This is a genomic window from Mesorhizobium amorphae (genome assembly GCF_014843845.1).
Taxonomy (GTDB): domain Bacteria; phylum Pseudomonadota; class Alphaproteobacteria; order Rhizobiales; family Rhizobiaceae; genus Mesorhizobium; species Mesorhizobium amorphae_A.
The window spans coordinates 1-56,312 of the sequence record NZ_JHQS01000015.1 but is presented as its reverse complement, the minus strand read 5'-3'; the positions used below and the strand labels follow the sequence as shown (position 1 = coordinate 56,312).

Genomic DNA, 56,312 nt, shown 5'->3' with positions numbered 1-56,312 from the left:
CCGCAGCCGAGATCACCGAGGCTTACCTCTCGGCGATCGAGCGCGCCAATCCGGTGCTCAATGCCTATATCACAGTCACCGGCGACAAGGCGCGCGACATGGCCGAGGCCTCCGACGCCAAACTCGCCAAGGGCGAGGGCGGTGCGCTGGAAGGCATCCCGCTCGGCATCAAGGATCTGTTCGGCACCGAAGGCGTCCACACGCAGGCCTGCAGCCATGTGCTGGACGGGTTCAAGCCGCGTTACGAATCGACCGTCACCGCCAATCTGTGGGCCGACGGCGCCGTCATGCTGGGCAAGCTCAACATGGACGAGTTCGCCATGGGCTCGTCCAACGAGACATCCCATTACGGCCCGGTGATCAACCCGTGGCGGCGCTCGCGCCTCGACACGGTGGTGATGCCGACGACGCATCAGGGGGATGGCGGCTTTGTCTCGGCCGGCGGCACCAAGACCGCGCGTACGCTCGACAACGCCCAACTCGTGCCGGGCGGCTCGTCGGGCGGTTCGGCATCGGCCGTCTCGGCCTTCCTCTGCGCCGGCGCCACGGCGACCGACACTGGCGGCTCGATCCGCCAGCCCGCCGCCTTCACCGGCACGGTCGGCATCAAGCCGACCTACGGTCGATGCTCGCGGTGGGGCATCGTCGCCTTCGCCTCGTCGCTCGACCAGGCCGGCCCGATCGCCCGCGACGTGCGCGACGCCGCGATCCTGTTGAAGTCGATGGCCTCCGTCGATCTGAAGGACACCACTTCGGTCGACCGTCCCGTTCCGGACTACGAGGCGGCGATCGGCAAGCCGATCAAGGGCATGAAAGTCGGCATTCCCAAGGAATATCGCGTCGACGGCATGCCGGAGGACATCGAGGCCCTCTGGCAGAAGGGCATTGCCTGGCTGAAGGATGCCGGTGCCGAGATCGTCGACATCTCGCTGCCGCACACCAAATACGCCCTGCCGGCCTATTACATCGTCGCGCCCGCCGAAGCCTCATCCAACCTCGCCCGCTATGACGGCGTCCGCTACGGCCTGCGCGTGCCGGGCAAGGACATCATCGACATGTATGAGAGGACCCGCGCCGCCGGTTTCGGCCGCGAGGTCAAGCGCCGCATCATGATCGGCACGTATGTGCTGTCGGCCGGCTATTACGATGCCTACTACCTGCAGGCGCAGAAGGTGCGCACCCTGATCAAGCGCGACTTCGAGAACGTGTTTACTGCCGGCGTCGATGTCATCCTGACCCCGGCAACACCGTCGGCTGCCTTCGGCGTTGCCGACGAGGACATGGCCTCCGATCCGGTCAAGATGTACCTCAACGACATCTTCACCGTGACCGTCAACATGGCTGGCCTGCCCGGCATCGCTGTGCCCGCCGGCCTCGACGCCAAGGGCCTGCCGCTCGGCCTGCAGCTGATCGGCCGTCCCTTCGACGAGGAAACGCTGTTCCAGACCGCCTATGTCATCGAGCAGGCGGCCGGCACATTTCAGCCGGAGAAGTGGTGGTAGAAAACGAAAAGATCATGTCGCATGGATATGCCAGCTTGTTACTGCTGGCCATCCTTCTGCCGCTTTATTGCTACTGGCTTTGGCACGGTGTTCCTGTGTTGATTTCAGCATTCAAAACGAAGACATTCAAGACAAAGACGGGACTACATCAGAAGAGCGAAGCACCAAAAATGTATTGGCTCGGTATCGGCTTTTACGTTTTGGCGCTAACGGCAATTCCAATTTGCATATTTGCCATCATATATTCTTATTTGTAAGATACCGCGGTCTTGCCAGGCTATAGCCATCGTATAAATCGACGGGTATTCCGAGAAGGCATCCGGCTCTTATGTTCTTCTATCTTTCCAAAATCTTCTGGTTCTTCATTCAGCCGCTCAACCTGGCGATCTTCCTGCTGCTGGCCGGGCTGCTTGGCGCCTTGCTTGGGCGCAGAAAACTGTTTGTCACGGGCAGCGTGATGGCTTTTCCGATCCTCGCGCTTGCGGCCTGGAGCTCGCTCGGCGCCATGCTGCTCAATCCGCTTGAAGAGCGCTTTCCCAAGCCGCCGCTGCCACAGAAGGTCGACGGCATCGTCGTGCTCGGCGGCGGCTTCGAGGGCGCCATCAATCTGGTGCGTGGCGGCTACGAGCTGAACAGCGGCGGCGACCGCATGGTCGAGACGGCGATCCTTGCCCGGCACTTTCCCCGTGCGAAAGTGGTCGTCTCGGGCGGCACAGGCGAACTCTTTCTCGATGGCGAGGGCGATGCCGACACTGCACCCCGCCTGCTCACGGCGCTCGGAGTCACGGCCGACCGGCTGATCCTCGAGAACAAGTCCCGCAACACCTACGAGAATGCCGTCTTCACCAGGCAATTGGTGACGCCGAAGCCCGGCGAGACCTGGCTGCTGGTGACCTCGGCCTTTCACATGCCGCGCGCCAAGGCGCTGTTCGACAAGGCCGGCTTCGCGACCATTCCCTGGCCGGTCGACTACCGCACCTCGGGCAAGGAGGGCGTCGGCCTGTTCCGCGACAACTCTGCGGATTCGATACAGACCACGACGATTGCAATGCGCGAATGGATCGGCCTCTTTGCCTATTGGCTGTCCGGCCGGATCGATCGCCCGTTTCCGGCGCCCGGCGGCTGACCGATCACCGCCTGTCTGGCGGCGGAGAAGAACTGGCGGCGCACCAGCACCGCAAGCAAGAGCAGCGTCGACAGCACGAACACGATCGGGTCGACGAACCAGCCGAGATAGGCGATCGAGAAGAACACGCCGCGCAGGCCGGAATTGAAATGCTTGCCGGCCAGCATGTTCATGCGCGCCGCACGCCAGACCGCTGTTTCGGTAGTCGGATTGCGTGAGGCCTCGCCATGCGAGATCGGCACGCAGCCGATCAGGATCGAGCAATAGTTGAACAGCCGATAGGCCCAGCCAAATTTGAAAAAGGCGAAGGCGAGGATCAGCACCAGGCCGAAGACTTTTATCTGGAACGCCGGGCGCGATGGGGTCGCACTCAACGGCAAGTCGCTCAGCACCGCCAGAACCTGATCCGAGGCGCCAAGCAGCGCAAAGCAGCCGCCGAGCGCGATCAGCGAACTGGACGCGAAGAAGGCGGTGCCCTGCTGCAGGCCGCTCATGATGGCGGTGTCGACGATGCGGATCTCGCGCTCGGCCATGGTCCGCATCCACGTCTCGCGCTGCGCGTTCATCGCCGTCGTCAGCGACACACGGCTGACCAGCCTGCCGTCGGAGGCGAGCGTATGCAGCACCCACACGAGGAGGAAGAAGCCCAGTGCCGCGAGATCGGCCGTCGACAGATGGAAGGAATCGCCCATGTTCCTTTGTACCACAGGCAAGGCGGCCGCTTCGATGACCGGCTAGGCCGGCAACGGTTCGGCAGTTTTCACGCGCAAGGCGTCGATGACCATGTCGGTCCTGGTGACCCATCCGAACGCGTTTTCGAAATTCCACAGCGTTGACTGGCGGTTGAAGTCCGGGCCAGAATGGTTCATCGCGTCCTCGACCAGGATCGGCCAGAATTCCAGCATGTAGGCGTCGCGCGCCGTTGCATCGACGCAGACATTGGTGGCGACCCCGGTGAACAGCAGATGGCGAATCTTGCGGGCTCGCAGATACGCCTCCAGGCCGGTATTGCAAAAGCCGCTGTAGCGGGATTTGCGGATGACATGGTCGCCGGGCTCGGGCTTCAGCGCATCGACGATTTGCCAATCCCAGCTGTTGTCGATCAGCAGCTTGCCGCGAAGCTCCGGGCGCCCGCGCATCATGACCATCCCCAGTTCCTTGTGGTAGTTCGGTGAGGAGGGATCTCCCGCATCGCTGAGATCGGGTCTGTACGACATCTGCAGATAGACCACCGTCACGCCCGCTTTGCGCGCGGCAGCAAGCAGGCGCTTGTTGGCCTCGATGGCTGGTGCCGCGCCGGATATGTCGAACCCTGCCAGGTCGAACATGCCGCCTGCCGAAGCAAAGGCGTTCTGCATGTCCACCACAATGATGGCTGTCTGGGCAGGCACGATACCCACCGGATCCGGCTTGGCATTCAAGGCGAGCATTGCTTCCTCCCTGGGTAAGTGACAAGCAAGGCACTGGCGCCGCCTTCGGGGGCGCAAGGGCAGATTAATCGCGCCGTCATGGTCTAGCAACCAATGTCGCTGCAGGAGCAAACAAGGTCGGCGGGCGCCGCGCCGTAATCTTCAAAACAGCGGAAACATCATGAGAATTCCTATATGTAGGTTTCAAAGGGTCCAAGCTTCAAAGGGTCCAGGAGACAGCGCCGCGTGTTCCTTTCGGTTTTCGACCTGTTCAAGATCGGCATCGGCCCGTCGAGCTCGCACACGATGGGGCCGATGACGGCCGCGCGGCGTTTCCTCGACGAGGTTGCCGGGGACGACTGGCCACGCCCGGCCGGCGCCAGGGTCGACCGCATCGCCGCCAGCCTGCACGGCTCGCTCGCCTATACCGGCATCGGCCATGGTTCGGACCGCGCCGTGGTGCTGGGGCTGGCCGGTGAGACGCCACAGACGGTGGATCCCGACCAGGCCGACGGCATCGTCGCCCGCATCGCCGCCGACAAGCGGATCTCGCCGCCCGGACACCCCGCCTATCGCTTTGATTCGGCGACAGATCTGGTACTCGACAAGAAGACGCCGCTGACCGGCCACGCCAACGGCATGGCCTTCTACGCCTACGATGCCGCCGACCGCCTGCTGCTCAAGCGCATCTATTATTCGATCGGCGGTGGCTTCGTCGTTTCCGACGAAGAGCTGCAGCGGATGAAGGCCAAGGGCTCGGTGACGATCGAAGGCAAGAAGGTGCCTTACCCCTTCAAGAATGCCGTCGAAATGCTGGCGATGGCGGGCAGGAGCGGGCTTTCCATCGCCGAGATGAAGCGCGTCAACGAAGAGACGCAAATGTCGCGCGAGAAGCTCGACAGCGGCCTCGACGCCATCTGGAGCGCCATGAAGGGCTGCATCGACCGCGGCCTGTCGCAGGACGGCATCATGCCCGGCGGGCTGAAGGTGCGCCGCCGCGCCCGCCGGCTGCACGACAAGCTGCAGGAAGAATGGCAGCAGAACCGGCCCAATCCGCTGCTCGCCAATGACTGGCTGTCGATCTATGCCATGGCGGTCAATGAGGAGAATGCCGCCGGCGGCCGAGTCGTTACGGCGCCGACCAATGGCGCTGCCGGCACGCTGCCGGCGGTGCTGCGCTACTGGCTGCATTTCCATCCCGAGGCCGACCAGCCGGGCATCCGCGACTTCCTGCTGACGGCGGCGGCCGTCGGCGGCATCATCAAGACCAACGCTTCGATCTCGGGCGCCGAGGTCGGCTGCCAGGGCGAGGTGGGTTCGGCCTCGGCGATGGCGGCGGCTGGGCTTTGCGCCGTCATGGGTGGCACGCCCGAGCAGGTCGAGAACGCTGCCGAGATCGCGCTCGAACACCATCTCGGCATGACCTGCGATCCTGTTGGCGGACTGGTGCAGGTGCCCTGCATCGAGCGCAACGCACTCGGCGCCGTCAAGGCCGTGACCGCCGCCTCGCTGGCGATCAAGGGCGACGGCGTTCACTTCGTGCCGCTCGACGCGGCGATCGAGACCATGCGCCAAACCGGCCTCGATATGAACGAGAGGTACAAGGAGACCAGCCTTGGCGGTCTCGCCGTCAATGTGGTGGAGTGCTGAGCCGACCCCGGCGTTCCGTACTGGCACTGTGGAGAAGTCGATGAGGCCGTTGACGCGCTGGGCTGTCAGGCTAAATCTTGGGCCATGGCTCTCAATCTCCTAAAACTTTGCGTCGGCTGCGACAGCGTCGAGGATCTGGAAGAGTGGATCGCCTTTCGGCTCGATGAGCGCCGCCGCGCCGGGGAGCCTGCGGAACACTGGCACACCACCCGCATGGTGCCGACGCGTGGCGCCGAGATCACCGATGGCGGCTCGCTCTATTGGGTGATCAAAGGCAATGTGCAGTGCCGCCAGCTGATCACCGAGATCCGGCCGTTCACCGATGACGAAGGCATCGGCCGCTGCCATCTTATGCTCGACCCGCAAGTCGTGCGCACCGACTGGCAGCCGCGCCGCGCTTTCCAGGGCTGGCGATACCTGAAGCCGTCCGATGCGCCCTCCGATCTCGGCAAGGGCAAGGCCGCGATTGCCGAGATGCCGCCGAAACTGCGGCTCGAACTGGCCGAACTCGGCCTGCTTTAGTCAGCTGTCCTGAAACCGCTTCTCCTGCCCGGCCGTACTGGTCCTTCATGTCGCCCATGATGGGACTTGCAAGCGCTGCCGTCGCGCCACATCTTGATCTCATGAGCGACAACAAGCAGCCCGTGCCCGCAAAGGCCGATTCTGCGCCGGTCAAACCTCAATCCAGCGCCGGCGAGATCGATGCCTTTATCCGTCAGGCGAGGACCCTTGCCGTGTCCGCGACCGGCGTGGGCCGTCTGATCCTGTCCCTCGACGCAACGATGAGCCGGCAGCCGACCTGGGATCTGGCCAATGCGCTGCAGGGTGAGATGTTCGACGCCGTCGGCAAGGTCGGCAGCCTCAGCGTCCAACTGGTCTATTTCCGGGGGCTTGGCGAATGCCGCTCGTCCGATTTCGTCACCGACACCAATGCCTTGAAGCAGCTGATGACCGGCATTGAATGCCGCAGCGGCAACACCCAGATCGGCAAGGTGCTCGCCCATGCGCTGAAGGCGACGGCCAAGGCCAAGGTCAATGCCCTTGTCTATATCGGCGACGCGATGGAAGAAAACCCCGACGACCTGGCCGACAAGGCCGCCAGCCTCGGTCTGCATGGCGTTCCGGTCTTCGTCTTCCAGGAAGGTCATGATTCCGGCGCGGAAAAGGCGTTCAAGGAAATCGCGCGGCTGTCCAAAGGGGCTTGGTTCCGGTTTGATCGGCGGGCTGCCGCGACCCTGGCAGGAATGCTTTCCGCGGTCGCCATGTTCGCGACCGGTGGACTGAAGGCGCTGGAAGCCAGGGGCAGGCCGGGAGACCGGCTGCTGATCGAGCATTTGCGGGGCGGCGGGAGCTGATGGGCGCAATCATCGCATTTGTTGCACTGGTTCTGGTGCTTCTTGGCGTCGCGGCGATTTTCGTGCGCGCCGATCCGGCAAAGGTTGCGGACGGCTTGAAGACGCTGGGGCCGGTTCTTCTGGCACTGGCCGGTGCAGCCGTGCTTGTCGCGGGCCGCGGCGGCGTCGGCGGCATGATGCTGCTTGGCGCGGCCGCCTGGTATGGTTCGATGCGGATGGCGCGGCCGACATCGAAGCCGGCGGCCAGCAAGCGTTCGACTGTGCGCACCGCGGCGCTGGAGATGGAACTCGATCACCAGACCGGCGGGCTGGAAGGCCTGGTGCTGGCCGGACGCCACGAAGGCAAGATGCTTGGCTCGATGGGCCTGGCGGAATTGCAGCAGCTCTATCGCGAGCTCCCGGGCGATCCCGAGAGCCGCCAGTTGCTAGAGACGTATCTTGACGGCAGGTTTCCCGTCTGGCGCAAAAACGCTGAGCCGGATGGTGGCGAAGGGCTGGGTGTTGCGCCAGGTGCGGGCGCCATGACTAAGGAGGAGGCCTACAAGATCCTTGGTCTTGAAGCGGGGGCCGCCGCGGCGGATGTCCGCAAGGCGCACCGCCGCCTGATGCAGCGCCTGCACCCCGATATCGGTGGCACGTCGTTCCTTGCGGCGCGGATCAATGAAGCCAAGGACGTCCTGCTCTCCAACCACAATTAGTCTCCTTCGACGCAAAAATTTCCCGGGAGATTCCAGCGCCGTCCTACTGTTGGACGGCGTAGCACGCGATTTTCTTCTTCTTCAAAGCACTGCAGGCGTTCCAGGCGGCGTCCTTTGAACCGAAGCCGCCGAACCGGGCGCGATAGTAGGTCACGCCGTCCTTGTCGAAGGCGACGGTGAAGCCAGCCGCATCGGCCAGGACCTTGGGCGCCTGCTTGCTCGTCTTGTCGAGGAAGGCCTGGGCTTCGGACTGCTTTGGCGAGGAGGCGACCTGGATTGCCCAGCCCGACGGCACCGAAGCGGTGTTGACCGGGTCGACCGCGGGCGCGGGCGCCGGCTCGGCATAGGCGGCCACGACTTGCGGCGCCGGAACCTCGGTCGCGGCGGCGACGGCCACCGTCTTGACCTTCTTGATCTGGACGACGGGAGCGGTCTCTTCGACGACCGGCGCGCTGTCGTCCGCCGAGGCAACCGTGGTATCCTCTTCGACCGCCGGCTTTTCGTCCGGGGTCGGCGCATCGTGCTTCGGCAGGAACACCTTGGCCAGCGCGCGGATCGGACTGTCGCCGCCGGCCTTGGCGATCAGGGCGCCACCGCCGCGGGTCGACGCCCTCGGCATATAGGCGTTGATCAGCCCGGCCATCTGGTTGTCGCGGCTGCGGCCCGAGGTTCCTCCCATGACGACGGCGACGAGGCGGCGGTTGCCATCGGAAACCGACGAGACGAGGTTGAAGCCGGAGGCGCGGGTGTAACCGGTCTTGATGCCGTCGACGCCCTTGATGCGGCCGAGCAGGCGGTTGTGACCGTTGATGCGCTGGCGGCCATAGAGGAAGGAGCGCTGCGAGAAATAGCCGTAATATTGGGGGAAGTGCTCCCTGAGCGCTATGCCAAGCATCGCCATGTCGTGCGCGGTGGTGAACTGGCCGGGATCGGGCAGACCGTTGGCGTTGCGGAACACGGTGCCGTTCATGCCGAGCGCGCGTGCCTTGGCGGTCATCATGCGGGCAAAATCGGGCTCGCTGCCGCCGAGCAGTTCGCCGAGCGCGGTCGCCGAATCATTGGCCGACTTGGTCACCATCGACAGGATGGCCGTCTCCACCGAAACCGCGCGGCCAGCTTTCACACCGAGCTTGGTCGGCGGCTCGGCCGCGGCACGGGCCGAAAACGGCACAGGCGTGTTCTTGCTGATCCGACCTTTGGCCAGCGCCTCGAAGGTCAGATAGAGCGTCATCATCTTGGTCAGCGAGGCGGGGTAGCGCCGACCGTTCGCGTCGGACGAATAGAGCACCTTGCCGGTCTTGGCATCGACGACGATGGCCGCGGACTTGGCCGCCATCGACGAGGCCACGTCGCCGAGGACGACCGCCATCGCCAAAGCGACGATCATGACCGCCCTGAAGGAGATTGAGGATTTGGAGACTAAGCCCGACCACGCCTGACGCACTGATACTTCCCTTGAATTTCATTGCCTTGGAGGCGGCAAAGGGACCTGCCTCGCTTCCGGCCAAACTATCGCGGTCGGCGTTACCAATCCGTTTATGGTAACCGCCGCGTTCACCATTTTCTTTGCGTTTGAGCCTCCCTTTATTCGAATTTTATCCATTGCCGGCGCAGCGGCGCCCACAAAACCGGCAAAAACTTGACTTTTGTGCAGCGCACAATATATTCATCGTGCATTGCACAAGGGCGCCCGGGGCTAAAGGGCGTTTCAACCAAAGGGAAACGTGAAATGACCCAGACCTATGAGGACTTCAGCAAATACGGCAAAGAGTTTGCCGACACCGGATTGAAGAGCTTCGCTTCCCTCTCGAAGGGTGCGCAGGCGATCGCCACCGAGGCTGGCGAGTACACCAAGAAGAGCTTCGAAGCGGGCAGCGCCGCGTTCGAGAAGCTGTTTTCGGCCAAGTCGCTGGACAAGGCGATCGAGATCCAGTCCGACTACGCCAAGCAGAGCTACGAGAGCTTCGTCGCCGAAGCCACCAAGATCGGTGACCTCTATGCCGAGCTCGCCAAGGAAGCCTACAAGCCGTTCGAATCGATCGTCGCCAAGGCGAAGTAATTTCGCCCGACGGCACTGAAAAACGGCCTGCGGGCCTGCAGGACAGACCCGGTCGCGGATGCGTGGCCGGGTTTTTTCATGCCCGGTTCAATTCCGGGGCTTTATGTCCTCACGATTCTCAAAATCGCTCAAGTTTGCCCACCTAGCCATATTGTCAGCTAACCAGAAGGGCTTAAAATCGTCCATCGAACACCTACATGTCGAACTCGCATGGGGATTCGAAAGAGGCAGGACTACGTGACGATCGGTTTGACTGCCACGGCAGGCGTGGTGCGGATGCAAAGTGACGGCGACGGCAACGAGGCCGGTCGCGGCACTGCCGTTATCACGCGCACCAAGACCAAGACCAAGAAGCCCAGCCTATACCGGGTCCTCATCCTCAACGACGACTACACGCCCATGGAGTTCGTGGTTCACGTCCTGGAGCGTTTTTTCCAGAAGGACCGCGAAGCCGCCACACGCATCATGCTTCATGTTCACAATCATGGAGTGGGCGAGTGCGGGGTCTATACATTCGAGGTGGCCGAGACCAAAGTGTCCCAGGTCATGGATTTTGCACGACAGAATCAGCATCCGCTGCAATGCGTGATGGAGAAGAAGTGAGGTAACATGCCGGCTTTCTCCCAAGGCCTGGAAAAGGCGCTTCACCAGGCGCTGACGCTCGCCAATGAGCGGCACCATGAATATGCAACGCTCGAACACCTGCTGCTCGCGCTGATCGACGACACCGAGGCGGCCGCCGTCATGCGCGCCTGCAACGTCGATCTCGACGAGCTGAAGCACACCGTTCTCACCTACATCGACACGGAGCTCGACAATCTCGTCACCGGCTACGACGAAGACTCCAAGCCAACCGCCGGTTTCCAGCGCGTCATCCAGCGCGCCGTCATCCACGTGCAGTCGTCCGGTCGCGAGGAAGTATCCGGCGCCAACGTGCTCGTCGCCATCTTCGCCGAGCGCGAGAGCCACGCCGCCTATTTCCTGCAGGAACAGCAGATGACCCGCTACGACGCGGTCAACTACATCTCGCACGGCATCGCCAAGCGCCCGGGCGCCTCGGAGAGCCGCACCCCGCGCGGCGCCGATGACGAGCAGGGCGGCCCGAATGGCGCCGAGCCGCAAGAGGAGAACGGCAAGAAGAAGCAGCAGCAGGACGCGCTGACCGCCTATTGCGTCAACCTCAACAACAAGGCCAAGGCCGGCAAGATCGACCCGCTGATCGGCCGCGAGAGCGAGATCAACCGCACCATCCAGGTGCTGTGCCGCCGCTCCAAGAACAACCCGCTCTACGTTGGCGATCCCGGCGTCGGCAAGACGGCGATCGCCGAAGGTCTGGCCAAGCGCATCGTCGAAGGCGATGTGCCGGAAGTGCTGCACAACGCAACTATCTTTGCGCTGGACATGGGCACGCTGCTCGCCGGCACCCGCTATCGCGGCGATTTCGAGGAGCGGCTGAAGCAGGTCGTCAAGGAGCTCGAGGATTATCCTGGCGCCGTGCTGTTCATCGACGAGATCCACACCGTGATCGGGGCAGGGGCGACGTCGGGCGGCGCCATGGATGCGTCGAACCTTCTGAAGCCCGCGCTGTCGACCGGCGCCATCCGCTGCATCGGCTCGACCACCTACAAGGAGTTCCGCCAGTTCTTCGAGAAGGATCGCGCGCTGGTGCGGCGCTTCCAGAAGATCGACGTCAACGAGCCGACCATCGAGGACGCCATCGAGATCATGAAGGGCCTGAAGCCCTATTTCGAGGAGTTCCACAAGGTCCGCTACACGAGCGAGGCGATCAAGGCCTCGGTCGAGCTGTCGGCGCGCTACATCAACGACCGCAAGCTGCCGGACAAGGCGATCGACGTGATCGACGAAACCGGCGCCTCGCAGATGCTGGTGCCGGAGGCCAAGCGCAAGAAGACCATCGGCATCAAGGAGATCGAAGCGACGATCGCCACCATGGCGCGCATCCCGCCGAAGACGGTTTCGGCTGACGACGAGAAGGTGCTGCAGGGCCTCGACATCGAGCTGAAGCGCGTCGTCTACGGCCAGGATACCGCGATCACCGCGCTGACCTCGGCGATCAAGCTGGCACGTGCCGGCCTGCGCGAACCGGAAAAGCCGATCGGGTCCTACCTGTTCTCCGGCCCGACCGGCGTCGGCAAGACCGAAGTGGCAAAGCAGCTCGCCGCCTCGCTCGGTGTCGAGCTGATCCGCTTCGACATGTCGGAATATATGGAACGCCACACCGTCTCGCGGCTGATCGGCGCGCCTCCCGGCTATGTCGGCTTCGACCAGGGCGGCCTGTTGACCGACGGCGTCGACCAGCATCCGCACTGCGTGCTGCTGCTCGACGAGGTCGAGAAGGCGCATCCGGACCTGTTCAACATCCTGTTGCAGGTCATGGACCACGGCAAGCTGACCGACCACAACGGCAAGCAGATCGACTTCCGCAATGTCATCCTGATCATGACCACCAATGCGGGCGCATCCGATGCGCAGCGCGCGGCGATCGGCTTCGGTTCGACCAAGCGCGAAGGCGACGATGTCGAGGCGATCAACCGGCTGTTCACGCCGGAGTTCCGCAACCGCCTGGATGCGATCATCCCGTTCGGCTCGCTGCCGGTGCCGGTCATCCATCAGGTGGTGCAGAAGTTCGTCATGCAGCTGGAGGCCCAGCTGTCCGAGCGTGGCGTCACCTTCGACCTGTCGCCCGAGGCGATCTCGTGGCTGGCCGACAAGGGCTATGACGAGCGCATGGGCGCGCGTCCGCTCGGCCGCGTCATCCAGGAGCACATCAAGAAGCCGCTGGCCGACGAGGTGCTGTTCGGCAAGCTGAAGAAGGGCGGCACAGTGCGCGTCACCGTCGAGAAGAAGGAAACCGGCGAGACCGGCCTGAAACTCGAATCGCTGGCCGACGAAGCGCCAGTGAAACCGAAGAAGGAAGAGCCGGACGAGGCGCCGAAGGTACGCAAGGCCGTGGCGAAGAAGCCGGCCGCGAAAAAAGTGGTGGCGCAGAAGCCGGAGCCGAAGGGCAAGGACGGCGGCAAGCGCAGCCTGGTGCCGCAATTGCCACGCAAGGGCTGACAAGCCTCCGAGTCAAATAGTCAAAAAGCCCCGGAAACGGGGCTTTTTTCGTTGGTAGGAGGATGCCGCGTGGAACTCGGGCAAATCATCGTTCTTAACGGCGCGCCGCGATCGGGAAAGTCGAGCATTGTCCAGGTGATCCAGGAGACGTTCGACGGCGCCTGGATGAATCTGGGCGTCGACGTTTACGCACGGATCACCCCGCCAAGCTATCGTCCCGGCATCGGCCTTCGCCCCGGCGGAGAGCGTCCCGATCTCGAAATGTGCCTACCCCAATTCTACGCCGCGCTCTATGAATCGATTGCCGCCCACAGTCGGTCAGGGCTTAATGTCGTCGCCGATGTCGGTCACCACGACGCCTATTCGAAGCCGCTCAACATACTTGCCGATTGCGCCCGGCGGCTCGCCGGCCTGCCGGCACTTTTCGTCGGAGTTCGCTGCCCGATCGAGGTGATCCTTGAAAGGCGCGCGCAGACTTCCGCGGAGGGCTATGTGACGGGATCGCGTGATGATCCGGCACCGCTGCCGGTCCGCCTCTGGCAGGAGGCGGTCCACAAGCCAGGCCTCTACGATCTGGAGGTCGATACGTCGCAGCTCAGCCCGGCACGGTGTGCACAGGCAATCCAGCAACAACTGGGCACGCAGCCGACCGCCTTTCAGAGACTGGCGCAATCGCCGGCTGGCTGAACTTGCGGCCGGCTTAGCTTCCCAGCGCGGCCCGTATCTTTTCGGCGTTCTCCACCAGCACCTCCGGCTTCTCCATCTGTCCGGAGTGCGGCTTCAACGGAATACCGTCGAAGCGCGGAATGACGTGCACATGCAGGTGATAGACGCTCTGTCCCGATGCCGGTTCGTTGAACTGCAGGATGGTGACCCCATCGGCGGCGAAGGCTTTTTTGACGGCCAGCGCAACCTTCTGCACAACTGCAAAAAGCGGACCGAATGTCGCCGGATCGGCGTCGAGCAGATTGCGCGACGGCGCTTTCGGCACCACCAGCGTATGACCGGTCCCTTGCGGCATCACATCCATGAAGGCGACGACCGCGTCATCTTCATAGACGCGATGCGACGGGATTTCGCCGCGCAGGATTTTCGCGAAGATGTTGCCGGGATCGTAGCTGGCTTCCGCCATGGCGTGCCCTCCAGATAATTGTCCAGCCCGTTTAGCGAAGCAGCCATCGCGCGGCAAGGCGACCCCGACCAAGCTTCAGCTATTCCGCCAGATCCTTGCGGAATGGCGTGTGGTCCTCGAGATATTCGCTCATGCGCTCGACTTCGCGGCGTTCGCGCCTGAGATAGTCGGCCACCGCGTTGCGCAGGCCGGGATGCGCGATGTAGTGCGCCGAATGCATGGTCACCGGACGGTAGCCGCGCGCCAGCTTGTGCTCGCCTTGCGCGCCGGCTTCGACCACCTTCAGCTTGCGCTCGATGGCGAAGTCGATCGCCTGGTGGTAGCAGACCTCGAAATGCAGGAACGGGTGGTCCTCGATGCAGCCCCAGTTGCGCCCGTAGAGCGCATCGGAGCCGATGAAGTTGATGGCGCCGGCCATGTAGCGCCCGTTGCGTTTGGCCATGACCAGCAGGATGTCGTCGGCCATCCGCTCGCCGATCAGCGAGAAGAATTCGCGGTTGAGGTACGGCCGGCCCCATTTCCTGCTGCCGGTATCCGTGTAGAAGGCGAAAAAATCGTCCCAGGCCTTTTCGGTCAGATCCTTGCCGGTCAGCCAGTCGATCGAGATGCCGTCGGCCAGCGCCTCGCGCCGCTCCTTCTTCATCGCCTTGCGCTTACGCGAGGCGAGCGTGGCGAGAAAGTCGTCGTAGCTCGAAAAGCCTTCGTTGAAGAAATGGAACTGCTGGTCGGTGCGATGCAGGAAGCCTGCTGCCTCGAGCGTTGCGACATCGCTCTCGCCGGCAAAGGTGACATGGGCGGAGGACACGCCGAGCTTGTCGGTCACCATCTTGAGACCAGCGGCAAGGCCGGCCTTCACCGTGCCGGCGTCCTCGCCCTTGTTGACCAGAAGGCGAGGGCCGGTAACCGGCGTGAACGGCACAGCACTTTGCAACTTTGGGTAATAGCGCCCGCCGGCGCGCTCGAAAGCATCCGACCAGCCATGGTCGAAGACATATTCGCCCTGGCTGTGCGATTTCAGATAGCAGGGCACGGCCCCGAGCAGCCTGCCTTGCGCGGTCTCCAGCCTGAGGTGATGGCCCTGCCAGCCGGTGCGCCGCACGGCGCAGCCGGAATCCTCGAGCGCGCTCAGAAAAGCGTATGAAACGAGAGGGTTGTAGCCATTTTCTGCATCGCCGCTCGTGGTGCCGGCGAAGCCGTTCCACTCATCGCAGGTGAAGGCGCCGATGCCGGCGGCGACACGGATCGAAAACTCCGCATTCGCCGTTTGCCCATCGCCGTCGTCACCCTGATCCATGAGGCTTATTTAAGCTCCCTATGGGGCCGTGCAAGCCTGGATCACGCCACCTTTACGAGATCGGGGTCGAAACCCTCGAACGTCATCTGGTCGGCGTATCTGAAGGTCAGGTCCACCGCCGGCTGGTCATGCACGGTCCAGGTGATGACAGGCATTTTCAGCCGGTCGCGCACGAAACTGACGAACGGGTTCGGCAAGTCGCCCGCGGCATAGGAGGCGAAGGCGATTTCATGCGCCAGCATTGAGAAATGCGCTTCGATCAGCTGATTGTCCTTGCCATAGGCTGTCAGTCCGCCGGGGATGCCGGCCGCGTGTTTCGGAAAGTCGCGGACCAGCCAGTGGTCGAACGACATGATCGCGGCCTTGCCCCTGTAGCGCCTGAGCATCTTGCCGACGCTCTCCACCAGGCCCTGGTCGTGACCGGGAACGCCCTTCAGTTCGACGACCAGCGGCACGCGGCCGTCGACCAGGTCGAGCGCCTGCTGCAGCGTCGGCACGTGGTCCGACGTGCCACCGACCTTGAGCAACGTCAGTTCGGCCGCCGTTCGCTGCCAGACGAAACCGTCCTGGCCGGTCAGTCGCTTGAGGTCGCCGTCATGGATGATGACGGGGATCCGGTCCGACGACAGGTGGACGTCGCATTCGATCGCATAGCCGCGCTCGGCGGCGGCTTCGAAGGCCGACAGCGTGTTTTCCCAACGCGTCTTGTTCATGTCGTGGAAGCCGCGGTGCGCGACAGGGCGGGCCGTCAGCCAGGCAAGATCGGTCATGGTTGCGCCTGCTCTATTCGACTTCGAAGATCGCTTCGATTTCCACTGCGGCATTAAGCGGCAGTGAGGCGCTGCCGACGGCGGAGCGGGCATGCTTGCCGCGCTCGCCAAGTGCAGCGACCAGAAAATCGGAAGCGCCGTTGGCGACCAGATGCTGTTCGACGAAATCCGGCGCCGATGCGACGAAGACGGTGATCTTCACCACGCGGCGGATTTTCTCGAGATCGCCGAGCGCCGCCTTGGCCTGCGCCAAAATGTTGATCGCACAGTATTTTGCGCCTTCCTTGCCGACCGCCGTGTCGACGTCGCGGCCAAGCAGGCCGCTCGCCTGCAGCTTGCCGTCCTTGAGCGGCAATTGCCCGGCGGTGAAAAGCAAGTTGCCGGTTCGGCAATAGGGCACGTAGTTGGCGGCGGGTGCGGCGGCGACGGGAATCGTCACGCCGAGATCGCTTAGCCGCTTTTCGATTGTTTCACTCATCGTATTTCCCTATTGCTGGAAGGCGCCGCGTTAGCCGGGCCGAAATTGCTATTTTTGCCTCGCTTCCGCCATGACTTTTTTTAAGCTGGACCATCTTTCCCTGCGGCCTGCCATCAGCCGCGACGATCGGAGCACCATATGCGCGCAACGCGCCTTGCCTTCCACGCCGTCCTGCTGCCAACGCTCTTCTCGATGGCTCCAGCCTTTGCCGTGCCGGCCCTGCAGGCGCATCGCGCCGTCTACGATCTCACCTTGAGCAAGGCCTCCGATCGCTCGGGAATCACCGGCATATCGGGCCGCATGGTCTATGAGTTCAACGGCTCGCCCTGCGAGGGCTATACGGTCAAGTTCCGCTTCGTCACCCAGATCGTCACCAACGACAACACAAGGCTGACCGACCAGCAGACGACCACCTTTGAGGATGCCGAGGGCAAGACCTTCTCCTTCGTCACGAAATCCTTCGTCGATCAGAATCTCGACAAGGAGGTCAAGGGCACTGCGACGAAGGAGGCCAAGGGCCTCAAGGTCGATATCGACAAACCGGAAAAGAACAGCCTGGAGCTCGCCGCTACGCAGTTTCCGACCCAGCATCTGGTCGAGCTGATCGGCAAGGCGGAAAAGGGCGAAAATTTTTACGAAACCAATCTCTTCGACGGCTCGGAAGACGCCAACAAGGTGATGACCACCACCGTCATCGTCGGCAAGAAGGCTGACGGCGACAAGGCCGATCCGGAAGCGCCGGCGCTGGCCAAGCTTGCCGGCGACAAATACTGGCCGGTCGACATCGCCTATTTCGACGACACCGACAAAACCGGCGAAGAGGTGCCGGAATACCGGATCAGCTTCAAGCTGCACGAGAACGGCATCACCCGCGACCTCACCATGGACTATGGCGAGTTCTCGATGACCGGCAAGCTGGTCAACCTGTCCCTGTTCGACCAGTCGAAGCCCTGTCCGGCGAAGTAGCGCCCACCCCGCTTTGAGTTAACCACGACCCCGCGCTCGACTTGAACGCGCCGCAATCAGGCCCCAGCTTTCCCTTCAAGCATATTCGGGGGGAGTGCAGCTTGAGCAGGATCGACGTGTTTGTTCCGCCGCGGCCCAATCCGGCGCTGATCAGGGTCATGACGGTCTTCAACCGCATCGTCATGCTGCGCGGCGTGCCGGGGTTTCGCGATCTCTTGCCGTTCAACCGGCTGGCCGGGCTGCGCGGCGTCGCCAATGTCCGCCATATCCACTTTCCCGACGCCGACCGCGAGCGGCTGAAGGCCTGCTGCGGCGCCGGCAAGGCGACGTTCATCACCCCCAACCATCCTGAGTTCTTCACCGACTGGATGATCGACAAGGAGGTCGTCTCGCAGGTCAGCCCGCTCGCTGCGTCCTGGGCCACGCATGGGGTCGTCAACGGGCTCGGCCGGCTGATGCAGAAGTTCTGGCTGGCTAACAATCTGATCGCCCAGATTCCCGGCAACAGCCAGGCCGCCAAGGAACACTCGGTCAGCTGGGCACTGCAAGGGCACGGCGTGCTCCTGCACCCGGAAGGTAGCGTCGGCTGGCACGGCAATGTCGTTGCGCCGCTGCTTCCGGGCGCCGTCGAGATGGGGTTCGAGGCGCTGAAGCGTGGCCGAGGCACGGCTGCCGATTTCAAGGTCTGGGTCGCGCCGGTAGTCTGGAAACTCGCTTTCACCGGCAATGTCGAGCCGGCGCTGGCAAAGGAATGCACCTATGTCGAGCGCAGGCTGGGGATCGACCGCTCCGCCGAAACGCTGCCGGAGCGTGTCCACCATATCTATTCGACGCTGTTATCGCGCGACGTGGCCGACTGGGGCATGGTGTCCGATCGGCGGCTCCCATACGACGTGCTGCAAAAGGCATTGTTGATCGAACTGCGCCACCGGCTCGGCGAGATCATTTCGGCCGACACCGCCATCAGCGACATCATCGAACTGCTGCGCCTGTCACGCCGTTGGCTGCGTGAAAACGCCGGCGACGCCGAGAGATCGATAAAGGTCCGCGCGCTTACCGAGACGATCCAGCGCCTGCAGCGGCTCGGGCCTTGGGCGTCAGTCAGTCCGACGGTCACGCAGGAAGAGATCGCCGAGCATCTGAAGCGGATCCGCAACGACTATTGCAAGGGCAGGCTGCGCGATACTCTCAACCGCTTCATTCCGCAGCCGGCCGGACCGCGCCGCGCCCACATCCGCGTGCCGGAACCGCTGGGCTTGCATACCTTTGAAGGCTCGGTCGACGAGGCGCTCGACGAATTGCGGTCGCGTATGCAGGAAGCCATCAGTGGCATCGTGGCTGGTCTCGACGCAAGCGGCGGTTTCATTTCCTATCCGAATCCCTTCTATCATCGCTGAGGTTGGACGCCGGGCTAATCGCATGGCTGCCAGAGAGAAATCGGGAGTGCGGCAAGCCTCATGGCGGTCTATGTCGACGCGGCAATCTGGAGATGGGCCGGCCACCGCTGGTGCCATCTGATGGCCGACGACACCGACGAACTGCATCGCTTTGCGGCCGCGCTCGGCGTCAAGCGTTCATCCTATCAAGGACCACCCAGGACATCGGCGCCGCATTATGACATAACCGGCTTCGAGCGCGACCGCGCGGTGCGGCTCGGCGCCATCGAATGCAGCCGCGAGGAGATCGTCGCGATCTTCCGGCGGGTGCGAGTGCCGAACGGGAAGAGACGGCCATGACATTGACGGCATTTCTGGCTTACTGCGCCGCGATCACGCTTGCGGCGGCAACGCCCGGTCCGGCGATGTTTGCGGTCATCACCAACGGCGTCTCGCGCGGCTTCGTTCGCGCCTTCATGGCCGGCGTCGGCATTGCCGCCGGCGACGCGGTGCTGGTGATCCTGGCGCTGCTCGGCCTTGTGGCGCTGGCGCAGACCTTCGAATGGGTGTTTCTCGCCCTGAAATATGCAGGTGCCGCCTATCTGGTGTTCCTTGGCATCAGGATGTGGCGGTCGGCAGCCGCGCAATCCGATGGGCCGACTGCGGCGCAGCCAAGGCTGTCCCGATCGTTTTTCCTCGGTGCGTCCATTGCCCTGGGCAATCCGAAGGCGATCCTTTTCCACGCTTCCATCATGCCGCTGATCCTTGACCTCGACACGATGACCTTCGCCGACGGAGTGCTGGTGATTGCCGTCGTGATCAGCGTCAACATCGTCACCATGGGTGTCTATGCCGCTCTGGCCGGAAGGGCTTCCGGCTGGTTCAGGACGCCGGGCCGCATGCGCCTGATGAACAGGTTTGCCGGCAGCGCCATGATCGGCACCGGTGCACTGATCGCCGCACGCTGAGCCATAAGTCGGCGCAGCGCTTGCGTTTGTCGCGCTTCCCCTCTATATGCGCGCTCATTCCACACACGGACTTTGGTGTCTGCCGGGAGAAATCCGGCTGAAACCTCCGGTGGCGTTCAAGGACATAAGTCCAAAAATGCCTGTGTCCGTGGAGGCTAACCGGAAAGGAACTAAGAATGGCTCTGCCTGATTTCAGCATGCGCCAGCTTTTGGAAGCTGGCATTCACTTCGGCCACCAGACCCACCGCTGGAACCCGAAGATGGCGCCTTTCATCTACGGCGCCCGTAACAACATCCACATCATCGACCTGTCGCAGACGGTGCCTTTGCTGCACCAGGCGCTGAAGCAGGTGTCCGACACCGTCGCCAAGGGCGGCCGCGTGCTGTTCGTCGGCACCAAGCGCCAGGCGTCCGACATCGTTGCCGATGCCGCGCAGCGTTCGGCGCAGTATTATGTCAATTCGCGTTGGCTCGGCGGCATGCTGACCAACTGGAAGACGATCTCGAATTCCATCCAGCGCCTGCGCAAGCTCGACGAGCTGCTGGCCGGCGAGGCCCAGGGCCTCACCAAGAAGGAGCGACTCAACCTCGACCGCGAGCGCGAGAAGCTCGACAAGGCGCTGGGCGGTATCAAGGACATGGGCTCGACCCCGGACCTGATGTTCGTCATCGACACCAACAAGGAAGCGATCGCCATCCTCGAGGCCAAGCGCCTCGGCATTCCGGTCGTCGCCATCATCGATTCCAACTGCGACCCGGACAAGATCGACTTCCCGATCCCCGGCAATGACGACGCGGCCCGCGCCATCCAGCTCTATTGCGATCTGATCGCCAAGGCTGCGATCGACGGCATCGCTCGCCAGCAGGGCGCGCTCGGTGTCGACATCGGCGCCTCGGTCGAGGCTCCGGTCGAGCCGGCGCTCGATCCGACCCCGGCTGCCGAAACTCCGGAAGCATAACAGCGAAGGCCGGTTCCGGCCTTCATCTTTCCAATATGTTGGCGCGCTAAGCGCTGGTGTCGGGCGCATCATCGAAAATCGATGGTGCGTCGGCGCATTTGAAACAAAGAGGCGACAATGAGCATTTCGGCTGCACAGGTCAAAGAACTCCGCGACTTGACCGGCGCGGGCATGATGGACTGCAAGGCGGCGTTGAACGAGACCAACGGCAACATGGAAGAGGCCGTCGACTGGCTGCGAAAGAAGGGCATCTCCAAGGCCGACAAGAAGGCCGGCCGCACCGCTGCCGAGGGCCTGATCGGCGTTGATTCCGGCGTCCGCGAGGCCGCGGTCGTCGAGGTCAATTCCGAGACCGACTTCGTCGCCCGCAATGCCGCTTTCCAGGAGATCGTCGCCAACGTCGCCAAGGTCGCGCTCGCCTATGGCGGCAAGACCGATGTGGTCGCCGCGGCCAAATATCCGGGCTCGGACAAGTCGGTCACCGACACCATCAAGGACGCGGTCGGCACCATCGGCGAGAACATGGGCTTCCGCCGCTCGGCCAAGCTTACCGTCGAGCACGGCGTTGTCGCCACCTATGTCCACAACGCGGTTGCCGACGGCCTCGGCAAGCTCGGCGTGCTGGTCGCCATCGAGACCACCGGCAACGAGCAGGCGGCCAACGCCTTTGCCCGCCAGGTCGCCATGCATGTCGCGGCCACAAACCCGATGGCGCTGACCGCCGAGCAGATCGATCCGGCGGCGGTCGAGCGTGAGAAGGCGATCTTCTCCGACCAGGCGCGCCAGTCCGGCAAGCCGGAAGCGATCATCGAGAAGATGGTCGAAGGCCGTCTGCGCAAGTTCTACGAAGAGGTCGTTCTCTTGAAGCAGGCCTTCGTGATCAACCCCGACATCACCGTCGAGAAGGCGCTGATGGATGCCGAGAAGGAGATCGGCGCGCCGGCCAAGATCACGGCCTATCTGCGCTTCGCGCTCGGCGAAGGCATCGAGAAGGAAGAGACCGATTTCGCGGCGGAAGTCGCCGCGGCGGTCAAGAAATAGCTCTGAAAAGAGCTCCCCTGCTCAGGCAGCACGGCCGGGCGTCCGCGAGGATGTCCGGCCGATTTCTTGTGCGGTGTCGATGAAGGCCCTGAGTTTCGGCGCCATCGACGCCCGGCGCGGAAAGTAGAGGAACAGGCCGGGTTCCTCGATCGCCGATTGCGGCAGGATCTGCACGAGGCGGCCGGCGGCGATGTGGTCTTGCACCAGCGGCTCGAAGACATAGGCGATCCCCACTCCGGCCAGCGCGAGATCGATCGCCGCGAGCGAATCCGTAACGATTGCCGTGCCGCGCGTTTCCACGGACACGTCCTTGCCGTCCTCCGCCAGATCCCAGCGATAGAGTGCACCGCTGCGAACGAGCCGGTAGCCGATGCAATTGTGGTTCGCCAGATCGGCCACATCGCGCGGACGACCATGCCGCCCGATATAGGCGGGAGTGGCAACCATGACGGCGCTGAACGGCCGCGTAAGCCGGACCGCGACCATGTCCTGCGCGATCATCTCGCCAAGCCTGATGCCAGCGTCGAAACCTTCTCCGACGATATCGACAAGCCCCTGGTCGGCGACCACTTCGACCGTCACGTCCGGATAGCGTTCCGCCATCATTGTCACCACAGGCGTCACCGCCAGCGGGATGGCGATGTTGGAGGCGTTGATCCTGAGCTGGCCTGCCGGGCGCCCCTTGATGCCGCGGATACGATCCATCCGCTCGGCGATATCCTGGAGGGCAGGGGCCGCCGTCTCGACCAGCGCCTTGCCGGCCTCCGTCAGCGAAACGCTGCGCGTGGTGCGCGCAAACAGCGGTTGGCCGATCCGCTCCTCGACGAGACGCACCGCATGGCTGACCGCCGAGGGGCTCATGCCGAGTTCGGCCGCGGCGAGCGCGAAGCCGCCGCGCCGGGCAACGGCGACGACGACAGGCAGATGGCTGAGCAGGTCCCGGTCCATTCATGAATGATATCGCATAGTCCTTGCGAACAAAGCAATCTTCTCGACGCCAGCGTACCGGCCCACATTGCCCTCAACACATCGGCGGCGGGCTGAAGCACAAGGGAGAAGAGACATGAACGCGTTGAGAAACGTCACCTTCGCAGCAGGCATTGCGCTGGCGCCGGTCGATGCCGGCGGCGCCGAATCATCCGAGTGGCGAGCGCTCGCCGACGAGCGCGCCGTCATTCGCATCGCCGACGCAATCGACCGCGCCGTCGACGCGCAGGACTGGAAACTCGCCCGCAGCTATTTCGCGGAGCAGGTGACAGTCGACTTCAGCAGCCTGAGTGGACAGCCTCCGGCCACCATCGCCTCGGGCGACCTGATAGGGACATGGGCGGCGAATCTGAAAGGCAGCAAGACAAGCCTGCACCTGCGCACCAACCACCAGGTTGCCATCGATGGCAACGGCGCCACGGTGTCGTCAAACGGCTACGCCTGGAACCGGATGGAAGGCAATGGCGACCCGCTCTGGGAAGTCTGGGGCACCTACGAACACCACCTGAGCCGTTCGGATGACGGCTGGAAAGTGGATGGCTTCACATTCCGCATGACGCATGAGCGCGGCAACCCGTGGGTCAAAGCCACCCCCGGCCGCTGACCGGCGACACCAATTCTTGATCTGGATCGGAACGATACCATGACAATGACCTACTACAATCTTGGCAATAGCGGCCTTCGGGTAAGCCGGCTGGCACTGGGCACCATGACCTTCGGCACCGAATGGGGGTGGGGGGCGGACAGGGAAACTGCTCTTGCCATGTTCGACGCCTATGTCGAGGCAGGCGGCAATTTTTTCGATACGGCCGATCTCTATACAGGCGGCATCAGCGAGACCTGGCTCGGCGAGTTCGTGGCAGAGCGCGGACTGCGCGACAAGGCAGTGATCGCCACCAAGTTCACCATGAACACGGAGCCCGGCAATCCGAACGCCGGCGGCAACGGGCGCAAGAACATCATGCGCGCGGTGGAAGCGTCGCTCAGGCGACTGAGCACGGACTATATCGACCTCTATCTCCTGCATGTCTGGGACAGGCTGACGTCGGCCGAAGAGGTCATGCGCACGCTGGACGACCTCGTGCGCGCCGGTAAGGTGCGCTATATCGGCCTGTCTGACGTGCCTGCCTGGTATGCGGGCCGGGCGCAAGCGATCGCCGAGTTGCGCGGCTATGAGCCGGTTTCGGCCCTGCAGCTCGAATATTCGCTCGCCGAGCGCACGATCGAGCACGAATTCGTACCCTTCGGCACGCGTCACGGCGCCGGCATCATGGTCTGGAGCCCGCTGGCCAGCGGCCTGCTAAGCGGCAAGTACCGACCGACCCAGGCCGGCAATGCCGGCCGGCTCGATGGTTTCCGCAACACCACCCATCCGGGGTTCCGGAAGTTCAGCGACCGCAACTGGACAATCGTGGCCGAACTGGAAAAAGTGGCTGCCGAACTCGACCGCAGCATGCCCCAGGTCGCGCTCAACTGGGTGGCGACGCAGCCCGGCATCGCCTCCGTCATTCTCGGAGCGACAAAGCTTGCCCAGTTGCAGGACAATCTTGCGGCGCTGGATTTTTCCATTCCTCCGGAGCTTCGGCAACGGCTCGATTCGACCAGCAGCGTTCCGGCGCCGTTCCCGCATTCCTTCTTCGGTTCCGAGATCCAGGTCAGAGTGACCGGCGGCGTCGTGACCGGCGACAAGCCTGCCGGCTATGCGCCACAGGTGCTTGTCGAAGGTGAGGCCGTCAGCGTCACCAGCACCTGACCGGCCGCGACCAAGACAGCCGGGAAATTGCCAAAGGGCGCCGCGTGACATCGCGGCGCCCTTCGTGTATCGGAACTCGGCATCGCGCCGGTGTTAGGAGCGCGGCGCCTGCGCGGCCTGCCACCCCAGGCGCATCACACGCAAAATGACGAGGACCAGATGACGGCGAAGCCCCTCTACCGACGTGTCTTGTTGAAAGCGTCGGGCGAAGCGCTGATGGGCGAACAGCATTTTGGCATCGACGTCTCGGTTGTCGACCGCATCGCCGCCGACATCGCGGAAGCCCGTGCTCTGGGCATCGAAGTGGGTGTGGTCATCGGCGGCGGCAACATCTTTCGCGGCGTCGCGGTTGCATCGAAAGGCGGCGACCGCGTCACCGGCGACCACATGGGCATGCTCGCCACCGTCATCAACTCGCTGGCGCTACGCACCTCGCTGATCAAGATTGGCGTCGACGCGGTGGTGCTGTCGGCCATCGCCATGCCCGAACTCTGCGAGAGCTTCTCGCAACGCCAGGCTACCGCCTACATGAACCAGGGCAAGGTCGTGATCTTTGCCGGCGGCACCGGCAACCCGTTCTTCACCACCGATTCGGCCGCTGCCCTTCGTGCCGCCGAAATCGGCGCCGATGCGCTGTTCAAGGGCACCCAGGTCGACGGCGTCTACTCGGCCGATCCCAAGAAAGACCCGAATGCGACGCGCTTCGAGCGCATCAGCCATGCCGAAGTCATCAACAAAGGCCTTTCCATCATGGATACGGCCGCGATTGCACTTGCGCGGGAAAACAACATTCCGATAATCGTCTATTCGATCCACGAGAAGGGTGGTTTTGGCGATATTCTGAGGGGCGGCGGCCGTTGTACAGTCGTTGCGGACGATTGATCCGGAGCTGTTTCGACAACCTGGGCACCGGTTTTTTTCGAAACAAGGCTCGAACACAAGCAGTGAACCCGGTTAACGGGTCGAGGAGATAAAGATGAGTGGTGAGTTCGACGACCTCAAGCGGCGCATGGATGGGGCGATTGCAGCATTCCGGCATGATCTCGCTTCGTTGCGCACCGGCCGCGCCTCCAGCAACCTGCTAGACGCCATCCAGGTCCAGGCCTATGGCACCGCCATGCCGATCAACCAGGTGGCGAACGTGTCGGTGCCGGAGCCGCGCATGATTTCGGTTTCTGTCTGGGACAAGGCAATGGTCGGCGCGGTCGATCGCGCCATCCGCGAATCCAATCTCGGCTTCAATCCGATCGTCGACGGCACCAATCTGAGGATACCGCTGCCTGAGCTCAACGAGCAGCGCCGCAAGGAGTTGGTCAAGATCTCGCACGGCTATGCCGAGAACGCCCGTGTCGCCGTGCGCCATGTCCGCCGAGACGGCATGGATTTCTTGAAGAAGGCCGAAAAGGACGGCGACATCAGCGAGGACGATCATCGCAAGCGCTCCGATCAGGTCCAGAAGCTGACCGACGAGATGATCAGCACCATCGACCACCTGCTTTCCGATAAGGAAGCTGAAATCATGCAGGTTTAGGGTCGGTCCTCCACCGGCTCGAAAGCGAGACAATGGCAACGCCCGCGCATGTCGCGATCATCATGGACGGAAACGGACGCTGGGCCAAGGCGCGCGGCATGCCGCGGCTTGCCGGCCATCGCGCCGGTGTCGAGGCGCTGCGCAAGACGGTGCGCGCCGCTCCCGGTCTCGGCATTTCGTTTCTGACCGTCTACGCCTTCTCGTCGGAAAACTGGTCGCGGCCGAAATCCGAAGTCAGCGACCTGATGGGCCTTTTGAAGCTGTTCATCCGCCGCGACCTTGCCGAACTGCACCAGAACGGTGTGCGGGTGCGAATCGTCGGCGACAGGGCAGGGCTGCAGCCGGATATCAGGGGTTTGCTCCAGGAAGCCGAATCGCTGACCGCGGGCAATGAAGCGCTGACCCTGGTCATCGCCTTCAACTACGGCGGACGCGACGAGATCGTGCGCGCGGCGCGCAAGCTCGCCGCCGCCGCCGCGCGCGGCGAAATCGACAGCGAAGCGATCACCGCCGACATGTTTGCCGGTTCTCTCGATACCGAAGGCATCCCCGATCCGGAACTGGTCATCCGCACCAGCGGCGAACTCAGGCTGTCGAACTTCCTTCTGTGGCAGGCCGCCTATAGCGAACTGGTCTTCCTGCCTTGCTACTGGCCAGACTTCAGCCGCGAGCACCTGGCCGACGCGCTGCGCGATTTCGCCAGCCGCGAACGCCGTTTTGGCGGCCTTGCCGCCCAAGACGTGGCTTCGTGACCGGTGCTCATATGAGCAACCTCCAGCTGCGGGTCATCTCGGCCTTGGTGCTGGCAGTCATCACCCTTGGCCTGACCTGGTTCGGCGGATTGCCCTTCCGTTTGCTCTGTGCGGCGATCGCGGCGGCCATCTTCTATGAATGGACACGCATGTCGCGGCCATCCTCCGGCTCGGGCCTCGGCTTTCTGCCTGAAGCGCTGCTTCTGGTTTTCGTCGGTGCCCTGATTGCCGGCCTGCCGGCGTCCTGGCTGCTTGCCCTTGTCGCCGCACTGGTTGTGGCCGCGGCGCTCAGCGCGCAAATGCGCGGAGCAGCGCAATGGGATGCGGCCGGCATTGCCTACGCGGCGCTTTCCGGCCTGTCGCTGGCACTGCTGCGCGATGGCGACCGTTCAGGCCTGGTCGCGATCCTGTTCCTGTTCGCGGTGGTCTGGGCAACCGACATCTTTGCCTACTTCGTTGGCCGCGCCGTCGGTGGGCCGAAACTGGCGCCGTCGATTTCGCCGGGCAAGACGCAGAGCGGAGCGCTGGGCGGCGCCATCGGCGGCGTGGTCGCCGGCCTGCTTCTGGCGACCGTCGCAGGTGCCGGCAATCTCGGTATCTTGGGCGTTGTTGCGCTAGCACTTTCGGTCATCTCCCAGGCCGGCGATCTTTTCGAATCCTGGGTCAAGCGCCGCCACGGTGCCAAGGATTCCGGTACATTGATCCCTGGCCATGGCGGTGTCATGGACAGGGTCGATGGGCTTGTCGCGGCGGCTTTCGCCCTGTACGTCATCGGCTGGATTTCGGCGAACGCCGACCATCCGGCGCAGGGGCTGTTTCCAACTTGAATGACACGACTGCATGGCGAAGAACGGGCTACGCCACGGATTCGCCTGGATTGATGTCACAGTCACGGCGCGACCTGCGCCGCGGGCGAATTTGAGGGCATGACTTGAACGAGATATTTCACGCGGTCTTCAGCACGGAAGGCTTTGTCCTCGGCACGCTGGTGCCTTTCCTGTTCGTGCTGACCGTGGTCGTCTTCGTCCATGAAATGGGCCATTACCTGATCGGTCGCTGGTGCGGAATCGGCGTGAAAGCCTTTTCGATCGGCTTCGGACCCGAACTCTTCGGCTTCAACGACAGCCATGGCACGCGCTGGAAACTCAGCGCCATACCGCTGGGCGGCTATGTCAAATTCGTCGGCGACATGAATGCCACTTCGAGCCAGCCCAGCGCCGAGGACATGGAAACGCTGAGCGATGCCGAACGCGAGGTCGCTTTCCATACCCAGCCGATCTGGAAACGCGCGGCGACGGTGGTGGCCGGGCCGCTGTTCAATTTCCTGCTGACGATTGCCGTCTTTGCGGTGCTGTTTTCGGTCTATGGCCGGTCCGTGCTCGAGCCGACAGTGGCCGAAGTCAGGGCCGACAGTCCGGCGGCCAGGGCCGGCATCCAGCCCGGTGACCGATTCGTCAGCGTCGATGGCAGCAAGATCGAGACCTTCGCCGACGTCCAGCGCCTGGTATCCGGACGTGCCGGCGACGCCATCACCTTCACCATGCTGCGCGACGGTAAGGAGGTGACCGTCACCGCCACGCCGGAGCTGATGGAGCAGGAGGACGCGCTGGGCAACAAGGTCAAGGTGGCCGTGATCGGCGTCGCCAACAACACCGAACTCGGCCAGCCGCGGCTGATCACATACAGCCCTGTCGGCGCAGTGGGAGCGGCCGTCGAAGAGACCGGCCACGTCATTCAGCGCACTGGCCAGTTCCTGCAACGCTTCGTTGCCGGCCGCGAGGACAAATGCCAGCTGGGTGGCCCGATCAAGATCGCCAAAATGTCCGGCCAGGCGGCAAAACTTGGCTTCGAGTGGCTGGTGCAGCTTGTGGCATTCCTGTCAGTCGGGATAGGAATTCTGAACCTTCTGCCGATTCCCCCCCTCGACGGCGGCCATCTCTTGTTCTACGGCGTGGAGGCCGTCATCCGGCGGCCGGTCTCGGAATGGATGATGGAGATGGCCTATCGGGTCGGACTGATTCTGGTTCTGGGCTTTATGGGTTTCGTGTTCTGGAATGATCTGTTTGGGTGCTGAAATCATGAAGGAATTTGACTTCGGCACCGCCAATGTTGAGACGCCGTTTACCATGCACGGGGATATGCGTGACGCGAAAGCCACGCATCAGGGTTAAGTAAATACAAATTAACCAGAAGCCTTGCGTGTAGGGAAAATCCGGTTATTACGGTATGGGAAATTTACCGCACGTCCGGTTTTCTCGCCGTGGGGACTTCGAGAAAAGGTACAAAAGCCCGATGAAGGCAGCATCCAAGTTTCTGAGCGCCGCGTCCGCGGTGGCCTTGTCCGCCGCTCTGGTTGTGCCAGGCGCGCTCGCAGTGCAGTTCGTTGCCACATCAGCTGCCGAGGCAGCCGTTGTCTCGAGAATCGAGGTTTCGGGCAATCAGCGTGTCGACGCCGACACCATCCGCAATTACATCCAGATCAAGCCAGGCAAGGCCTTTTCCAGCTCCGACATCGACGATGCGGTCAAGGCGCTGTTCGGCACCGGACTGTTCTCGGACGTCCAGATCAATCAGGTCGGCTCCTCCCTGATCGTCAAGGTTTCCGAATATCAGGTCGTGAACCAGGTCCTGTTTCAGGGCAACAAGAAGCTCAAGGACAACGCCCTTGCGGTCGCGGTCCAGCTGAAGCCGCGCGGAACGTTCTCGCAGGCCACGCTTGATTCCGACGTCGAGGCTGTGAAGGCTGCCTATCGCCGGATCGGCCGCGATGATGCCGCCGTGACCACGCAGATCATGAATCTCGGCGACAACCGCGTGAACGTGGTCTTCAACATCAATGAAGGCGGCCGCACCCAGATCGCCTCGATCAATTTCGTCGGCAACAGCGCCTATTCGAGCCGCCGGCTTTCGGACGTCATCGCCACGAAGCGCTCGTCCTGGCTCTCGTTCGTGCTGCGTGACGACGTCTATGACGAGGACAAGCTGCGCGCCGATCAGGAGCTGCTGCGCCGCTTCTACTACAATCACGGCTATGCCGACTTCCAGGTCGTCTCCGCGGTCGGCGAGCTCGACGACACCACCAACAAGTACACGGTCACCATCACCGTGCAGGAAGGCGACCGCTACACATTCGGCGACGTCAGCGTCGAGAGCACGATCCCCGAGGTCGACAGCAAGTCGCTGGAATCAGTGGTCCAGACCCACAAGGGCGACGTCTACAACGCCAAGGACGTGGAAGACACGATCATCGCGCTGACCGAGAAGGTCGCCGGTTCCGGCTATGCCTTCGCCCAGGTGACGCCGCGTGGCGACCGCAATTTCGAGAACCACACCATTTCGGTCGTCTACACGATCGACCAGGGCACCAAAGCCTATATCGAGCGCATCGAGATCCGCGGCAACGATCGCACCCGCGACTACGTCATTCGTCGCGAATTCGACGTCAGCGAAGGCGACGCCTTCAACCAGGTTCTGATCCAGCGCGCGAAGAAGCGCCTGGAAGCGCTGGATTATTTTGAGAAAGTCGAAATCTCGACGGTTCCCGGCTCGCAGCCTGACCAGGTTGTGCTGGTGGTCGACGTGGTCGAGAAGTCGACCGGCGAGTTCTCGGTCGGCGCCGGCTACTCGTCCGGCGGCGAGACGGCAGGTCCGTCCGTCGAAGGCTCGATCACCGAGCGCAACTTCCTCGGCCGCGGCCAGTTCATCAAGCTTTCGGCAGGTGGCGGAAGGAATTCGCGCGACTACAGCCTCTCCTTCACCGAGCCTTATTTTCTAGGACGGCGCATCGCTGCTGGGTTCGACATCTACCAGCAGACGCGCAACTACGACAATTACGACAGCGACACCACGGGCGCGACCGTCCGTTTCGGTCTGCCGATCACCGACGACATCTCGACCCAGCTGGCTTACAACATCTCTCGGGAAAAATATGAGCTGGACGATGGTTGCGATACCAATGGCGATGGCGTGCCCGACGGTACTTGTACCGTTTCAACGGCAATCCTTGATGGCATCCAGGAAAGTCCGTGGATTAAGTCTTCGGTGAGCCTGGGGTTGGTCTACAACACCATCGACGACATGAAGAACCCGCATGAGGGAATATACGTCAATGGCGTTACAGAGGTCGCTGGCCTAGGCGGCGACGCCAAGTGGGTCAAGGTGACCGGGCGTGCTAGCGTGTACCAAACCTTGTCCGAGCAGCTTGACCTCGTCGGTCTTGTTTCGGGTGGCGCCGGCTATATCGCAGGCTATGGTGACAATGGCTTGCGCATCTTCGATCAATTCCAAAGCTCTGATCGTATGATCCGCGGCTTTGAATATGGCGGCATTGGTCCGGCGGATGCCGCAACGGGAGACCACCTCGGTGGCACTACCTATTTCAATGCTTCGGCCGAAGCACAGTTCCCGCTTCCGGTTATCCCGGAAAGCTTCGGCCTTCGCGGCGCTGTCTTCGCTGACGCCGCAACTCTATATGGCAGCAAGATCGATTCCGTCGCTCAGGTTTCGACCGAGATGCAGTTGCGCGCCTCGGTCGGTATCGGCCTGATGTGGGCCTCCCCCTTTGGTCCGATCCGCATCGACTACGCGATGCCGGTCAAGAAGGAAGCGAGCGACGACGTTCAGGAATTCAACTTCGGCATAGCCACCCGTTTCTGATCCGCGGGTGACGTTGCTTCCGGGCCGGTTGCGGTCCGGAAGAGAGTGATCCGACCTAGCTGGATATTGCTTCTGGAATGACCGATCCGGTGTTCTTCGCGCCCTCACGCCGGTATACGGCTGGCGAAGTCGCGAATCTGACCGGCGCGCAGCTTGTCGATTCCGGCCAGTCCCTTATTTCGATCGAGGCATTGGCGCCGGCCAATGAAGGCGGTCAGGACGCGCTTGTCTTCGTCGACGGCAAGCGCAATTTCGCCCTGATGCAATCTTTGAAGGCCGCGGCTGTTCTTTGTCCGGCCGAATTCGCAGGCAAGGCTCCTGCGGGCATCGCCGTTCTGATTCACCCGCGCCCGCAGCAGGCTTTTGCGCTGGTCGGGCGTCTCCTGTTTCCGCAGGCTGCGACCCCGGGACCGATGACCGGCGAAACCGGTATTTCGCCACATGCCCACATCGATCCATCGGCGCATGTCGAGACCGGCGCCATCATCGAGGCCGGCGCGGTCATTGGCCCCCGCGTATCCGTCGGCGGGGGTACCGTCATCGCCCCGCATGCGGTCATCGGCCACTCCTGCCAGATCGGTCGCGACGGCTATATCGGCCCGGGCACCAGCGTTCAGTATGCGCTGATCGGCAACCGCGTCATCATTCATGGCGGCGCCAGGATCGGTCAGGATGGCTTCGGTTTCGTGGGCGGCGCCAAGGGTCCGGAGCGCGTGCCGCAGATCGGGCGCGTCATCATCCAGGACGATGTCGAGATCGGCTCGAACACCACGGTCGATCGCGGCGCCATGTCCGACACCATCATCGGCCAGGGCACCAAGATCGACAATCTGGTTCAGATCGCCCATAACGTCCGCATCGGCCGCAATTGCATTATTGCCGGTCTTTCGGGTATTTCCGGTTCCGTCGTGGTGGGCGACAACGTCACCATGGGCGGCGGCGTTGGGCTTGCCGATCATTTGACCATAGGGACAGGGGCCAAGCTTGCGGCGAGAAGTGGATTCATGAGCAACGTCCCGGCAGGCGAGATCTGGGGAGGCTACCCGGCGCAGCCAATGGCGGAGGCCATGCGCGAGATCGCCATGCTGCGCAAGCTCGCCAGGACACGCAAACAGGGCGACGGGAATGGCTGACACGGTGGCGACGCTCGAGGCGGTCGACATATTGGGGCTGATGAAGCTCCTGCCGCACCGCTACCCATTTCTGATGATCGACCGCATCGTCGACATCGATGGCGACGAGTCCGCCGTCGGCATCAAGAACGTGACCATAAACGAGCCGCATTTCCAGGGTCATTTCCCGGACCAGCCGGTGATGCCGGGGGTACTGATCGTCGAGGCCATGGCGCAGACCGCCGGCGCCATCTGCATCCGCAGCCTCGCCACCGAGAAACCGTCGCTGGTCTATTTCCTGACCATCGACAACGCCAAATTCCGCAAGCCGGTTGTCCCGGGCGACCAGTTGAGGATCCACGTCAAGAAAATCAAGAAACGCGGCAACCTGCTCAAATTCGCCTGTGAAGCTCTGGTGGACGGCGCAAAGGCCGCTGAAGCCGAGATCTCGGCGATGATGGTCACCAGCGTCTGACAATCGAAATGCTCATGAAAATCCAGACTTCAATCCATCCTTCCTCGGTCGTCGAAGAGGGCGCTCAAATCGGCGAAGGCGTCCGTGTAGGGCCTTTCTGCCATATCGGCGCCGACGCGGTGATCGGCGACCGCGTCGAGCTTGTCAGCCACGTCTCGGTGATGGGCGCGACCACGATCGGTGCCGCGACCAAGGTCTACCCGATGGCAATACTGGGCGCGCCGCCGCAGAACACCAAGCACAAGGGTGGCCGCACCACCCTTGTCATCGGTGAGAACTGCACGATCCGCGAAGGCGTCACCATGCATGTCGGCACCGATTCCAGCCGCGGCGAGACGACGGTCGGCGACAACGGCAATTTCCTTGCCTATGCCCACATCGCCCATGACTGCGTCGTCGGCAAGAACGCCACCTTCGCCAACGGGGCGACGCTGGGCGGCCATTGCGAGATCGGCGACAACGTCTATATCGGCGGCCTCAGCGCCGTTCATCAATTCGTGCGCGTCGGCGACAACGCCTTCCTCGGCGGATGCTCGGCTTTTGTTGGTGATGTCATCCCCTATGCCCTTGCCGTCGGCAATCGCGCCAGCCTGCGTGGCCTGAACATCATCGGCCTTAAGCGCTCAGGCGTGCCGCGCGCCGAAATCTACCTGCTTCGCAAGGCCTACAGGATGATTTTCGACCGCTCCCGCACCGTCGCCGAGAACGTGGAACTCGCCAAGGCCGAATTCGCCTCGTCGCCGACGGCCATGAAGATCATCGATTTCATCACCAGTCGCGGCAAGCGGCACTATGCCGTCCCGTCGCTCAAAGGTGGCGACGGCGACGACGCCGATGACGAAGGCTGAGACCGCCGGGACGAGACTTGATCTTCCGCCGGGCGCCAGGGTCGGCATCGTTGCCGGCGGCGGCAGCCTGCCGGTCGAGGTAGCGGCCGGCCTGGCCGGGCGAGGCTACCCGCCCTTCATCATACTGATGGAAGGCGAAGTCGACCGTAAGCCGGATCTCACCGGTTACGAGCAAGAGACACTTGCCCTGGAAGATATTGGTTCGCTCGTACCGTTGCTGAAACGGCGCCGGATTACCCATCTGGTGCTTGCGGGCGAGATCAGGCGTCGGCCAAGGCTGGCGGGCCTGCGTCCAAGCCTCAGTCTGATCGCCGTGCTTCCGGTGGTGGTCATGGCGTTGGCCCGCGGCGACGACGGCTTGTTGAAGGTCGTGGCACGCGCTCTGGAAGCGCGGGGGATCAAAATCGTCGGCGCCCATGAGATCGTGCCCGAATTGGCGGCAGCCGAAGGATCGCTGACCAGGGCAGGGCCGCGAAAATCCGACTGGCGCGACATCGATGCTGCCCATGCAGCGGCAAAAGCCATCGGTGCGCTCGACATTGGCCAGGCCGCAGTCGCGATCGGCGGCCGGGTGATTGCGCTGGAAGGCATCGAGGGCACCAACGGGCTGCTCGAGCGGACAAGGCAACTGCGCGACCATGGCCGGCTCGCCGGCAAGACGCGCGGCGTGCTGGTCAAATGCGCCAAGCCCGGTCAGGAGTTGCGCGCCGATCTGCCTTCCATCGGTCCGCTGACGGTCGAGGCAGCGCATGAAGCGGGACTTGCCGGCATCGCCATCGAAGCCGGCCGATCGCTCATTCTGGAAGGCCCAGCCACCATCGCGCGCGCCAACGCGCTTGGTCTGTTTGTCGTCGGTCTGGCAGCGGCGGAGCCGGCTAATGGTCACTGAGAAGCCGCTCAAGATCGCCATCGTCGCCGGCGAGGAATCCGGCGATCTGCTTGGCACCGACATCGTTACGGCACTCAAGCGGACGACCGGCCGCGAAATCAGGCTTGTCGGCATAGGCGGCCGCCATATGCAGGCGCTCGGGCTGAAATCCCTCTTCGACGGCAGCGAGATCGCGCTGATGGGGTTCAGTGCCATCCTGCGCGACCTGCCGCGCCTGATCAGGCGCATCGGCCAGACGGCAGGCGCGATCGCCGCCGAGAAACCAGACTGCCTCATCACCATCGACAGCCCCGATTTCTCGCTGCGCGTGGCCAGGAAGGTGCGTACCGTCGATCCGTCGATCCCGATCGTCCACTATGTCTGTCCGAGCGTCTGGGCGTGGCGACCGGGCAGGGCGGTGGCGATGAAGCCCTATGTCGACCACATCCTGTGCATCCTGCCGTTCGAGGTGAAGGCGCTGGCCCGTCTCGGCGGTCCGCCCGGCACCTATGTCGGGCACCGCCTGACGCAGGATCCGGGCGTGCTTGCCGCAGCCAGGGCGCAAGGCCAGGCGCGCGATCTCTCGGAAGATCGCGTGAAGACACTGCTCGTGCTGCCCGGCTCCCGCCGTGGCGAAGTACGGCGCCTGATCGACGCGTTCGGCAAGACGGTGTCGGTGCTGCACCAGCGCGGCCATCGCCTGCGCCTTCTGTTGCCCACAGTGCCGCATGTCGCCGACCTGGTCAGGACGTCGGTTGCGAGCTGGGACGAAAAGCCGGAAATCATCCTCGAGCCCGAGCGCAAATGGCAGGCCTTTGGCAAGGCCGACGCGGCGCTGATCGCCTCCGGAACGGTGTCGCTCGAACTTGCGCTGTCAGGTGTCCCGATGGTGTCCTGCTACAAGCTCGATCCCGTGGCGCGGCTCGTCATGCCGCACCTGATTTCCGTCTGGTCGGCGCTGCTGCCCAATCTGATTTCCGACCGCGCGCTCGTGCCGGAGTTCTACGACCAGTATGTCTTGCCGGAAAACCTCGCCCGGCAACTGCAAGCATTGTTCGCCGACACCGGCATGCGCGCCTGGCAGAAAGACGGTTTCGCCGAGATCGCGAGGCGTATGGCCACGAACCGGCCCTCCGGCGATATCGCGGCGGAAGTCGTCCTCCGGCACATCAAATAAAAAGCGCCCTTGCGGGCGCTTTTTCGCGTTTTGGTTCGGCCCCGATCAGCGCTTGGCGATCGGCACGTAGTCGCGCTCCGGCGCACCGGTGTAGAGCTGGCGCGGGCGGCCGATCTTCTGGTGCGGATCCTCGATCATCTCTTTCCACTGCGCGATCCAGCCGACGGTGCGGGCGACCGCGAACAGCACGGTGAACATGGTGGTGGGGAAGCCCAGTGCCTTCAGCGTGATGCCGGAATAGAAGTCGACATTCGGGTAAAGCTTCTTCTCGATGAAATAGGCGTCCGTCAGGGCGATCTTTTCCAGTTCCATGGCGATGTCGAGCAGCGGATCGTCCTTGATACCGAGCTCGCCCAGCACCTCATGCGCGGTCTTCTGCATGATCTTGGCGCGCGGATCGTAGTTCTTGTAGACGCGGTGGCCGAAACCCATCAGCCGGAAGGGATCGTTCTTGTCCTTGGCGCGGGCGATGAATTCCGGGATGTGGTCGACATGGCCGATCTCGCCCAGCATGTTGAGTGCCGCCTCGTTGGCGCCGCCATGCGCCGGGCCCCACAGGCAGGCGATGCCGGCGGCGATGCAGGCAAACGGGTTGGCGCCAGACGAGCCGGCGAGACGCACGGTCGAGGTCGAGGCGTTCTGCTCATGGTCGGCATGCAGGATGAAGATGCGCTCCATGGCGCGCGCCAGCACCGGATTGATCTTGTATTCCTCGCACGGCACCGCAAAGCACATATGCAGGAAGTTGGCGGCGAAGTTCAGCTCGTTCTTGGGGTAAATGAACGGCTGGCCGATATGGTATTTGTAGGCCATCGCCGCGATGGTCGGCATCTTGGCGATCAGCCGCATCGAGGCGACCATGCGCTGGTACGGGTCCGAGATATCGGTGGAGTCGTGGTAGAAGGCCGACAGCGCACCGACCACGCCGCACATCACCGCCATCGGGTGCGCGTCGCGGCGGAAGCCTGTGAAGAAGCGCGACATCTGCTCGTGCACCATCGTGTGGCGCGTCACCCGGTAGTCGAAATCGTCCTTCTGCGCCTTGGTCGGCAGCTCGCCGTAGAGCAGGAGATAGCAGACTTCGAGGAAGTCGCCGTGCTCGGCCAGCTGGTCGATCGGATAGCCGCGATGCAGGAGGATGCCGGCGTCGCCGTCGATGAACGTGATCCCCGACTCGCAGCTTGCCGTCGAGGTGAAACCGGGATCGTAGGTGAAAGCCCCGGTCGTGTTGTAGAGCGAACCGATATCGATGACATCCGGCCCGACTGAACCGCTTCGCACCTTGAATTCATGCGTCTTGCCGGCGAGCTCGAGCTTTGCGGTCGACTCGTGCGGTTTGCCGCCAAATTCCAGTTTTGTCGCAGCTTCGGTCATTGCAAACTCCTTTTCGTTCCTCATGCCGGCAAGGGCAAATCCTGCAAATCACCGGAATGCGCGTACTCGCCACCGCATTTTAGGAGGTGCGTGCCAGATTGGGCCAAGGCCTAATGTTGCACTGCGAAACGCACCTTTCAATGCCAATCTTCTTGGGCCAGATTTCCTAATCGATTTGATCCGCGATGCGCGCCAGGCTTTCGTCCCGGCCGAGCACGGCAAGCACGTCGAACACGCCCGGCGAGGTGCTCTTGCCGGTAAGCGCGGCCCTCAGCGGTTGGGCCACGGCACCGAGCTTGTGGCCATCGGCCAGCGCGAATTCGCGGATCGCCGCCTCCGCCGCAGCGGCAGTCCACTCACCGGAAACCGCCTTCAAAACAGTGTGAGCACCAGCCAGGATCGCGCGTGCGTCGCCGCCGAGCAATGAAGCCGCCTTGTCGTCGACCGGCAGCGGCCGCTCGGCGAACAGGAAACCTGCCCCATCGACGAGCTCGACCAAAGTCTTCGCCCGCTCCTTCAGGCCGGGCAGGGCGGCGAGCAGCTGCGCCTTCTTGTTGTCATCGAGGCGCGCCGCGATTGCCGGGCCGCCTTCGAGATAGGGCAGCGTGGCGACGAAGATGTCGAGCAGTTCCGCATCGCCCATGCGCCTCATATGCACGCCGTTCAGCGCTTCGAGCTTGGCGAAGTCGAAGCGGGCAGCGCCCTTGTTGACGTCGCCGATGTCGAACCAGGCGATCATGTCCTTGATCGACATCACCTCGTCGTCGCCATGGCTCCAGCCGAGCCGCGCCAGATAGTTGAGCAGTGCTTCAGGCAGATAGCCCATGGCGCGATAGGCCTCGACGCCGAGCGCGCCATGCCGCTTCGACAGCTTGGCGCCGTCGGCGCCATGGATCAGCGGAATGTGCGACATCGACGGCACCTCCCAGCCCATGGCGTTGTAGATCACCGTCTGGCGGGCGGCGTTGGTCAGATGGTCGTCGCCACGGATGATGTGGGTGACGCCCATGTCGTGATCGTCGACGACGACGGCATGCATGTAGGTCGGGTTGCCGTCCGAGCGCAGGATGATGAAATCGTCGAGATCCTTGTTGGGGAAGCGCACCTCACCCTGCACGCGGTCGCGCACCACCGTCTCGCCCTCGGTCGGCGCCTTGATGCGGATCGCGCCCTTGACGCCTGCAGGCGCCTCCGACGGGTCGCGGTCGCGCCAGCGCCCGTCATAGCGGGGCGGCAGGCCCTTGGCACGTGCGGCTTCGCGCATCGCCTCCAGCTCGGCCGGCGTGGCGTAGCAGTAATAGGCCTTGCCCATCCGCACCAGCTCCTCAGCCACCTCGCGGTGGCGCGGCGCGCGCTCGAACTGCGACACCGGCTCGCCGTCCCAGCTCAGGCCAAGCCAGGACAGCCCGTCGAGGATGGCGGCTGTGGCGGCGTCGGTGGAGCGTTCGCGGTCCGTATCCTCGATGCGCAGCAGCATCGTGCCGGCGGTGTGCTTTGCATAGAGCCAGTTGAACAGCGCCGTACGCGCGCCGCCAATGTGCAAATAGCCTGTCGGCGAGGGGGCAAAGCGGGTGACGACCTTGTCGGACATGGAACTCTCGGAAAGCGCAGAAAGCGGATATGGTTGCGCGGACTTTCGCGCGTTGCGCGTTCATGTAGCATAGGAGGTCTGGGGCGCAAGGGGCAGACCCGATGGCTGGACGAGGCCGGGGTGCGGAGGAGGGCGAGGGCGCGACGAGCAGCGTCAGCGAGCGGGGTCTGTTTGCCGATGTTCCGTACGCCGAGCCGACGCTAGTTCTGTCGCCAGCGCCGCAATCCGGCATTGAGCTTTTGCAGCCCGGCAATCGCGTACCGGCGCCTATCCCCACGAAAGCACCGGTCAGGCGGATCCACGCATCACTCCGCCGCCTTTCTGGTCCCGCAGTCCGCCGAAGCATCGCTGCGGCTGCCGGCACAGAGCTTGACCGCGGCATGGGCTTCCTGCTGGTGCCGGTGTTTCTGGCATGCGGGGTGATCTTCTATTTCTCGCTGGCGACGGAATCCGATTTCTACAGACCCGTCGCCGTGGTCGCCTTGACGGCGGCCTGCGCGGTGGCCTCGCGGTCATGGCTAAAGACGCATTTGTGCTTCATGGCAGCGCTGCTTTGCGCGCTTGGTGTGCTCGCCGCCAAGGTCGAGACATTGCGCGCCGGAACCCAGATGCTCGGCTCCGAGATCCAGACGCGGCTGACCGGGAGGCTCGCCAGTCTGGAGGAGATGGAAAACGGCCGCGTCAGGCTGACCATCGACGTCATCTCGACCGCCCACCCAAAGCTGCGCTACGCGCCGGAGCGGGTCAGGCTTTCGGCGCGGAGAGTTCCTCCGGACATGACGGCCGGTTCCCTGATCACCGGCTATGCCCGGCTGCTCCCGCCGACCGGACCGGTGCGGCCGGATAGCTACGACTTTTCCTTCGACAGCTATTTTTCCGGCATCGGCGCAAGCGGCTTTTTCCTCGGCAATCCGAAGACTGTTGCCTCCAAAACTGGCGCCGGCGAACACGCGCCATCCAGGACGCGCCTGGCGTCCGCGATCGAGAACGCCCGGGAGAACATCGCAGACCACATTCGCAGTCAGATTGGCGGCCCCGAAGGTGAGATTGCCGCGGCACTGATGGTCGGCGTACGCGCCGGCATCCCGGATGAGATCAACGAAGCGATGCGGCGCACCGGCATCTACCACATCATCTCGATTTCCGGCCTGCACATGGCGCTTGTCGCCGGCACCATAATGGGGCTGCTGCGTGGCGCCTTCGCCCTCTTTCCCGATTTCGCTTCGCGCCGGCCGGTGAAGAAATATGCGGCGGCCGCAGCGCTCTTTTCCATCGCCGCCTACCTCGTCTTTTCCGGCATCGTCGTCGCCGCCGAGCGCAGCTTCATCATGCTGGCGGTGATGCTGGTCGCCGTGCTGTTCGACCGCGCGGCGCTGACCATGCGTAACCTGGCGATCTCGGCCATCGCCGTCATCCTGGTGTCGCCGCACGAAGTGGTCGGCCCGAGCTTCCAGATGTCGTTTGCGGCAACCGCGGCCCTTGTCGGCGCTTATGCCGGCTGGTCGGACTATCGCGCCGGCAGGGCGACATCGCCGCCGCCAAGGCGATCGCCGCTCGCCTTCGTCACGCGAAAATTCCTGCTCGGCATGGGCGGTCTCGCCATGACCTCCATCATCGCTGGCGGTGCGACAGCTCTCTTCGCCATCTGGCATTTTCAGCGCGTGTCGCCGCTCAGCCTGCTCGCCAATCTGGCAGTCATGCCAATCGTGTCGCTGGTGGTCATGCCCTTCGCCGTGCTCAGCGCGCTGGCCATGCCGTTCGGCGCCGATGGGCCATTCCTGTATGTCATGGGCAAGGGCCTGACAGTGATGATCGCCATATCCGCCTGGATCTCCGAGCGCTCGCCAGTCGATGCCGTCGGGCTGATTTCCATCAGGTCGGTGTTGCTGGTGACGGTCGCGCTTGTCATCGCCACCATGGCCACCACCTGGCTCAGGCTGGCGGCCGTGCCTTTCGCGCTGGCCGGCTTGTTGGCGGTTCCGCAGGTGCGCACGCCCGACTTGCTCATTTCCGAAGATGCGCATCTGGTGGCAATGCCGATCGGCGGCGGCGAACTCGCCATAAACCGGGTGCGATCGAACGAATTCACCGCCGACAATTGGAAACGGGCGCTGAGGGCCGAAACCATTGTCGAGCCGGAGACATTCGAGAAGGGAGACGCGCGGTTCGACATGGATCCGGCCGACCTGCCGCCGGGCTCACCCTTCTACTGCAGCAGCGGTCTATGCCTTGCCCGGCATCCCTCCGGCGCGATCGTCGCGCTCGCCGAGGACCGCAAGACCGCGCGGCCAGCCTGCGCCTTCGCCGACCTGATCGTCATCGATGACGCCACCGCCTACAACCCTTGCCGCGACCCGCTGGTGCTCGTCGTCACCAAGAAGCAGCTTGCCCGCGCCGGCAGTGCGGCCGTCTTCTTCGACTCGCAATCGGCAACGACGCCTGCGACAATCCGCTTCGCTGTCGACAAGCCGTACCGGCCCTGGCACGAGCAGCGCAGATTTTCGCGCGAAGCGAGGGGCTTGCCGCCTTACAAGACACCCGAAAGGCAGGCCAGCAAACCGCCATCAAAACAATCACCGCCGCCTCAGTAGCGCCGGATCAAGCCAACCAACTTGCCCTGCACCTTGACCCGGTCGGGCCCGAAGATGCGGGTTTCATAGGCCGGGTTGGCGGCCTCCAGCGCGATCGAAGCGCCCTTGCGGCGGAAGCGCTTGAGCGTCGCTTCCTCCTCGTCGACGAGCGCCACGACGATCTCGCCCGGGCTCGCCGTATCGGCATTGCGGATGATGACCGTATCGCCGTCGAAGATGCCGGCCTCGATCATCGAATCGCCCTTGACCTCCAGCGCGTAATGCTCGCCGCCCATGATCATGTCCGGCGGCACCGAGATCGAGTGCGTCTGATGCTGGATGGCGTCGATCGGCACACCGGCCGCGATACGGCCCATCACCGGGATGGACACTGCCGCGACCGCATCGTCGTCATTGCCCGCCTGGGGCGTGCGCGACGATCCCATCGGCTTGATCTGCCGTCCGAGGCCGCCCTGCCCAAGACTGCCCTGAATGACGCTCGGCGAGAACTTTTTCGCCGCATTGAGGCCGGGAGCGATCGAATCGGGCAGGCGCAGCACTTCGAGAGCGCGCGCCCGGTTGGGTAGCCGACGAATGAAGCCGCGCTCCTCCAGCGCCGTGATCAGCCGGTGGATGCCCGACTTCGAGGCAAGGTCGAGCGCCTCCTTCATCTCGTCGAAGGATGGTGGAATACCACTTTCCTTCAGCCGCTCATGGATGAACATCAGCAGTTCATGTTGTTTGCGTGTCAGCATCGCGGCCCCCAACGGAATCAGAAAAACAAAACCAGAACAAACACTATCTGTTCCATTTGTGTTCCGCAACCGTTTAAAGTTTAATGAATGGGTTAAGGTTCCCGACACGATGTTACGGTCGACAGGCAATATCCAACTCCCTTAGAATCCGGCTTCATCGCATTGATTTTGTTATCATTTATGGCCTCAGCCCGACTTGGAAGGCTTCCGTACCGGCAATCATTTGGCGCAGACATTCCCGGGTCGGGCCGTGTTCGATCATCCAGCCCGCTCGATGCACCGTGAACGAAACGAACTCAAAATGCCAACTTTGAGCATAGATCGAGGGTGTCGTTGGGCCGACAAGTCATCGAGGCAGGTTCTTGCAGTGCGATGGCGAGTGATGAGAGAAAGTACCGATCGGCCTGTGTCGTCATTGCGTGCCGGTGTCCTGCGGAGGGGAGCAGACATATCATGACCGGAATTCCTGATCTTGCGGCCGTCGAAGCGATGGACGCGGCGGATCCGCTGCGCTCCCTGCGCGACCGCTTTGTCCTGCCCGAAGGGGTGATCTATCTCGACGGCAATTCGCTGGGCGCTGCCTCGCATGCCGCCTTCGACGCGCTGCGCAAGGCGGCGACCGAAGAATGGGCGCAGGACCTCATCCGGGCATGGAACACGGCCGGCTGGTTCGACATGCCGCTCGAACTCGGCGACCAGCTGGGACGCCTGATCGGCGCAGCGTCCGGCCAAACGGTGGTCTGCGACACCACCTCGATCAACATCTACAAGGTTCTGCACGCGGCAATGGCCATGCGGCCGGATCGGCCCGTCATCGTCGCCGAGGGCGACAGCTTCCCGACCGACCTCTACATGGCTGAAGGCGTGGCCTCGACCCGAAAGAATACCGTTCTCCGCCTCGCTGGCGTCGACGCGCCGACGATCGAGGAGTTGATCGACGAGAATGTCGCCGTCGTGCTGGTCAATCACGTCAACTACAAGTCAGGCGAACTGCGAGACATGACCGCGCTGACGCGGATCGCCCATGACGCCGGGGCGCTTATCGTTTGGGATCTCTGCCATACCGCCGGCGCCATGCCGGTCGACCTGGATAAGGCCAATGCCGATTTCGCGGTCGGCTGCACTTACAAATATCTGAACGGCGGCCCCGGTTCTCCCGCCTTCATCTACGCAGCGGAGCGCCATCATGCCAATGTCCAGCAGCCGCTCAGCGGATGGTGGAGCCATGCGCGGCCCTTCGCCTTCGAGCAAGCCTATGCGGCCGGCACCGGCATCCGCCGGTTTCTGTGCGGCACGCAGCCGGTCCTGTCGATGCGCACGCTGAAGGGCGCGCTTGACATCTGGAACGATGTCGACATGGCGGCCGTGAGGACGAAGAGCATCGCCCTGGCCGATCTGTTCATCGAACTCGTCGAGGCGAAATGCGGCGCCTATGGTCTCACGCTCGAAAGCACCCGCGACAGCGCCAGGCGCGGCAGCCAGATTTCATTCATGCACGAGCACGGCTATCAGATCATGCGGGCGCTTATCGAACGTGGCGTGATCGGCGATTTCCGGGCGCCGTCGACCATACGCTTTGGCTTCACCCCGCTCTATGTCGGCTACGCCGATGTGTGGCACGCTGTCGAAGTTCTGGCAGACATCCTGCGCAGCGGCGCCTGGAAGGACGCACGTTTCGCCGTCAAGACAGCCGTCACCTGAGCGGCAAGGAGAGCAGGGGGAGGGCATAGGTGCTCGAACATCGTATTTCCGACTGGGACAACGCCTATACAAACGGCGCCAACATCGCTGGCGGCGATCGCTGGCCGGCCGCCTGGGTCGAGCCCGCGCGGGCCTTTCGCGACGCTCTTTCGGCCGAGGGCAGGGCGCGGCTCGACATCGTCTACGGCGACAGACCGCGCAACCGGCTCGATCTTTTCCTGCCGAGCACCTCGCCCAACGGGCTCGTTGTGTTCTTGCATGGCGGGTACTGGAAGGCGTTCGACAAGAGTTTCTGGTCGCATCTTGCCGCCGGTCCGACCGGCCATGGCTATGCGGTGGCGATGCCCTCCTACACGCTTTGTCCGGAGATACGCATCGCCGGCATCGTTCGGGAGGTCGCTGCGGCGATCGGCAAGGCGGCGGCGTTGGTCGACGGGCCGCTGATGCTGTCCGGGCATTCGGCCGGCGGCCATCTCGCCAGCCGGATGGCGAGCGCAACCACGCCTCTGTCGCCCGAAGTGACTGGGCGCATACGCCATGTCGTGTCGATCTCGGGTGTGCACGACTTGCGTCCGCTCATGCGCACCGCCATGAACGAGACGCTGGCAATCGACGATGCCGAAGCGCTGACCGAGAGCCCGGCCCTTCTGCGCCCGATGGATAATGCACGCCTGACCTGCTGGGTCGGCGGTGGCGAGCGCGCCGAGTTCCTGCGTCAGAGCGCTCTGCTGGCCAACATCTGGACCGGCCTCGGCGCTGCGACCAGCTCGGTGGTTGAACCGGACCGTCACCATTTCAGCATCATCGACGGTCTTGCAGACCCGGAGCATCCGTTGACCCGAACGCTGATCGCGGAATAGGAACGGGTTCAGCGCAGCATCAGCACGCTGCAGGCGGCGCCTGCTGCTGCGGCAGGGGCGAACGGCTCGCGCACGATCAGCCCGTTGGCGTCGGCCAGCATTCTCAGCATCGAGGAATCCTGGATGCCGAACGGCGTCGCCACCAGCGCGCCGGCCTCTTCCCCAACCACAGCGCGCACATAGTCCTGCCTGAGATCGTTGGCCGGCATCGCGGTCCCGAGGCGGGCCCCGCGTATGTCCTGCTGGAAACCGCGGCCGCCGAGCCGCGCCAGCAACGGCTTCAGGAACAGTTGCGAGCAGACGAGGCTGGCCACCGGATTGCCGGGCAGGCCGATGCAGCTTATTTCGCCCAGCCGACCGAACATCAGCGGCTTGCCAGGGCGCATGGCGATCTTCCAGAAGTCGAGCGTCATGCCTTCGCCGGTCAGCACGTCATGGATCAGGTCGTGGTCGCCGACCGAGGCGCCGCCGAGCGTGACGATGACATCGACGCCTTGCTCGACCGCCTGCTTCACCAGCGCGGCAATTGCCTCCTTGTGATCTGCGGCAATGCCGAGGTCGAGCGCGCGCGCCCCCACAGACTGCGCGGCGGCGGCGACGCCATAGGCATTGGACGAGATGATCTGGTCTGGGCCGAGCGCGCTGCCCGGCGGCAGGAGTTCGTCGCCGGTGGCGATGATGGCGACAAGCGGCCTTTTGACCACGGTCACTTCTGGATGGTTGGCAGAGGCCGCCAGCGAGAGTGCCGCCGGATCGAGCAGGCGGCCCTTTTCGAGCAGCACGTCGCCTCTGGTGAAATCGAGACCGACGCGGCGGATGTTGCGTCCTTCGGCTGTCGATTCCGTCACCTCGATGGCGCCACCACCGAGATCCCGGACATTCTCCTGGATGACGATGGTGTCGGCGCCTTCGGGCAGTGGCGCGCCGGTGAAGATGCGCACGGCCTGGGCCTGGCCGACAGCGCCATCAAAGCCGCGCCCGGCCGGCGCCATGCCGATCACCGAAAGCCGCGCCGGCACTGAGGCGATATCGGCAGCCCGAACGGCGTAGCCATCCATGGCGGAGGCGTTGAACGGCGGCTGGGTGCGCAGCGCCACGACGGGTTCGGCGAGCACCCGGCCGGCGGCTTCGATAAGCGCGACGCTTTCGCTGCCCGTCAGCGCAGCACCTTCAAGCAGGCGCTCAAGCGCTTCGGCTACCGGAACCAGCGCCATCTAGGCGCCTGCCTTGTGGCCGGCGGCTTTGTAGTCACCGGATTTGCCACCAGTTTTTTCGACCAGTCTGATGCCGGAGATCACCATGGCGCGGTCGACCGCCTTGGCCATGTCGTAGATGGTCAGGCACGCGACCGAGGCCGCTGTCAGCGCCTCCATCTCGACGCCGGTCTTGCCGGTGACGCGGGCGAGCGCCGTGACCTTCAGGCCCGGCAGCGAATGGTCCGGCTCGATATCGACGGAAACTTTGGTCAGCAGCAGCGGATGGCAGAGCGGAATCAATTCATGCGTCTTCTTCGCCGCCATGATGCCGGCGATGCGTGCCGTGCCCAGCACGTCACCCTTCTTGGCATCCCCGACCAGGATCATCGCCAGCGTTTCGGGAAGCATCGAAACAAAGCCTTCGGCAATTGCCGTGCGGGTCGTCTCGGCCTTGTCGCCGACATCGACCATGTTGGCCTCGCCCTTGGCGCCGAGATGGGTGAGGGCGGCTGCCATCGTCAGATGGCCTCGGCCGGCGCCTTGCCAGTCAGAAGCAGGTACGTGGCAGCCGCCACGTCCTGCTGGCGCATCAGACTCTCGCCGACGAGGAAGGTGCCGATGCCGCTTGTCTCCAGCCTGCGGCAGTCCTCATGCGTGAAGATACCGCTCTCGCTGACCAGCAGCCGGTCTGCCGGCACCATCGCCGCCAGCCGCTCCGAAACAGTCAGGCTGGTCTCGAACGTCCTGAGGTCGCGGTTGTTGATGCCGATCAGCCGCGACGACAATTTCAGCGCGCGCTCCATCTCGGCCTCGTCATGCACCTCGACCAACGCCTCCATACCGAGCGCGAGTGCCGTGGCCTCGAGCTCTTTAGCCATCGCGTCATCGACACTGGCCATGATGATCAATATGGCGTCGGCGCCCCAGGCGCGCGCTTCGAACACCTGATAGGGATCGAACAGGAAATCCTTGCGCAGCGCGGGCAAGGCGACGGCGCCACGCGCCGCGGTGAGGAATTCGGGTGCGCCCTGGAAAGAGGGAGCATCGGTCAGCACGGAAAGGCAGGCAGCACCGCCATTCGCATAGGCTTTGGCCAGTGCTGGTGGGTCGAAATCGGCGCGGATCAGGCCCTTGGACGGGCTCGCCTTCTTGATTTCGGCGATCAGCCCAAAGCCATCCGCTTTGCGCTTTGCTTCAAGCGCCGCGAGAAAACCGCGCGGCGCCTCGGCATCCCCGGCTTTCGCCTTGATCTCGGCAAGCGGCATGCGTGCCTTCGCCGCGGCGATCTCGTCGCGCTTGTAGGCTTCGATCTTGCGCAGGATGTCGGACAAGGGCTCTACTCGTTCGAAATTGCGACCAGCCTGTCGAGCACCTGGAGCGCCCGGCCGCTGTCGATGGCTTGCGCCGCGCTCGCCATGCCGTCGGCAAGCGTCGTCGCCTTGCCCGCCACCACCAGTCCGGCGCCGGCATTCATCAGCACCGTGTCGCGATAGGCGCCGGCGGCACCGCCTAGCATGTCGCGCATGGCCTTGGCGTTGTAGGCCGCATCGCCGCCGCGCAATTCGTCCTTGCTGTGGCGCTTCAGCCCGACCGCTTCCGGGGTCAGCGTGAAGCTGCGGATCTCGCCGCCGACGAGTTCCGCCACCTGCGTCTCCCCGGTGGTGGTGATCTCGTCATAGCCGTCGCCATGCACGACCCAGGCATGGTCGGTGCCCAGCGCCTTCAGCGTCTCGGCGACCGGCATGATCCATTCCGGCAGGAACACCCCGACCATCTGCCTGAGGACGCCGGCCGGATTGGACAGCGGTCCGAGCAGGTTGAAGATGGTGCGGGTGCCGAGTTCGCCGCGGATCGGGCCGACATGCTTCATCGCCGGATGATGCGCCGGCGCGAACATGAAGCCGACGCCGGTCTCATGGATGCAGTGGCCGATGGTTTCCGGCGGGATGTCGATCTTCACGCCGAGCGCAATCAGCACATCGGCGGCACCCGTCAGCGAGGACAGGCCGCGATTGCCGTGCTTGGCGACCGGAACGCCGCTGCCGGCGATGACGAAGGCCGATCCGGTCGAGATGTTGACCGAGTGCGAATTGTCGCCGCCGGTGCCGACGATATCGATGGCGCCCTGCGGAGCATCGACGCGCAGCATCTTGGCACGCATGGTGGCGACGGCGCCGGAGATCTCGCTCACCGCCTCGCCGCGCACGCGCAACGCCATCAGGAAGCCGCCGATCTGGCCGGGCGTCGCATCGCCCGACATGATGATGTCGAAGGCTTCGCGCGCCTCGTCGAAGGAAAGCGGCGTCCCGCCCGCGACCTTGGCGATATGGGTCTTCAGCGCGCTCATCTGGCCTGCGCCTGGGCAACGGCGGTCTGGTCGATGCGGACGTCGTACTGCGTCTGCAACTGCGCCACCAGCTGGTCTAGCAGATCGTCCGACATGCCGGCGGTGAAGGATTTCTGCGCATCGTCCGGCACCGAGCTGGCATCGGCGCCGGCCGGTTCGAACACTTCGGCGACCTTGAACAGGATCTGTCCTTCGCCGGTGGGCGAGGGGATCAGCCCGGTTCCGCCTTCGCCGACGCCGAACATCGCCGCCGCACCCTCCTTGCCGAAATCGACGTCGTCCGCCTCGCGCTTGACGCCGCGCTTGGTCTGCTTCTCGAGCTTGAGTTCGCCGGCGATGACATCGAGCGTGGTGCCTGCCTTGAGCCGCTTCTCCAGTTCGTTGGCCTTGGCGGTGAGCCGCTTCGTCGTCTCGTCAGCCGTCCAGTCGGCCACCACCTTCTGGCGGACCTCGTCCAGCGTGCGGTCGCGCGCTGGCGTGATCGATCCGACCTCGTAGAATACGAAACCGTTGTCGGCGGTGGTCAGACCCTCATTCTCGGCGCCGGGCTCGGCGGCGAACACCGACTTGATCAGTTCGGCCGATTCCGGCAGATCCTTGACGATCGTGTCGTCAGGCCGCTGGCCGGTGCGGTCGATCGCATCGATGGTGACGACTTTGAGCTTCAGCTTGGCGGCCGCATCGGCGAGCGAACTGCCCGAGGCGCGCGTATCCTCGTAATTGTCGTGCACGTCCAGCAGGATGCGGCTTGCCTCGCCCAGCGCCAGGTCCTTGCGGATCTGCTCGGAGACTTCGGCAAGCGGCTTCACCACTTCCGGCTTGATATCGGTGACCCGCAAAAGCACCGGTCCGAAGGCGCCCTGGACGACCGGACTGACTTCATTGGCGGCAAGCTTAAAAGCCGCGTCGGCCACAGCCTTGTCGGCGATTTTGTCCTTGGCCAGCGTGCCGAGCAGCGTGTCGGCCTGCGTCTTGCCCTCGGCGGTGACGATCTTGTCGAAGGTCGCCCCCGTCTTCAGCGAATCGAGCGCCGCCTTGGCCGCGTCGGGCGACTGGAACACAAGCTGTTCGATGGTGCGCATTTCAGGCGTGGTGTAGCGCGACTTGTTCTTGTTGTAATCGTCGCTGATCTGCTGCTCGGTCACGGCGCTGATATCCATAATGTCTTGCGGCTCGAGCCTGACATAGGAGAATTTGCGGTATTCCGGCGCCGCATAGGCCTTCTTGTTGGCATCGAAATAGGTCGAGAGCACGCTGTCGGACGGTGCCTCGATCGGCTCGACCAGCTTTTTAGGCAAGGTCAGGTAGTCGACCGTGCGGTCTTCGCCGCGATAGAGCGCCACCGCCTTGAGGAAAGTTTGCGGCGCCTTGAGGCCGTCCGAAACCGCCTCGACGATCTGCTGGCGCACCGCCACCTGGGCACGATTCTTCAGATAGTCCTCGGGCCGCATGCCGACCTCGCGCAGCAGATACTCGAACGTCCTGCGGTCGAACTGGCCGCCCGGGCCCTTGAAGGCCGGGTCTTCGCGCGTGAGTTCGGCGAGCCGGTCCTTGGAAAGGCCAAGCCCGAGCTTGCGGGCCTGCTCGTCGAGGACGGCGCCTGAAACGAGCTGCGCCAGCACCTGATTGTCAATGCCGAGCGCCTTTGCTTGCTCGTGCGTGATGCGCTGACCGAATTGCTGCGACATGACGCTGACCTGACGATCATAGGCGAGACGATATTCGTTGATCGAAACGGTCGTGCCACCGGCGGTGATCACCGAATGATGGCCACCCAAGGTACCAGACAAGCGCCCGGAAATACCCCAGACCGCAAAGCTGAGCACCAGCAATGACAGCAACGCCTTCGCGACCCAGGTGCCCGCCGCGTTTCTCAAGATACCAAGCATGCATACTTCCGATTTATGCGCATTTCGCGTGCGCCCGAGTCTGAAACAAGCGCAATAGCGCCCTTCCGGTCCACTGTCGATTGCTTTGTGGCCTGATTTTGGTAGTGAGGGCGGGAGCCCAATGTCGCCCGGAGAAACAAAGCCCATGACGCCTGGAATCCGCCCGCTCGTCGCCGGTAACTGGAAAATGAACGGCACCAGCGCCTCGCTGAACGAGCTGAGGACGATCGGCAACGGCTTCATGAGCGGGCTCGACACCGAGACGGAAGCGGTTGTCTGCGTGCCCGCGACCTTGCTTGCGCATGCCGCCGAAATCCTGTCGCGCACCCCGGTGCGGGTCGGCGGCGAGGATTGCCACCCCAAAGAGAGCGGCGCCTATACCGGGCGGATTTCGGCGGAGATGTTGAAGGACGCCGGCGCCAGCCATGTCATCGTCGGTCATTCCGAATGCCGCGCCGACCTCGCCGAAGACGATGCCCTGGTCCAAGCCAAGGCTTCCGCAGCCTGGCGCGCCGGCTTGGTGGCGATCATCTGCATCGGTGAGACAAGCGCCGAACGCGAGGCCGGCACGACACTCGAAGTCCTGTCGCGCCAGGTCGCCGGCTCGGTGCCGCCGAGTGCTACCGCCGCCAACACCATCATCGCCTACGAGCCGGTCTGGGCGATCGGTACCGGCCTGACGCCGACCGCCGCCGATGTCGCCGAGGCCCACGCCCATATCCGTGCAAAGCTGGTGGAACTGCTCGGTGATGCCGCGGCACGGATGCGTATTCTCTATGGCGGCTCGGTCAAGCCCTCCAACGCTGCTGAGTTGCTCGGCATCGACAATGTCGACGGCGCGCTGGTCGGCGGCGCCAGCCTGAAGGCGGCGGACTTTCTTGGCATCGCCGAGGCTTATTTGAACATCGCGTAACCAGGCGGCTCATTGCCGGCCTGGGCGCGCCGGCGAAATCGTTGCAAAGACTGCAATGCTTCCCATATTCCGGCCACGGGCTTGGAAATGCCGTTAAAGCATTGTAAGGAGCCGCCTCCAAATCACCGGTCGTCTTCGCGGCCGCGCAAGGCCTTGCCAGGATAAATTATGGAAACCGTACTGATCGTCATCCACCTTATGGTCGTGCTCGCGCTTGTCGGCGTGGTGCTGCTGCAGCGCTCCGAAGGCGGCGGTCTCGGCATCGGCGGCGGTTCCGGTTTCATGACCGCGCGCGGCGCCGCCAATGCGCTGACGCGGGCGACGGCGATCCTGGCGGCCGCCTTCTTCGTCACTTCGCTGACATTGTCCATTCTCGCCCGTTATGGCGAAAAGCCGATCGACATCCTCGACCGCGCTCCGGCGTCCTCCGACAATGCAGGCAAGGGCGTGCTCAACCAGCTGCCGGGCACCACGCCGCCTGCAGGCACCACGGCGCCGACGGCTCCCGCCGGCAGCACCACGCCAACGCCGCCCTCCGGCAACGATGCCGCGACGACTCCTCCCGTGACCGCTCCGGCGACGCCGGCGCCCGCGACTCCGGCCAACCCACCGGCAGCCAATGGCGTCACCTTGCCGGTCACCCCGCAGGTTCCGAACCAGTAGTCGGCAGAGCATGATCCCGAAAAGTGGAATCATGCTCAAAACAAAAAGATAAAAGATAGAGCCCATCCCGATTCTATCGGCATGGAACAGGCCTCTTGATGCCGCGATCTGTTGTCGTTTGAACACAGTCGCGGCAAATGCCGCACGATCACGAAGATTCAACCGAGCGTAGCTCCATGGCGCGCTTGAGGCGTCCCTGGCTAATCGATTATAGATTGCGCGCGGCACTTTCGGCGTCCTTGGGGGGCGCCGGGCGACGCCGTGGGCAACAAGCATTGAACGATCGGATCTTCGCCATGCAGCTTCGCAGCTTCATTCTCCTGGGGTTTTGCGCCGTACTCGCTATGAGTTCGGCCGCCGTCGCCGGCACGCCGGCAATGGTTTCACAGCAATCGGTTGGAAAGACCGATGTCATCAATGTCGCCGCCGCCAAAAGCGATACGGCGCAATTGAAGCTTCTCAAGAAGAAGAAATATCCGAGCGCCGACGATCTGGCACAGATCAGCAAGCTCGAAGCCAAGATCGCGGCCGACAAGGAAGCCGCTCGCACCAAAGCGCTCGAAGCCAGGAAGCTGGCGATGCGCGAGGCGGCCAAGGCCAAGGCCGACGCGGAACGCCAGGCATTTATGGCCAGGAAGGGCAGGGCGGCGGAAACCAAGGTGGCGGACGCCAAGCCGGGCAAGAAGACCTTCAAGATCATCGAGCCGGTTCAGCCGATCGAGCCGATCCAGTCCGCCGAAACGCTCCCGGCCGAGGCCATGAACGTGGCGCTGACCGGCAACAATGGCGAATTGCGCAGCGAAGCGCCCGGCCAGAAGCCGCGCAACGTCGGGCTCTTCGCCGGCCTGTTCGGCGGCACCTCGTCCTCGTCGATGTCGCTGCTGCCGGAGACGCGGGCGCTCGACCAGGTGCTCGCCAAGAAGGAAGCCAAGAAGCAGTTCAAGGTGAAGCCGGAATTCGTGCCGCAGGAAGTGGAATTCACCGGCTACGATGCGGGCACCATCGTCATCGACACCAGCGCCCGCCGCCTCTACCTCGTCGAATCGGCTTTCACAGCGCGCCGCTATGCGATTGCGGTCGGCCGCGAAGGCCTGCAGTTCAAGGGCACGGTAGCGGTCGGCGACAAGCAGGAATGGCCGCGCTGGATCCCGACGCTCGACATGCAGAAGCGTGAACCCAAGCACTATGGCCAGTATAAGGACGGCATGCCCGGCGGCGGCGAGAACCCGCTCGGCGCGCGCGCCATCTACCTCTATGACGGCAAGAAGGACACGCACCTGCGCATCCACGGCACCATCGCGCCGCAGTCGATCGGAACCAGCGCCTCCAATGGCTGCTTCCGCATGATCAACGAGCACGTCATGGACCTCTACAGCCGGGTCAGAGTCGGCACCAAGGTCGTTATTATCTAACGGCCAAGGTCGTCATCATCTGGCGCCTTCAACCATCATGCCGAAAGGGCCGGCTCAGCCGGCCCTTTTGTTTTGATCGGAACACTATTTGGCCCCTCGGGGCTTCGCGCCTTCTTGGGAAAAAGCCTTCGCGGCGGTTTTTTCTCTGGCGGAATCAATCCGGCCGCGTTAAGCGATGACTCCCATGGCGCGATATGTATTCATCACTGGCGGCGTGGTTTCCTCACTCGGAAAAGGCATCGCTGCAGCGGCCCTTGGGGCTCTCTTGCAGGCGCGAGGCTATCGCGCGCGCATCAAAAAGCTCGATCCCTACCTCAACGTCGACCCCGGCACGATGTCGCCGTATCAGCATGGCGAGGTCTTCGTCACCGACGACGGCGCCGAGACCGATCTCGATCTCGGCCACTACGAGCGCTTCACCGGCCGCTCGGCCAACCAGCAGGACAACATCACCACGGGCCGCATCTACAAGAACATCATCGAGCGCGAGCGGCGCGGCGACTATCTCGGCGCCACCGTGCAGGTCATTCCGCACGTCACCGACGAGATCAAGCATTTTGTCCTCGACGGCAATGACGACTACGACTTCGTGCTGTGCGAGATCGGCGGCACCGTCGGCGACATCGAGGCGATGCCGTTCCTGGAGGCAATCCGCCAGCTCGGCAACGACCTGCCGCGCAACAATGCCGTCTACGTGCACCTGACTTTGATGCCTTACATCCCGACGGCCGGCGAGCTGAAGACCAAACCGACCCAGCATTCGGTCAAGGAACTGCGCGGCATCGGCATCGCGCCCGACATTCTTCTGGTCCGCGCCGACCGGCCGATCCCCAAGGAAGAGCGCCGCAAACTGTCGCTGTTCTGCAATGTGCGCGAGAGCGCCGTCATCCAGGCGCTCGACGTGCCGCACATCTACGACGTGCCGATGGCCTATCACAAGGAAGGCCTGGATTCGGAAGTGCTCGCCGCCTTCGGCATCGACCCGGCGCCCAAGCCACGCATGGAGCCCTGGCAGAAGGTATCCGACCGCATCCACAATCCGGAAGGCGAGGTGACCATCGCCATCGTCGGCAAATACACCGGCCTCAAGGACGCCTACAAATCGCTGATCGAGGCGCTGTCGCACGGCGGCCTCGCCAACCGCGTCAAGGTCAAGCTCGACTGGATCGAGAGCGAGATCTTCGAAAAGGAAGACCCGACGCCGTGGCTGGAAAAGGTGCATGGCATCCTGGTCCCCGGCGGCTTCGGCGAGCGCGGCTCGGAAGGCAAGATTTTGGCGGCGAAATTCGCGCGCGAGCGAAAGGTGCCCTATTTCGGCATCTGCTTCGGCATGCAGATGGCCTGCATCGAGGCGGCGCGGTCGCTGGCCGGCGTCGAGCATGCCTCCTCGACCGAGTTCGGCCCGACCCAGGAGCCGGTCGTCGGCCTGATGACCGAATGGCTGAAGGGCAACATGCTGGAGAAGCGCAGGGAAACCGGCGACCTCGGCGGGACCATGCGGCTTGGCGCCTATCAGGCCGAGCTCACCAAGGGCTCGAAGATCGCCGATATCTACGGCGACACCCAGATTTCCGAGCGCCACCGCCACCGCTACGAGGTCAATGTCGACTACAAGGAGCGGCTCGAGGATTGCGGCCTGGTGTTTGCCGGCATGTCGCCCGACGGCGTGCTGCCGGAGACGGTCGAATATCCCGATCATCCCTGGTTCATCGGCGTGCAGTACCATCCAGAACTGAAAAGCCGGCCGCTAGACCCGCACCCGCTGTTCGCCAGCTTCATCGAGGCGGCGATGGAGCAGTCGCGGCTGGTTTGAGCCGGCTGCGCGGCTGCCATGCAGACCTTCGTCGCGCTGCTCTACAGCATCATCCTGGGCGAGGGGCGGCGCGTCGTCATGGCCGATCTCAAGGCGATGGCGGAAGGCCTGGGCCTGAAGAACCCGCGCACGCTGGTCGCGACCGGTAATCTGGTGTTCGAGACGAAAGCAACGGACATTGCCGGGCTGGAGCAGCGGCTGGAGACCGCGTTCGAAAAGACCTTCGGCCGCCATGTCGACATCATCGTGCGCCGCGCGGATGACTGGCTGGCGCTTGCCGCCGGCAATCCGTTTCCGATAGAATCGGCCGCCACAGCGGACCAGGTGGCGGTGCGCGTGATGCGCAAGCCTGTTCCTGCGGAGGCTGCCGCAACGCTGCAGGCCTATGTCGGCGACGACGAAAAAATGCAGGCGGTCAGGGGCGACATCTGGATCGTCTTTTCGCGCGCGACACCAAGGTCGCGGCTAATTGCGGCGACCAGCCACAAGCGCTTGGGTATCGGCACCTCGCGCAACTGGAACACGGTGCGCAGACTGGCCGAGATGGTTGGTGGACAACCCTGACCTTCTCCCTTGCCCGTTTCTTGCGCGAGTTTTTTATGCGCAGCCCACTTTTTTCTGGAACCAAATGCCCATCCAGGAGTTTAATGGGGTTCGATCGAGCGGAGGCGATCGGCCGGGAGGTTAAATATGGATCGCTTGCATTTCTTCACGCCTGTGCGCATTGCGCCCGGGCAGGGATACCCAGTGCAGGAAGTCGATAGCGTTGCCGAAGCCATGGTGTTCTTGCGTAAGTGGCCGACAGGACGGCGTGGACCGGTTTATCAGTGTGCCCTGAATTGCTGCGCCGCGGCACTGTCCGGCAATATGTCGGCCGAGGAGGCGCGGAAGGCTTTCACCGGATTTGCCCGCATCACCCGTCTGCTGGACGACGACATGGCACTGCCGATCGGCGGCGAAAGCATGGAAAACGTCTACGCGTTGAGGCGGTAGGCCGGCTCCGGTCGTTAGGTAATCTGAAGTCTGCGCATGGATGGTGCGCAGACGGTGGTTTCTTGACGGCACTTCACAGCGATTGGCTTCCCGCCACCCGCCAATTGAAAAAATTCAGGAATAGACTAGAGCGGTTCAGTATTTGACTGAATCGGAAGGGATTCCGTTTTAGGGTGATCTGTGATTCAAGATGCTGGCTGGATTGGAGGCCAGCA

The 56,312-nt window shown here is 63.4% G+C and carries 55 protein-coding genes (1 of these 55 running past the window's edge); 39 read left to right on the top strand and 16 right to left on the bottom strand.

Annotated features, from left to right (window positions below; genetic code table 11):
* The 3 genes from DH08_RS07915 to DH08_RS07905 form a co-directional block, all read left to right on the top strand.
* Positions 1–1,502 carry the 3' portion of an amidase gene (locus DH08_RS07915; RefSeq protein WP_192178788.1) on the top strand. 64 nt of this gene lie to the left of the window's left edge, so the window shows 1,502 of its 1,566 coding nt (coding positions 65–1,566); its start codon lies off the left edge, out of view; its stop codon occupies positions 1,500–1,502.
* Complete coding sequence (locus DH08_RS07910) at positions 1,496–1,759, top strand: hypothetical protein (protein WP_192178787.1); 264 nt, start codon at positions 1,496–1,498, stop codon at positions 1,757–1,759. Before DH08_RS07915 ends, DH08_RS07910 begins: the two co-directional genes overlap by 7 nt.
* Before the next feature lie 71 nt (positions 1,760–1,830).
* Complete coding sequence (locus DH08_RS07905; protein WP_192178786.1) at positions 1,831–2,628, top strand: YdcF family protein; 798 nt, start codon at positions 1,831–1,833, stop codon at positions 2,626–2,628.
* On the opposite strand, the gene DH08_RS07900 is transcribed toward DH08_RS07905, so the two are convergent.
* Both DH08_RS07900 and DH08_RS07895 read right to left on the bottom strand, forming a co-directional pair.
* Positions 2,577–3,320 (bottom strand): DUF599 domain-containing protein, encoded by a 744-nt coding sequence (locus DH08_RS07900; RefSeq protein ID WP_192178785.1) that lies wholly within the window; start codon positions 3,318–3,320, stop codon positions 2,577–2,579. The two genes, DH08_RS07905 and DH08_RS07900, sit on opposite strands and share 52 nt — an antisense overlap.
* A gap of 42 nt (positions 3,321–3,362) precedes the next feature.
* The gene (locus DH08_RS07895; RefSeq protein WP_192179052.1) at positions 3,363–4,058 is read right to left on the bottom strand and encodes a cysteine hydrolase family protein; all 696 of its coding nucleotides are present in this window, start codon (positions 4,056–4,058) and stop codon (positions 3,363–3,365) included.
* A 225-nt stretch (positions 4,059–4,283) separates the two neighbouring features.
* Between DH08_RS07895 and DH08_RS07890 the strand changes: the two genes are divergently transcribed.
* The 4 genes from DH08_RS07890 (at position 4,284) to DH08_RS07875 (ending at position 7,740) form a co-directional block, all read left to right on the top strand.
* On the top strand, positions 4,284–5,687 hold the full coding sequence (locus tag DH08_RS07890) for an L-serine ammonia-lyase (RefSeq protein ID WP_192178784.1): 1,404 nt from the start codon (positions 4,284–4,286) through the stop codon (positions 5,685–5,687).
* Between the two features lie 84 nt (positions 5,688–5,771).
* Positions 5,772–6,209, top strand: coding sequence for a DUF1489 family protein (locus DH08_RS07885; protein WP_192178783.1), 438 nt, complete (start codon positions 5,772–5,774; stop codon positions 6,207–6,209).
* A gap of 101 nt (positions 6,210–6,310) precedes the next feature.
* Entirely contained in the window at positions 6,311–7,042 is a 732-nt protein-coding gene (locus DH08_RS07880) for a vWA domain-containing protein (RefSeq protein ID WP_192178782.1), read from the top strand.
* Positions 7,042–7,740: a DnaJ domain-containing protein gene (locus tag DH08_RS07875; protein WP_192178781.1), complete on the top strand. Its 699-nt coding sequence runs from the start codon at positions 7,042–7,044 to the stop codon at positions 7,738–7,740. The genes DH08_RS07880 and DH08_RS07875 overlap by 1 nt, the downstream gene beginning before the upstream one ends.
* 43 nt (positions 7,741–7,783) lie before the next feature.
* On the opposite strand, the gene DH08_RS07870 is transcribed toward DH08_RS07875, so the two are convergent.
* Complete coding sequence (locus DH08_RS07870) at positions 7,784–9,184, bottom strand: SPOR domain-containing protein (protein WP_192178780.1); 1,401 nt, start codon at positions 9,182–9,184, stop codon at positions 7,784–7,786.
* A 285-nt stretch (positions 9,185–9,469) separates the two neighbouring features.
* Here DH08_RS07870 and DH08_RS07865 point away from each other — a divergent pair, with 285 nt between their 5' ends.
* The 4 genes from DH08_RS07865 (at position 9,470) to DH08_RS07850 (ending at position 13,564) form a co-directional block, all read left to right on the top strand.
* Positions 9,470–9,799 (top strand): phasin family protein, encoded by a 330-nt coding sequence (locus tag DH08_RS07865; protein WP_006205150.1) that lies wholly within the window; start codon positions 9,470–9,472, stop codon positions 9,797–9,799.
* Positions 9,800–10,075: 276 nt separating this feature from the next.
* On the top strand, positions 10,076–10,402 hold the full coding sequence (gene clpS, locus DH08_RS07860; RefSeq protein ID WP_023671012.1) for an ATP-dependent Clp protease adapter ClpS: 327 nt from the start codon (positions 10,076–10,078) through the stop codon (positions 10,400–10,402).
* A gap of 6 nt (positions 10,403–10,408) precedes the next feature.
* The gene (clpA, locus tag DH08_RS07855; RefSeq protein ID WP_192178779.1) at positions 10,409–12,877 is read left to right on the top strand and encodes an ATP-dependent Clp protease ATP-binding subunit ClpA; all 2,469 of its coding nucleotides are present in this window, start codon (positions 10,409–10,411) and stop codon (positions 12,875–12,877) included.
* Between the two features lie 51 nt (positions 12,878–12,928).
* Complete coding sequence (locus DH08_RS07850) at positions 12,929–13,564, top strand: chloramphenicol phosphotransferase CPT family protein (protein WP_210328570.1); 636 nt, start codon at positions 12,929–12,931, stop codon at positions 13,562–13,564.
* 13 nt (positions 13,565–13,577) lie between these two features.
* On the opposite strand, the gene DH08_RS07845 is transcribed toward DH08_RS07850, so the two are convergent.
* From DH08_RS07845 to DH08_RS07830, 4 genes are all read right to left on the bottom strand, one after another.
* The gene (locus DH08_RS07845; protein WP_192178777.1) at positions 13,578–14,009 is read right to left on the bottom strand and encodes an HIT family protein; all 432 of its coding nucleotides are present in this window, start codon (positions 14,007–14,009) and stop codon (positions 13,578–13,580) included.
* 79 nt (positions 14,010–14,088) lie between these two features.
* Positions 14,089–15,303, bottom strand: coding sequence for a GNAT family N-acetyltransferase (locus DH08_RS07840; protein ID WP_192178776.1), 1,215 nt, complete (start codon positions 15,301–15,303; stop codon positions 14,089–14,091).
* A gap of 41 nt (positions 15,304–15,344) precedes the next feature.
* Positions 15,345–16,073 carry a glycerophosphodiester phosphodiesterase gene (locus DH08_RS07835; RefSeq protein WP_192178775.1) on the bottom strand — a complete coding sequence of 243 codons (729 nt, stop codon included), beginning with the start codon at positions 16,071–16,073 and terminating at the stop codon, positions 15,345–15,347.
* 13 nt (positions 16,074–16,086) lie between these two features.
* Entirely contained in the window at positions 16,087–16,551 is a 465-nt protein-coding gene (locus DH08_RS07830; RefSeq protein ID WP_192178774.1) for a RidA family protein, read from the bottom strand.
* 138 nt (positions 16,552–16,689) lie between these two features.
* On the opposite strand from DH08_RS07830, the gene DH08_RS07825 reads away from it, so the two are divergent.
* The 6 genes from DH08_RS07825 to tsf all read left to right on the top strand — a co-directional run bounded on the left by DH08_RS07825 (position 16,690) and on the right by tsf (position 21,861).
* Positions 16,690–17,517, top strand: coding sequence for a cell envelope integrity EipB family protein (locus DH08_RS07825; protein ID WP_192178773.1), 828 nt, complete (start codon positions 16,690–16,692; stop codon positions 17,515–17,517).
* 101 nt (positions 17,518–17,618) lie between these two features.
* Positions 17,619–18,914: a lysophospholipid acyltransferase family protein gene (locus tag DH08_RS07820; protein WP_192178772.1), complete on the top strand. Its 1,296-nt coding sequence runs from the start codon at positions 17,619–17,621 to the stop codon at positions 18,912–18,914.
* 60 nt (positions 18,915–18,974) lie between these two features.
* A complete protein-coding gene (locus tag DH08_RS07815; protein ID WP_192178771.1) occupies positions 18,975–19,253 on the top strand; it encodes a DUF4031 domain-containing protein in 279 nt (92 codons plus the stop codon).
* Entirely contained in the window at positions 19,250–19,861 is a 612-nt protein-coding gene (locus DH08_RS07810) for a LysE family translocator (protein WP_192178770.1), read from the top strand. Before DH08_RS07815 ends, DH08_RS07810 begins: the two co-directional genes overlap by 4 nt.
* 176 nt (positions 19,862–20,037) lie before the next feature.
* Entirely contained in the window at positions 20,038–20,820 is a 783-nt protein-coding gene (gene rpsB, locus DH08_RS07805) for a 30S ribosomal protein S2 (protein WP_192178769.1), read from the top strand.
* 117 nt (positions 20,821–20,937) lie between these two features.
* A complete protein-coding gene (gene tsf / locus DH08_RS07800; protein WP_192178768.1) occupies positions 20,938–21,861 on the top strand; it encodes a translation elongation factor Ts in 924 nt (307 codons plus the stop codon).
* A gap of 21 nt (positions 21,862–21,882) precedes the next feature.
* Here the strand turns inward: tsf and DH08_RS07795 are convergent, their stop codons facing one another.
* Complete coding sequence (locus DH08_RS07795) at positions 21,883–22,809, bottom strand: LysR family transcriptional regulator (protein WP_192178767.1); 927 nt, start codon at positions 22,807–22,809, stop codon at positions 21,883–21,885.
* 115 nt (positions 22,810–22,924) lie between these two features.
* On the opposite strand from DH08_RS07795, the gene DH08_RS07790 reads away from it, so the two are divergent.
* From DH08_RS07790 to lpxB, 13 genes are all read left to right on the top strand, one after another.
* Positions 22,925–23,452: a nuclear transport factor 2 family protein gene (locus tag DH08_RS07790; RefSeq protein WP_192178766.1), complete on the top strand. Its 528-nt coding sequence runs from the start codon at positions 22,925–22,927 to the stop codon at positions 23,450–23,452.
* Between the two features lie 39 nt (positions 23,453–23,491).
* Positions 23,492–24,601, top strand: a complete 1,110-nt coding sequence (locus DH08_RS07785) for an aldo/keto reductase (RefSeq protein ID WP_192178765.1) — start codon at positions 23,492–23,494, stop codon at positions 24,599–24,601.
* Between the two features lie 159 nt (positions 24,602–24,760).
* Positions 24,761–25,483 carry a UMP kinase gene (pyrH, locus tag DH08_RS07780; protein WP_192178764.1) on the top strand — a complete coding sequence of 241 codons (723 nt, stop codon included), beginning with the start codon at positions 24,761–24,763 and terminating at the stop codon, positions 25,481–25,483.
* A 94-nt stretch (positions 25,484–25,577) separates the two neighbouring features.
* Positions 25,578–26,132 carry a ribosome recycling factor gene (gene frr, locus DH08_RS07775; protein ID WP_006205169.1) on the top strand — a complete coding sequence of 185 codons (555 nt, stop codon included), beginning with the start codon at positions 25,578–25,580 and terminating at the stop codon, positions 26,130–26,132.
* Between the two features lie 32 nt (positions 26,133–26,164).
* The gene (locus DH08_RS07770) at positions 26,165–26,884 is read left to right on the top strand and encodes an isoprenyl transferase (protein WP_006205171.1); all 720 of its coding nucleotides are present in this window, start codon (positions 26,165–26,167) and stop codon (positions 26,882–26,884) included.
* An 11-nt stretch (positions 26,885–26,895) separates the two neighbouring features.
* Complete coding sequence (locus DH08_RS07765; protein WP_192178763.1) at positions 26,896–27,711, top strand: phosphatidate cytidylyltransferase; 816 nt, start codon at positions 26,896–26,898, stop codon at positions 27,709–27,711.
* Between the two features lie 104 nt (positions 27,712–27,815).
* On the top strand, positions 27,816–28,958 hold the full coding sequence (gene rseP, locus DH08_RS07760) for an RIP metalloprotease RseP (RefSeq protein ID WP_192178762.1): 1,143 nt from the start codon (positions 27,816–27,818) through the stop codon (positions 28,956–28,958).
* Positions 28,959–29,176: 218 nt separating this feature from the next.
* The gene (gene bamA, locus DH08_RS07755; protein ID WP_192178761.1) at positions 29,177–31,540 is read left to right on the top strand and encodes an outer membrane protein assembly factor BamA; all 2,364 of its coding nucleotides are present in this window, start codon (positions 29,177–29,179) and stop codon (positions 31,538–31,540) included.
* 77 nt (positions 31,541–31,617) lie between these two features.
* Entirely contained in the window at positions 31,618–32,673 is a 1,056-nt protein-coding gene (lpxD, locus tag DH08_RS07750) for a UDP-3-O-(3-hydroxymyristoyl)glucosamine N-acyltransferase (RefSeq protein ID WP_006205176.1), read from the top strand.
* Positions 32,666–33,127 (top strand): 3-hydroxyacyl-ACP dehydratase FabZ, encoded by a 462-nt coding sequence (fabZ, locus tag DH08_RS07745; protein ID WP_192178760.1) that lies wholly within the window; start codon positions 32,666–32,668, stop codon positions 33,125–33,127. Before lpxD ends, fabZ begins: the two co-directional genes overlap by 8 nt.
* 14 nt (positions 33,128–33,141) lie before the next feature.
* Complete coding sequence (gene lpxA, locus DH08_RS07740) at positions 33,142–33,975, top strand: acyl-ACP--UDP-N-acetylglucosamine O-acyltransferase (RefSeq protein ID WP_192178759.1); 834 nt, start codon at positions 33,142–33,144, stop codon at positions 33,973–33,975.
* Positions 33,962–34,864, top strand: a complete 903-nt coding sequence (locus DH08_RS07735) for an LpxI family protein (protein ID WP_192178758.1) — start codon at positions 33,962–33,964, stop codon at positions 34,862–34,864. Before lpxA ends, DH08_RS07735 begins: the two co-directional genes overlap by 14 nt.
* Positions 34,854–36,020: a lipid-A-disaccharide synthase gene (lpxB, locus tag DH08_RS07730; protein ID WP_192178757.1), complete on the top strand. Its 1,167-nt coding sequence runs from the start codon at positions 34,854–34,856 to the stop codon at positions 36,018–36,020. The genes DH08_RS07735 and lpxB overlap by 11 nt, the downstream gene beginning before the upstream one ends.
* 45 nt (positions 36,021–36,065) lie before the next feature.
* Here lpxB and gltA read toward each other — a convergent pair whose 3' ends face one another.
* A complete protein-coding gene (gene gltA / locus DH08_RS07725; RefSeq protein WP_006205181.1) occupies positions 36,066–37,394 on the bottom strand; it encodes a citrate synthase in 1,329 nt (442 codons plus the stop codon).
* A 166-nt stretch (positions 37,395–37,560) separates the two neighbouring features.
* Positions 37,561–38,985, bottom strand: coding sequence for a glutamate--tRNA ligase (gltX, locus tag DH08_RS07720; RefSeq protein WP_192178756.1), 1,425 nt, complete (start codon positions 38,983–38,985; stop codon positions 37,561–37,563).
* 101 nt (positions 38,986–39,086) lie between these two features.
* Between gltX and DH08_RS07715 the strand changes: the two genes are divergently transcribed.
* Positions 39,087–41,576 carry a ComEC/Rec2 family competence protein gene (locus DH08_RS07715; protein ID WP_192178755.1) on the top strand — a complete coding sequence of 830 codons (2,490 nt, stop codon included), beginning with the start codon at positions 39,087–39,089 and terminating at the stop codon, positions 41,574–41,576.
* On the opposite strand, the gene lexA is transcribed toward DH08_RS07715, so the two are convergent.
* Complete coding sequence (lexA, locus tag DH08_RS07710; protein WP_192178754.1) at positions 41,570–42,310, bottom strand: transcriptional repressor LexA; 741 nt, start codon at positions 42,308–42,310, stop codon at positions 41,570–41,572. The genes DH08_RS07715 and lexA overlap by 7 nt on opposite strands.
* A 453-nt stretch (positions 42,311–42,763) precedes the next feature.
* On the opposite strand from lexA, the gene kynU reads away from it, so the two are divergent.
* Positions 42,764–44,011: a kynureninase gene (gene kynU, locus DH08_RS07705; protein ID WP_192178753.1), complete on the top strand. Its 1,248-nt coding sequence runs from the start codon at positions 42,764–42,766 to the stop codon at positions 44,009–44,011.
* Positions 44,012–44,040: 29 nt separating this feature from the next.
* Complete coding sequence (locus DH08_RS07700; protein ID WP_192178752.1) at positions 44,041–44,871, top strand: alpha/beta fold hydrolase; 831 nt, start codon at positions 44,041–44,043, stop codon at positions 44,869–44,871.
* A gap of 8 nt (positions 44,872–44,879) precedes the next feature.
* On the opposite strand, the gene DH08_RS07695 is transcribed toward DH08_RS07700, so the two are convergent.
* Genes DH08_RS07695 through DH08_RS07675 form a run of 5 tightly spaced genes read right to left on the bottom strand, consistent with a single transcriptional unit; the run spans position 44,880 to position 50,303 of the window.
* Entirely contained in the window at positions 44,880–46,085 is a 1,206-nt protein-coding gene (locus DH08_RS07695) for a molybdopterin molybdotransferase MoeA (RefSeq protein WP_192178751.1), read from the bottom strand.
* A complete protein-coding gene (gene moaC, locus DH08_RS07690; RefSeq protein ID WP_192178750.1) occupies positions 46,086–46,583 on the bottom strand; it encodes a cyclic pyranopterin monophosphate synthase MoaC in 498 nt (165 codons plus the stop codon).
* A gap of 2 nt (positions 46,584–46,585) precedes the next feature.
* Positions 46,586–47,398, bottom strand: a complete 813-nt coding sequence (gene trpC, locus DH08_RS07685) for an indole-3-glycerol phosphate synthase TrpC (protein ID WP_192178749.1) — start codon at positions 47,396–47,398, stop codon at positions 46,586–46,588.
* Between the two features lie 5 nt (positions 47,399–47,403).
* Positions 47,404–48,414, bottom strand: coding sequence for an anthranilate phosphoribosyltransferase (gene trpD, locus DH08_RS07680; RefSeq protein WP_192178748.1), 1,011 nt, complete (start codon positions 48,412–48,414; stop codon positions 47,404–47,406).
* Positions 48,411–50,303 (bottom strand): SurA N-terminal domain-containing protein, encoded by a 1,893-nt coding sequence (locus tag DH08_RS07675; protein WP_192178747.1) that lies wholly within the window; start codon positions 50,301–50,303, stop codon positions 48,411–48,413. Before DH08_RS07675 ends, trpD begins: the two co-directional genes overlap by 4 nt.
* 145 nt (positions 50,304–50,448) lie before the next feature.
* Between DH08_RS07675 and tpiA the strand changes: the two genes are divergently transcribed.
* The 6 genes from tpiA (at position 50,449) to DH08_RS07645 (ending at position 56,097) form a co-directional block, all read left to right on the top strand.
* Positions 50,449–51,216, top strand: a complete 768-nt coding sequence (gene tpiA, locus DH08_RS07670) for a triose-phosphate isomerase (RefSeq protein ID WP_192178746.1) — start codon at positions 50,449–50,451, stop codon at positions 51,214–51,216.
* Positions 51,217–51,384: 168 nt separating this feature from the next.
* Complete coding sequence (gene secG / locus DH08_RS07665; protein WP_192178745.1) at positions 51,385–51,879, top strand: preprotein translocase subunit SecG; 495 nt, start codon at positions 51,385–51,387, stop codon at positions 51,877–51,879.
* A 296-nt stretch (positions 51,880–52,175) separates the two neighbouring features.
* Positions 52,176–53,291, top strand: coding sequence for a L,D-transpeptidase (locus tag DH08_RS07660; RefSeq protein WP_192178744.1), 1,116 nt, complete (start codon positions 52,176–52,178; stop codon positions 53,289–53,291).
* A gap of 175 nt (positions 53,292–53,466) precedes the next feature.
* On the top strand, positions 53,467–55,104 hold the full coding sequence (pyrG, locus tag DH08_RS07655) for a CTP synthase (protein ID WP_282595027.1): 1,638 nt from the start codon (positions 53,467–53,469) through the stop codon (positions 55,102–55,104).
* An 18-nt stretch (positions 55,105–55,122) separates the two neighbouring features.
* Positions 55,123–55,668, top strand: a complete 546-nt coding sequence (locus DH08_RS07650; RefSeq protein WP_192178742.1) for a DUF1697 domain-containing protein — start codon at positions 55,123–55,125, stop codon at positions 55,666–55,668.
* A gap of 126 nt (positions 55,669–55,794) precedes the next feature.
* Complete coding sequence (locus DH08_RS07645; RefSeq protein WP_192178741.1) at positions 55,795–56,097, top strand: DUF982 domain-containing protein; 303 nt, start codon at positions 55,795–55,797, stop codon at positions 56,095–56,097.
* Positions 56,098–56,312 lie beyond the last annotated feature (215 nt).

Bases quoted from the DNA above. Each gene is read 5' to 3' on its own strand.
- DH08_RS07905 (WP_192178786.1), top strand. From the start codon at position 1,831: ATGTTCTTCTATCTTTCCAAAATCTTCTGGTTCTTCATTCAGCCGCTC.
- DH08_RS07900 (WP_192178785.1), bottom strand. From the start codon at position 3,320: ATGGGCGATTCCTTCCATCTGTCGACGGCCGATCTCGCGGCACTGGGC.
- DH08_RS07895 (WP_192179052.1), bottom strand. From the start codon at position 4,058: ATGCTCGCCTTGAATGCCAAGCCGGATCCGGTGGGTATCGTGCCTGCC.
- DH08_RS07885 (WP_192178783.1), top strand. From the start codon at position 5,772: ATGGCTCTCAATCTCCTAAAACTTTGCGTCGGCTGCGACAGCGTCGAG.
- DH08_RS07880 (WP_192178782.1), top strand. From the start codon at position 6,311: ATGAGCGACAACAAGCAGCCCGTGCCCGCAAAGGCCGATTCTGCGCCG.
- DH08_RS07875 (WP_192178781.1), top strand. From the start codon at position 7,042: ATGGGCGCAATCATCGCATTTGTTGCACTGGTTCTGGTGCTTCTTGGC.
- DH08_RS07865 (WP_006205150.1), top strand. From the start codon at position 9,470: ATGACCCAGACCTATGAGGACTTCAGCAAATACGGCAAAGAGTTTGCC.
- clpS (WP_023671012.1), top strand. From the start codon at position 10,076: ATGCAAAGTGACGGCGACGGCAACGAGGCCGGTCGCGGCACTGCCGTT.
- clpA (WP_192178779.1), top strand. From the start codon at position 10,409: ATGCCGGCTTTCTCCCAAGGCCTGGAAAAGGCGCTTCACCAGGCGCTG.
- DH08_RS07845 (WP_192178777.1), bottom strand. From the start codon at position 14,009: ATGGCGGAAGCCAGCTACGATCCCGGCAACATCTTCGCGAAAATCCTG.
- DH08_RS07840 (WP_192178776.1), bottom strand. From the start codon at position 15,303: ATGGATCAGGGTGACGACGGCGATGGGCAAACGGCGAATGCGGAGTTT.
- DH08_RS07835 (WP_192178775.1), bottom strand. From the start codon at position 16,073: ATGACCGATCTTGCCTGGCTGACGGCCCGCCCTGTCGCGCACCGCGGC.
- DH08_RS07830 (WP_192178774.1), bottom strand. From the start codon at position 16,551: ATGAGTGAAACAATCGAAAAGCGGCTAAGCGATCTCGGCGTGACGATT.
- DH08_RS07825 (WP_192178773.1), top strand. From the start codon at position 16,690: ATGCGCGCAACGCGCCTTGCCTTCCACGCCGTCCTGCTGCCAACGCTC.
- DH08_RS07815 (WP_192178771.1), top strand. From the start codon at position 18,975: ATGGCGGTCTATGTCGACGCGGCAATCTGGAGATGGGCCGGCCACCGC.
- DH08_RS07810 (WP_192178770.1), top strand. From the start codon at position 19,250: ATGACATTGACGGCATTTCTGGCTTACTGCGCCGCGATCACGCTTGCG.
- rpsB (WP_192178769.1), top strand. From the start codon at position 20,038: ATGGCTCTGCCTGATTTCAGCATGCGCCAGCTTTTGGAAGCTGGCATT.
- tsf (WP_192178768.1), top strand. From the start codon at position 20,938: ATGAGCATTTCGGCTGCACAGGTCAAAGAACTCCGCGACTTGACCGGC.
- DH08_RS07795 (WP_192178767.1), bottom strand. From the start codon at position 22,809: ATGGACCGGGACCTGCTCAGCCATCTGCCTGTCGTCGTCGCCGTTGCC.
- DH08_RS07790 (WP_192178766.1), top strand. From the start codon at position 22,925: ATGAACGCGTTGAGAAACGTCACCTTCGCAGCAGGCATTGCGCTGGCG.
- DH08_RS07785 (WP_192178765.1), top strand. From the start codon at position 23,492: ATGACAATGACCTACTACAATCTTGGCAATAGCGGCCTTCGGGTAAGC.
- pyrH (WP_192178764.1), top strand. From the start codon at position 24,761: ATGACGGCGAAGCCCCTCTACCGACGTGTCTTGTTGAAAGCGTCGGGC.
- frr (WP_006205169.1), top strand. From the start codon at position 25,578: ATGAGTGGTGAGTTCGACGACCTCAAGCGGCGCATGGATGGGGCGATT.
- DH08_RS07770 (WP_006205171.1), top strand. From the start codon at position 26,165: ATGGCAACGCCCGCGCATGTCGCGATCATCATGGACGGAAACGGACGC.
- DH08_RS07765 (WP_192178763.1), top strand. From the start codon at position 26,896: ATGAGCAACCTCCAGCTGCGGGTCATCTCGGCCTTGGTGCTGGCAGTC.
- bamA (WP_192178761.1), top strand. From the start codon at position 29,177: ATGAAGGCAGCATCCAAGTTTCTGAGCGCCGCGTCCGCGGTGGCCTTG.
- lpxD (WP_006205176.1), top strand. From the start codon at position 31,618: ATGACCGATCCGGTGTTCTTCGCGCCCTCACGCCGGTATACGGCTGGC.
- fabZ (WP_192178760.1), top strand. From the start codon at position 32,666: ATGGCTGACACGGTGGCGACGCTCGAGGCGGTCGACATATTGGGGCTG.
- lpxA (WP_192178759.1), top strand. From the start codon at position 33,142: ATGAAAATCCAGACTTCAATCCATCCTTCCTCGGTCGTCGAAGAGGGC.
- DH08_RS07735 (WP_192178758.1), top strand. From the start codon at position 33,962: ATGACGAAGGCTGAGACCGCCGGGACGAGACTTGATCTTCCGCCGGGC.
- lpxB (WP_192178757.1), top strand. From the start codon at position 34,854: ATGGTCACTGAGAAGCCGCTCAAGATCGCCATCGTCGCCGGCGAGGAA.
- gltA (WP_006205181.1), bottom strand. From the start codon at position 37,394: ATGACCGAAGCTGCGACAAAACTGGAATTTGGCGGCAAACCGCACGAG.
- gltX (WP_192178756.1), bottom strand. From the start codon at position 38,985: ATGTCCGACAAGGTCGTCACCCGCTTTGCCCCCTCGCCGACAGGCTAT.
- DH08_RS07715 (WP_192178755.1), top strand. From the start codon at position 39,087: ATGGCTGGACGAGGCCGGGGTGCGGAGGAGGGCGAGGGCGCGACGAGC.
- lexA (WP_192178754.1), bottom strand. From the start codon at position 42,310: ATGCTGACACGCAAACAACATGAACTGCTGATGTTCATCCATGAGCGG.
- kynU (WP_192178753.1), top strand. From the start codon at position 42,764: ATGACCGGAATTCCTGATCTTGCGGCCGTCGAAGCGATGGACGCGGCG.
- DH08_RS07695 (WP_192178751.1), bottom strand. From the start codon at position 46,085: ATGGCGCTGGTTCCGGTAGCCGAAGCGCTTGAGCGCCTGCTTGAAGGT.
- moaC (WP_192178750.1), bottom strand. From the start codon at position 46,583: ATGGCAGCCGCCCTCACCCATCTCGGCGCCAAGGGCGAGGCCAACATG.
- trpD (WP_192178748.1), bottom strand. From the start codon at position 48,414: ATGAGCGCGCTGAAGACCCATATCGCCAAGGTCGCGGGCGGGACGCCG.
- DH08_RS07675 (WP_192178747.1), bottom strand. From the start codon at position 50,303: ATGCTTGGTATCTTGAGAAACGCGGCGGGCACCTGGGTCGCGAAGGCG.
- tpiA (WP_192178746.1), top strand. From the start codon at position 50,449: ATGACGCCTGGAATCCGCCCGCTCGTCGCCGGTAACTGGAAAATGAAC.
- secG (WP_192178745.1), top strand. From the start codon at position 51,385: ATGGAAACCGTACTGATCGTCATCCACCTTATGGTCGTGCTCGCGCTT.
- DH08_RS07660 (WP_192178744.1), top strand. From the start codon at position 52,176: ATGCAGCTTCGCAGCTTCATTCTCCTGGGGTTTTGCGCCGTACTCGCT.
- pyrG (WP_282595027.1), top strand. From the start codon at position 53,467: ATGACTCCCATGGCGCGATATGTATTCATCACTGGCGGCGTGGTTTCC.
- DH08_RS07650 (WP_192178742.1), top strand. From the start codon at position 55,123: ATGCAGACCTTCGTCGCGCTGCTCTACAGCATCATCCTGGGCGAGGGG.
- DH08_RS07645 (WP_192178741.1), top strand. From the start codon at position 55,795: ATGGATCGCTTGCATTTCTTCACGCCTGTGCGCATTGCGCCCGGGCAG.